This window comes from Nocardia violaceofusca NBRC 14427 (assembly GCF_963869435.1).
GTDB classification, from domain to species: Bacteria; Actinomycetota; Actinomycetes; order Mycobacteriales; family Mycobacteriaceae; genus Nocardia; species Nocardia aobensis.
In genome coordinates this window covers 57672-113331 of record NZ_CAWMPM010000037.1, presented here as the reverse complement: position 1 = coordinate 113331, position 55660 = coordinate 57672, and the positions used below count along the sequence as shown (strand labels likewise).

General features: G+C 69.0%; 36 protein-coding genes, 1 tRNA gene and 1 pseudogene (1 of these 38 running past the window's edge). 19 read left to right on the top strand and 19 right to left on the bottom strand.

From position 1 onward, the window contains the following. Positions 1–344 precede the first annotated feature (344 nt). Positions 345–16775 (top strand): annotated as a pseudogene (locus tag AC5592_RS28370) (SDR family NAD(P)-dependent oxidoreductase); the annotation flags it as partial. A 69-nt stretch (positions 16776–16844) separates the two neighbouring features. On the opposite strand, the gene AC5592_RS28365 reads toward AC5592_RS28370, so the two are convergent. Continuing rightward, positions 16845–17600 carry a thioesterase II family protein gene (locus AC5592_RS28365; protein WP_063065988.1) on the bottom strand — a complete coding sequence of 252 codons (756 nt, stop codon included), beginning with the start codon at positions 17598–17600 and terminating at the stop codon, positions 16845–16847. A gap of 11 nt (positions 17601–17611) precedes the next feature. Next, positions 17612–18379 (bottom strand): NADPH-dependent oxidoreductase, encoded by a 768-nt coding sequence (locus AC5592_RS28360; protein WP_063065998.1) that lies wholly within the window; start codon positions 18377–18379, stop codon positions 17612–17614. Between the two features lie 252 nt (positions 18380–18631). Between AC5592_RS28360 and AC5592_RS28355 the strand changes: the two genes are divergently transcribed. The 4 genes from AC5592_RS28355 (at position 18632) to AC5592_RS28340 (ending at position 24888) form a co-directional block, all read left to right on the top strand. Further along, positions 18632–21700, top strand: a complete 3069-nt coding sequence (locus AC5592_RS28355) for an AfsR/SARP family transcriptional regulator (RefSeq protein ID WP_063065987.1) — start codon at positions 18632–18634, stop codon at positions 21698–21700. A gap of 45 nt (positions 21701–21745) precedes the next feature. Then, positions 21746–22978, top strand: coding sequence for an FAD-dependent monooxygenase (locus tag AC5592_RS28350; RefSeq protein WP_063065997.1), 1233 nt, complete (start codon positions 21746–21748; stop codon positions 22976–22978). A 137-nt stretch (positions 22979–23115) separates the two neighbouring features. Beyond that, positions 23116–23189 (top strand) — tRNA-Met (locus AC5592_RS28345). Positions 23190–23319: 130 nt separating this feature from the next. Continuing rightward, positions 23320–24888: an HD domain-containing phosphohydrolase gene (locus AC5592_RS28340; RefSeq protein WP_063065986.1), complete on the top strand. Its 1569-nt coding sequence runs from the start codon at positions 23320–23322 to the stop codon at positions 24886–24888. Positions 24889–24899: 11 nt separating this feature from the next. On the opposite strand, the gene AC5592_RS28335 is transcribed toward AC5592_RS28340, so the two are convergent. Continuing rightward, positions 24900–26468 (bottom strand): FAD-dependent monooxygenase, encoded by a 1569-nt coding sequence (locus AC5592_RS28335; protein ID WP_063065985.1) that lies wholly within the window; start codon positions 26466–26468, stop codon positions 24900–24902. Between the two features lie 269 nt (positions 26469–26737). Between AC5592_RS28335 and AC5592_RS28330 the strand changes: the two genes are divergently transcribed. After that, positions 26738–27316 carry a TetR/AcrR family transcriptional regulator gene (locus AC5592_RS28330; RefSeq protein WP_036504349.1) on the top strand — a complete coding sequence of 193 codons (579 nt, stop codon included), beginning with the start codon at positions 26738–26740 and terminating at the stop codon, positions 27314–27316. Between the two features lie 90 nt (positions 27317–27406). Beyond that, complete coding sequence (locus AC5592_RS28325) at positions 27407–28141, top strand: hypothetical protein (protein WP_198163958.1); 735 nt, start codon at positions 27407–27409, stop codon at positions 28139–28141. A gap of 1 nt (position 28142) precedes the next feature. On the opposite strand, the gene AC5592_RS28320 is transcribed toward AC5592_RS28325, so the two are convergent. The 4 genes from AC5592_RS28320 to cynR form a co-directional block, all read right to left on the bottom strand. Beyond that, entirely contained in the window at positions 28143–28643 is a 501-nt protein-coding gene (locus tag AC5592_RS28320; RefSeq protein ID WP_036504322.1) for a nucleoside deaminase, read from the bottom strand. 37 nt (positions 28644–28680) lie between these two features. After that, complete coding sequence (cynS, locus tag AC5592_RS28315; RefSeq protein WP_036504321.1) at positions 28681–29151, bottom strand: cyanase; 471 nt, start codon at positions 29149–29151, stop codon at positions 28681–28683. A gap of 50 nt (positions 29152–29201) precedes the next feature. After that, positions 29202–29792: a carbonic anhydrase gene (locus tag AC5592_RS28310; RefSeq protein WP_063065995.1), complete on the bottom strand. Its 591-nt coding sequence runs from the start codon at positions 29790–29792 to the stop codon at positions 29202–29204. 68 nt (positions 29793–29860) lie between these two features. Next, complete coding sequence (gene cynR, locus AC5592_RS28305; protein ID WP_063065994.1) at positions 29861–30745, bottom strand: transcriptional regulator CynR; 885 nt, start codon at positions 30743–30745, stop codon at positions 29861–29863. Positions 30746–30859: 114 nt separating this feature from the next. Between cynR and AC5592_RS28300 the strand changes: the two genes are divergently transcribed. Then, positions 30860–31324, top strand: coding sequence for a nucleoside deaminase (locus tag AC5592_RS28300; protein WP_063065984.1), 465 nt, complete (start codon positions 30860–30862; stop codon positions 31322–31324). 40 nt (positions 31325–31364) lie between these two features. Here AC5592_RS28300 and AC5592_RS28295 read toward each other — a convergent pair whose 3' ends face one another. After that, positions 31365–32261, bottom strand: a complete 897-nt coding sequence (locus tag AC5592_RS28295) for a cation diffusion facilitator family transporter (protein WP_036504316.1) — start codon at positions 32259–32261, stop codon at positions 31365–31367. 156 nt (positions 32262–32417) lie between these two features. On the opposite strand from AC5592_RS28295, the gene AC5592_RS28290 reads away from it, so the two are divergent. Further along, entirely contained in the window at positions 32418–33263 is an 846-nt protein-coding gene (locus AC5592_RS28290) for an SDR family oxidoreductase (RefSeq protein ID WP_036504313.1), read from the top strand. Between the two features lie 36 nt (positions 33264–33299). Here the strand turns inward: AC5592_RS28290 and AC5592_RS28285 are convergent, their stop codons facing one another. Next, positions 33300–34265: a LysR family transcriptional regulator gene (locus AC5592_RS28285; protein ID WP_063065983.1), complete on the bottom strand. Its 966-nt coding sequence runs from the start codon at positions 34263–34265 to the stop codon at positions 33300–33302. A 71-nt stretch (positions 34266–34336) separates the two neighbouring features. Here AC5592_RS28285 and AC5592_RS28280 point away from each other — a divergent pair, with 71 nt between their 5' ends. Beyond that, positions 34337–34735, top strand: coding sequence for a nuclear transport factor 2 family protein (locus tag AC5592_RS28280; RefSeq protein WP_063065982.1), 399 nt, complete (start codon positions 34337–34339; stop codon positions 34733–34735). Positions 34736–34751: 16 nt separating this feature from the next. Here the strand turns inward: AC5592_RS28280 and AC5592_RS28275 are convergent, their stop codons facing one another. From AC5592_RS28275 to AC5592_RS28265, 3 genes are all read right to left on the bottom strand, one after another. Continuing rightward, a complete protein-coding gene (locus AC5592_RS28275; RefSeq protein ID WP_063065981.1) occupies positions 34752–35459 on the bottom strand; it encodes a cyclase family protein in 708 nt (235 codons plus the stop codon). Positions 35460–35543: 84 nt separating this feature from the next. Beyond that, complete coding sequence (locus AC5592_RS28270) at positions 35544–36761, bottom strand: cytochrome P450 family protein (RefSeq protein WP_063065980.1); 1218 nt, start codon at positions 36759–36761, stop codon at positions 35544–35546. A 10-nt stretch (positions 36762–36771) separates the two neighbouring features. After that, complete coding sequence (locus AC5592_RS28265) at positions 36772–37980, bottom strand: cytochrome P450 family protein (protein ID WP_051025498.1); 1209 nt, start codon at positions 37978–37980, stop codon at positions 36772–36774. A 369-nt stretch (positions 37981–38349) separates the two neighbouring features. Here AC5592_RS28265 and AC5592_RS28260 point away from each other — a divergent pair, with 369 nt between their 5' ends. After that, complete coding sequence (locus tag AC5592_RS28260; protein WP_036509658.1) at positions 38350–38862, top strand: mycothiol transferase; 513 nt, start codon at positions 38350–38352, stop codon at positions 38860–38862. Here the strand turns inward: AC5592_RS28260 and AC5592_RS28255 are convergent. Beyond that, a complete protein-coding gene (locus AC5592_RS28255) occupies positions 38859–41477 on the bottom strand; it encodes a cytochrome P450 (RefSeq protein ID WP_232329589.1) in 2619 nt (872 codons plus the stop codon). The two genes, AC5592_RS28260 and AC5592_RS28255, sit on opposite strands and share 4 nt — an antisense overlap. Before the next feature lie 65 nt (positions 41478–41542). Between AC5592_RS28255 and AC5592_RS28250 the strand changes: the two genes are divergently transcribed. Together AC5592_RS28250 and AC5592_RS28245 are read left to right on the top strand one after the other, a co-directional pair. Then, the gene (locus AC5592_RS28250) at positions 41543–42820 is read left to right on the top strand and encodes a glycosyltransferase (RefSeq protein ID WP_063065979.1); all 1278 of its coding nucleotides are present in this window, start codon (positions 41543–41545) and stop codon (positions 42818–42820) included. Further along, the gene (locus AC5592_RS28245) at positions 42817–43575 is read left to right on the top strand and encodes an ABC transporter permease (RefSeq protein WP_063065978.1); all 759 of its coding nucleotides are present in this window, start codon (positions 42817–42819) and stop codon (positions 43573–43575) included. The genes AC5592_RS28250 and AC5592_RS28245 overlap by 4 nt, the downstream gene beginning before the upstream one ends. A 31-nt stretch (positions 43576–43606) precedes the next feature. Here the strand turns inward: AC5592_RS28245 and AC5592_RS28240 are convergent, their stop codons facing one another. Continuing rightward, positions 43607–44209, bottom strand: coding sequence for a TetR/AcrR family transcriptional regulator (locus AC5592_RS28240; protein ID WP_036509654.1), 603 nt, complete (start codon positions 44207–44209; stop codon positions 43607–43609). Between the two features lie 88 nt (positions 44210–44297). On the opposite strand from AC5592_RS28240, the gene AC5592_RS28235 reads away from it, so the two are divergent. After that, positions 44298–44753 carry a DUF4345 domain-containing protein gene (locus AC5592_RS28235; protein WP_084507323.1) on the top strand — a complete coding sequence of 152 codons (456 nt, stop codon included), beginning with the start codon at positions 44298–44300 and terminating at the stop codon, positions 44751–44753. Between the two features lie 27 nt (positions 44754–44780). Here AC5592_RS28235 and AC5592_RS28230 read toward each other — a convergent pair whose 3' ends face one another. Next, a complete protein-coding gene (locus tag AC5592_RS28230) occupies positions 44781–45335 on the bottom strand; it encodes a GNAT family N-acetyltransferase (protein WP_036509652.1) in 555 nt (184 codons plus the stop codon). Positions 45336–45379: 44 nt separating this feature from the next. After that, positions 45380–46063, bottom strand: coding sequence for a hypothetical protein (locus AC5592_RS28225; protein WP_063065977.1), 684 nt, complete (start codon positions 46061–46063; stop codon positions 45380–45382). Between the two features lie 239 nt (positions 46064–46302). On the opposite strand from AC5592_RS28225, the gene AC5592_RS28220 reads away from it, so the two are divergent. From AC5592_RS28220 to AC5592_RS28205, 4 genes are all read left to right on the top strand, one after another. Next, on the top strand, positions 46303–47007 hold the full coding sequence (locus tag AC5592_RS28220) for a response regulator transcription factor (protein WP_063065993.1): 705 nt from the start codon (positions 46303–46305) through the stop codon (positions 47005–47007). Further along, a complete protein-coding gene (locus tag AC5592_RS28215; RefSeq protein WP_063065976.1) occupies positions 46985–48583 on the top strand; it encodes a sensor histidine kinase in 1599 nt (532 codons plus the stop codon). The genes AC5592_RS28220 and AC5592_RS28215 overlap by 23 nt, the downstream gene beginning before the upstream one ends. After that, positions 48580–50502: an ArnT family glycosyltransferase gene (locus AC5592_RS28210; protein WP_063065975.1), complete on the top strand. Its 1923-nt coding sequence runs from the start codon at positions 48580–48582 to the stop codon at positions 50500–50502. Before AC5592_RS28215 ends, AC5592_RS28210 begins: the two co-directional genes overlap by 4 nt. Positions 50503–50990: 488 nt before the next feature. Then, positions 50991–51119 carry a helix-turn-helix domain-containing protein gene (locus AC5592_RS28205; RefSeq protein WP_371507518.1) on the top strand — a complete coding sequence of 43 codons (129 nt, stop codon included), beginning with the start codon at positions 50991–50993 and terminating at the stop codon, positions 51117–51119. Between the two features lie 44 nt (positions 51120–51163). Here the strand turns inward: AC5592_RS28205 and AC5592_RS28200 are convergent, their stop codons facing one another. Beyond that, positions 51164–52123 (bottom strand): erythromycin esterase family protein, encoded by a 960-nt coding sequence (locus AC5592_RS28200; RefSeq protein ID WP_063065973.1) that lies wholly within the window; start codon positions 52121–52123, stop codon positions 51164–51166. A 154-nt stretch (positions 52124–52277) separates the two neighbouring features. Here AC5592_RS28200 and AC5592_RS28195 point away from each other — a divergent pair, with 154 nt between their 5' ends. Further along, positions 52278–54269, top strand: a complete 1992-nt coding sequence (locus AC5592_RS28195) for an ArnT family glycosyltransferase (RefSeq protein WP_063065992.1) — start codon at positions 52278–52280, stop codon at positions 54267–54269. Between the two features lie 45 nt (positions 54270–54314). On the opposite strand, the gene AC5592_RS28190 is transcribed toward AC5592_RS28195, so the two are convergent. Beyond that, positions 54315–55019: a DUF8020 domain-containing protein gene (locus AC5592_RS28190; RefSeq protein WP_063065972.1), complete on the bottom strand. Its 705-nt coding sequence runs from the start codon at positions 55017–55019 to the stop codon at positions 54315–54317. A 138-nt stretch (positions 55020–55157) separates the two neighbouring features. Beyond that, on the bottom strand, positions 55158–55660 hold the 3' portion of the coding sequence (locus AC5592_RS28185) for a TetR/AcrR family transcriptional regulator (RefSeq protein WP_063065971.1). 127 nt of this gene lie beyond the right edge of the window; 503 of the gene's 630 nt are visible here — the last part of the coding sequence; its start codon lies beyond the right edge, outside the window; its stop codon occupies positions 55158–55160.

Here is a 55660-nt window from a genome sequence, read left to right as displayed (position 1 = left end):
GTCGTGCCGCGGGTCTGCCCGCGACCGCCATCGACTACGGCCTGTGGGAGCGCTCGAGCGGACTCGGCACCGCATTGTCCGAAGCCGATTTCGACTGGATGCGCAGGCAGGGTTTCCCCGCGCTCACCGAGGCGGAAGGGCTGGGGCTCTTCGATGCGGCACTGGCAACCGACACCGCTCAGCTCGTGGCACTCCGGGTCGACCCGGCCGTGCTCCGGCAGCGCGGCGAGAGCGTGCCGGCGCTGCTGCGTGGCATCGCGCCGGTGACCGCTCGCCGACGCGCGAACACGTCCGCGGCGGATCGGACCTTCCTGGATACGCTGGCCGGTTTGTCGGATGTGGATCGGCATGTGGCTGTGGTGGATGTGGTGCGGTCGGTGGCTGCGGGTGTGTTGGGGCATGTGTCGGTGGATGGTGTGGAGCCGTTGCGTGCTTTTTCGGAGTTGGGTTTCGATTCGTTGGGTGCGGTGGAGTTTCGGAATCGGTTGTCGGTGGCGACGGGTTTGAAGCTTCCGGCGACGTTGATTTTCGATTATCCGAATGCGGAGGTGGTTGCGCAGTTCATCGGGTCGGAGTTGTCGGGTGGGCCCGTTGACGATGAGGAGGTAATCGGCCGGGTTCGGGTGGATGATGATCCGGTTGCGATTGTGGCGATGAGTTGCCGGTATCCGGGTGGTGTGGGGTCGCCGGAGGATTTGTGGCGGTTGGTCGCCGAGGGCATCGACACCACCGGCGAACTGCCGACGGACCGCGGTTGGGACATCGAAGGCATCTACGATCCCGAGCCGGGTAAGGCGGGCAAGACCTACACGCGGCGCGGTGGTTTTCTTTATTCCGCAGCCGATTTCGATGCCGACTTCTTCGGTATCAGCCCGAACGAGGCCATGGTGATGGATCCGCAGCAGCGGCTGCTGCTGGAGACCTCGTGGGAGGCGCTGGAACGCGCGGGCATCGATCCTGCCGTGCTGCGTGGCAGCTCGACCGGTGTGTTCACCGGTGTGATGTACCACGACTACGCGCAGGGAACGCAGGGCGCCAACAGTGCCGGCGGCAGTCTGGTCTCCGGCCGCGTCGCCTACACGCTGGGTCTGGAAGGTCCTGCGGTGTCGGTGGATACGGCGTGTTCGTCGTCGCTGGTCGCGCTGCATCTGGCCGCGGGATCGCTGCGGTCGGGCGAATGCGATCTGGCCCTGGCCGGCGGAGTCGCGGTGATGGCCTCGCCGGACATGTTCCTCGAGTTCAGCCGTCAGCGCGGTCTCTCACCCGACGGCCGGTGCCGAGCCTTCGCCGACGCCGCGGACGGTGTGGGCTGGTCCGAGGGCGTCGGCGTGCTCGTGCTGGAACGGCTTTCCGATGCGCGGCGCAACGGCCATCAGGTGCTGGCGGTCATCGCCGGTTCCGCGGTGAACCAGGACGGTGCGTCGAACGGTTTCACCGCGCCGAACGGCCCCTCGCAGCAGCGGGTCATCCGCCGCGCGCTGGCCGATGCCGGACTCTCCGCGGGGGAGGTGGATGCGATCGAAGGCCACGGCACCGGGACGACGCTGGGTGATCCCATCGAGGCCCAAGCGCTGCTGGCGACCTACGGCCGGGACCGCGCTGCCGATCGCCCGTTGTGGTTGGGGTCGTTGAAGTCCAATATCGGTCATGCTCAGGCTGCTGCGGGTGTGGGTGGTGTGATCAAGATGGTCATGGCGATGCGCCACGGCGTGTTGCCGAAGACTCTGCATGTCGATCGGCCGAGTACGAAGGTCGATTGGGCGCAGGGCAGTATCGAGTTGCTGACCGAACCGGTGCCGTGGCCGGAGGCGGATCGGCCGCGTCGCGCCGGGGTGTCCTCGTTCGGAATCAGCGGCACCAACGCGCACCTCATCCTCGAACAGCCACAGAGCATGGCGGCGCCGGCGGAGCCCGCGCGCACCGCTCCGGCAGGCGGCGTCCTGCCGTGGGTGATCTCGGCGCGCAGTGCTGCGGCCCTCGCCGGCCAAGCCGACCGTCTCGCGTCCCATATCGGCGAGGAGCACGATCCGATCGACATCGGCTCGTCACTGGCATCCACCCGCAGTGTGCTCGAGCATCGTGCCGTCGTCCTGGGCGGCGACCGTGCCGAATTGCTCGCGGGCACAGCGGGATTGGTTACCGGCGAGCATCTGCCGAGTGTGGTGTCCGGTCGGGTGGTGCCGGGTTCGACGGGCGTGGTGTTCTCGGGGCAGGGTGCGCAGTGGGCCGGTATGGCCGCCGGGCTGCGCGTGTATCCGGTGTTCGCCGAGCATTTCGACCGTATCGTGGCTGAGCTGGATCCGGTTCTGGGACAGTCTGTTTCGCTGGTCGATGCGTTGGCGGACGAGGGTCTGGTCGATCGGACGGTGTTCGCGCAGGCGGGGTTGTTCGCGTTCGAGGTGGCGTTGTACCGGCTGCTCGAATCGTGGGGATTCCGTGCGGATGTGGTGGCGGGTCATTCGATCGGTGAGGTCGCCGCCGCCCATATCGCGGGTGTGTTGTCGCTCGAGGATGCGTGTGTGCTGGTGGCGGCGCGTGGTCGCCTGATGCAGGCGCTGCCCGCCGGTGGGGCGATGGTCGCGGTCGGTGCGTCCGAGACCGACGTGCTGACGCTGCTGAATTCCGGTGCGGTGCCGGCCGGTGACGTGTCGATCGCGGCGGTGAACGGTCCCGTGGCGGTCGTGCTCTCCGGTGCCGAGGACCAAGTCTCGGCGCTGGCCGATGCCTGTGCCGAGCGTGGTTGGCGCACGCATCGCCTGCGGGTGTCGCATGCGTTCCATTCGGCGTCGATGGAGCCGATGCTCGCCGAATTCGCTTCGGCCATCGACGGTGTGAACTTCGGACGTCCGGAGGTCGCACTGGTATCCACGGTGACCGGCGCGAGGGTGACCGACGAGATGTCGGCCCCGTCGTACTGGGTGCGCCAGGTCCGGGATACGGTGCGCTTCGCCGATGCGGTGACCGCGATGGCGGAGCTGGGAGTGTCCCGCTTCGCCGAGGTCGGACCGGATGCGGTGCTGGCCCCGATGATCACACAAACCCTCGAACACCATGCGACACCGGCGTCCACGACCTCGGTGCCGGTCGTGGTGGCGGTGGCGCGCCGGAATCGCGCCGATGCCCGCACGGTCGCGGCCGGCGCCGCCGGACTGTTCGTCGCGGGCGCGCGGGTCGACTGGGCCGGCTGGTACGCCGGGACCGGAGCTCGGCGAATCGACCTGCCCACCTACGCCTTCCAGCGCCGGCGCTACTGGCTGGGGCCGAATGCCGGCACCGGCGGTGACCTCCGGGCGATGGGCCTGGCGTCCACCGGACACCCGCTGCTGTCGGCGGTCGTGTCGCAACCGGAGTCCGATACGGCGACGTTCACCGGCCGCCTGTCGGTGCAGACCCATCCGTGGCTGGCCGATCACCGGGTGAGGGACACGGTGTTGTTCCCCGGAACCGGCTTCGTCGAATTCGCCCTGCACGCCGGGGAACGAGCCGGTACCCCGATGCTCGACGAGTTGGTGCTGCACGCACCGCTGATATTGCCGGACACCGGCGGAGTCGCGGTACGTGTGGTGCTCGGCGAGCCGGACGCGGCGGGCCGTCGCGCGGTCCGGATCTTCTCCTGCCCCGACCGTGATGTCGAGGCGACGCCGGCGTGGACGATGCATGCCGAAGGCGTTCTCACCCCGGACGAGGCCGAGGACTTCGAACCGCTTTCCTGGCCGCCGGCCGGCGCCACCGCTGTCGACGTCGACGGCGTCTACGACGAACTCTCGCAGCTCGGCTACGGGTACGGCCCGCAGTTCCGGGGCTTGCGGGCGGCCTGGCAGCGCGGGCAGGAATTGTTCGCCGAGATCGCGCTCCCCGACACCGGGCACGCCGACGGGTTCGGCATCCATCCGGCGCTGTTCGATGCCGCACTACACGCCGGAATCGTGCACGGCTTCCGCAGCGGCGACCTCGGCGATTCCCCGGCGTTGCCGTTCATGTGGAACCGGGTGGCACTGCACGCGACCGGCGCCGCGGCGCTGCGCGTGCGGATTTCACCGGACGCCGACGGATTCGGCGTGCGAATCACCGACCGGCACGGGCAGCCGGTGCTGTCGGTCGGCGCTCTCGTATCGCGGCCCGTGCCGGCCGAGCGCCTCACCGCGCATCCGGGCTCGGACTCGCTGTTCGGCGTGGAGTGGATCGCCGCCGCACCGGCGTCCGCGACGGTCGAACCGAATCGCATCGCGGTGGTGGGTTCCGGACACGGCTCCGACGATCAGCCACATTATCGCGATCTCGCGGCACTGATCGCCGACCTGGACGCGGCCGACGATACGGTCGCACCCGACGTCGTCGTTCTCGAATGCCCCGCCGACGAGTCCACACCCCCGGTCGCGGCCCGGCAGATCACCGCCGGAGTCCTCGAGACCGTGCAATTGTGGTTGCGCACTGCGCCTTTCGCGCACTCTCGACTTGTCGTTGTCACCCGGCACGCCGTGTCCGTCGACGGGCCCGAGCCGGTGAATCTGGCGCAGGCGCCGGTTTGGGGTCTGGTGCGCGCGGCACAGGCCGAGCACCCCGGTCGTTTCCAGCTCCTCGACCTGGATCATGACCAGGATCCCGTCGCCGCGCTGACCACGACGGCGCCGGACGCCACCGAGCCGGAGATCGCGGTGCGCCGGGCGGCCGTGCTGGTACCGCGCTTGCGCCGGCACGCGACCGGTGCGGCCGTTGCCTCGATCGCGGCCGGCACCGTGCTGGTCACCGGCGGGACCGGTGGCCTCGGTGCGTTGATGGCACGGCACCTCGTGGTGAAACACGGTGTGACGCAGCTTGCGCTGGTGTCGCGCAGCGGACCGGGCGCGCCGGGCGCCGAGCAGTTGCGTGACGAACTGGTCGAACTCGGCGCGCAGGTGCGGATCGCGTCGTGTGATGTGTCGGACCGCGAGGCGTTGGCGGCGTTGATCGACGATATTCCGGACGAGCATCCGCTGATCGGCGTGGTGCATGCGGCGGGCGCCGCCGACAACGGACTGATCGAGTCGATCACGGCGGATCGGTTCGGGCCGGTGTTCGCACCGAAGGTCGACGCGGCCTGGCATCTGCACGAGTTGACGTGTGATCGGCCGTTGTCGCTGTTCGTGGTGGTGTCGTCGGCCGGCGGTTCGGTGCTGGCGGCGGGGCAGGCGAATTATGCTGCGGCGAACGTCTTTCTGGACGCGCTGGCCGCCCATCGCCACGCCGCAGGTCTACCCGCGACCGCCATCGATTACGGATTGTGGGCGACATCGACCGGTCTCGGTTCGATGCTGTCGGAGGGGGACGTCGAGCGCATCCGGCGGCAGGGGCTTCCGCCGCTGAGCGAGACCGAAGGGCTGGAGCTGTTCGATCTGGCGATCGCCAGCGAGTCCGCGCAGCTGGTGGCATTGCGGGTCGATCCGGCGGCCCTGCGCGACCGTGGCGACGCGCTCCCGGCGCTGCTGCGTGGCATCGTCCCCGCCCCGGTACGCCGCCGGACACGAAACCAGAGTCCGGAACCCGCATTCGCCGCCACGCTGGCTGGTTTGTCGGATGTGGATCGGCATGTGGCTGTGGTGGATGTGGTGCGGTCGGTGGCTGCGGGTGTGTTGGGGCATGTGTCGGTGGATGGTGTGGAGCCGTTGCGTGCTTTTTCGGAGTTGGGTTTCGATTCGTTGGGTGCGGTGGAGTTTCGGAATCGGTTGTCGGTGGCGACGGGTTTGAAGCTTCCGGCGACGTTGATTTTCGATTATCCGAATGCGGAGGTGGTTGCTGAGTTCATCGGGTCGGAGTTGGCCGGTACATCGGTTGTCGAGGAAGGGCCGGTCGGTCGGGTTCGGGTGGATGATGATCCGGTTGCGATTGTGGCGATGAGTTGCCGGTATCCGGGTGGTGTGGGGTCGCCGGAGGATTTGTGGCGGTTGGTCGCCGAGGGCATCGACACCAACGGGGAATTGCCGGTCGACCGTGGCTGGGATGTCGACGGTATCTACGACCCCGAGCCCGGCAAGCCCGGCAAGACCTACGCCCGCACCGGTGGATTCCTGTATTCCGCAGCCGATTTCGATGCCGATTTCTTCGGTATCAGTCCCAATGAGGCCATGGTGATGGATCCGCAGCAGAGATTGCTGCTGGAGACCTCGTGGGAGGCGCTGGAACGGGCCGGGATCGATCCTGCCGTGCTGCGTGGCAGCTCGACCGGTGTGTTCACCGGTGTGATGTACCACGACTACGCACAGGGCACCGGCAAGGCCGGAAGCGCCGGAGGAAGTCTCGTCTCCGGGCGGATCGCCTACACGCTGGGTCTGGAAGGTCCTGCGGTGTCGGTGGATACGGCGTGTTCGTCGTCGCTGGTGGCGATGCATCTGGCCGCGCAGTCGCTGCGGTCGGGGGAATGCGATCTGGCGCTGGCCGGCGGTGTCGCGGTCATGGCCACACCGGATATGTTCCTCGAATTCGGCAGGCAGCGTGGATTGTCACCCGACGGCCGGTGTAAGTCCTTCGCGGATGCGGCCGATGGTGTGGGCTGGGCTGAGGGTGCGGGAATGCTTGTGCTGGAACGGCTTTCCGACGCTCGTCGTCATGGTCACGAGGTTGTGGCGGTGCTGGCGGGTTCGGCGGTGAATCAGGATGGTGCGTCGAACGGTTTGACCGCGCCCAACGGTCCGTCGCAGCGGCGGGTGATCCGGCAGGCGCTGGCCAATGCCGGTCTCTCGCCTGCCGAGGTCGACGCCGTGGAGGGCCACGGTACGGGTACGACGCTGGGTGATCCGATCGAGGCCCAGGCGCTGCTCGCCACCTACGGTCAGGATCGGGACCCCGCCAGTCCCCTGTGGCTCGGATCGTTGAAGTCGAACATCGGTCACGCCCAAGCCGCGGCGGGTGTGGCCGGTGTGATCAAGATGGTCATGGCGATGCGCCACGGCGTGCTGCCGAAGACACTGCATGTCGACCGGCCGAGTTCGAAAGTCGATTGGACGCAAGGCAATATCCGGTTGTTGACCGAGTCGGTCGAGTGGCCGGAGGTGAATAGGCCGCGTCGCGCCGGTATCTCGTCCTTCGGACTCAGCGGCACCAACGCCCACCTCATCGTCGAACAGGCGCCGGCCGCCGCGGCCTCCGTACCGGAGACCAGGATCGCTCCGGCCGGTGGGGTCCTGCCGTGGGTGATCTCGGCGCGCGACGGCGCCGCCCTGGCCGAACAAGCCAGACGTCTGACCGCGCGGATCGGCGACCGGCACCCGGTCGACGTCGGCTACTCGCTCGCGACCTCGCGAGTGGTGTTCGATCACCGCGCCGTGGTGCTGGCCGCCGAAGGCGACGACCTGCGGACCGGTATCCAGGCCCTCGGGCGCGGAGAGCCCCTTCCCGGCGTGGTGTCGGGCCGGGTGGTGCCGGGTTCGACGGGTGTGGTGTTCTCGGGTCAGGGTGCGCAGTGGGCCGGTATGGCCGCGGGGCTGCGTGCGTATCCGGTGTTCGCGGAGCACTTCGACCGTATCGTGGATGAGCTGGAACCGGCTCTGGGACAGTCTGTTTCGCTGGTGGAGGCGTTGGCGGACGATGACCTTGTCGACCGGACGGTGTTCGCGCAGGCGGGGTTGTTCGCGTTCGAGGTGGCGTTGTATCGGCTGCTCGAATCGTGGGGGTTCCGTGCGGATGTGGTGGCGGGCCATTCGATCGGTGAGGTCGCGGCCGCACACGTGGCGGGAGTCCTGTCGCTGGCGGACGCGTGCGTGCTGGTGGCTGCGCGCGGGCGACTGATGCAGGCGCTGCCCGCGGGTGGGGCGATGGTCGCGGTGGGCGCTTCTGAGGCGGAGGTGCCGGCGCTGCTGGATTCCGCCGGTGACGTATCGATCGCGGCGGTGAACGGTCCGTCCTCGGTGGTGTTGTCCGGTGCCGAAGCCGATGTGCTGGCGGCGGCTGACAGGTGTGCCGGAAAGGGTTGGCGCACACACCGTTTGCGGGTGTCGCATGCGTTCCATTCGGCGTTGATGGAACCGATGCTGGACGAATTCGCCTCCGCGATAGACGCATTGGCGTTCGAACGTCCGACTGTGGCATTGGTGTCGACGGTGACCGGTGCCAGGGTGACCGACGAGATGTCGGTTCCGTCGTATTGGGTGAACCAGGTTCGGGATACGGTGCGGTTCGCCGCTGCGGTGACGGCGATGGCGGAGTCGGGGGTGTCCCGATTCGCCGAGCTCGGGCCGGATGCGGTGCTGGCCCCCATGGTCACCCAAACCCTCGACGCCACATCCCCCGTGGTGGCGGCATCGTCCCGCCGGCACCAGGCGGATCCGTCGACCCTGACGGCCGCAGTGGCGACACTGTTCGTCACCGGCGCGGACGTGAACTGGGGCGCCCTCTACTCCGGAACGGGCGCCCGGCGAATCGACCTGCCCACCTATGCGTTCCAGCGTCGGCGGTATTGGTTGTCCGACGAGTCGACGGCATCCGGCAGCGCCCGCGCGATGGGGCTGGTCGCCACCGAACATCCGCTGGTCTCGGCCGTGGTCTCCCAACCGGACTCCGACGGTGCGGATCTCACCGGCCGCCTGTCCCTGCGGACACATCCCTGGCTGGCCGATCACGCGGTCATGGACACCGCCCTGTTCCCCGGCACCGGTCTGGTCGAGCTCGCCCTGTACGCCGGTGAACAGGTCGGCTGCGCTCACCTCGAGCAGTTGGTCCTGCGCGCCCCGCTGGCGCTGTCGGAAACCTCCGGCACCGCGGTCCGTGTCGTGGTCGGCGCCCGGGACGAGGCCGGTCGTCGCGGGGTGCGGATCTTCTCCCGCCGCGAGGACGACGCCGATGCGCTGCCGTCCTGGACGGTGCATGCCGAAGGTACACTCGCGTCCGAAAACGCCAGTGCCGCAGTCGAATTGCGGCAGTGGCCGCCCGCGGGAGCGGTCGCGGTGGATATCGACGATGTGTACGACGCCCTCGGCGCGCAGGGATACCACTACGGTCCCGCGTTCCAGGCGCTGCGCTCGGTCTGGCGAGCGACCGGTGACGTCCTCTACGCCGAGGTCGCGCTGCCCGAGACCGCCGGCTCCGACGCCCAGCGGTTCGGCATCCACCCGGCGTTGCTGGACGCGGCCCTCCATGCGCTGCGCTTCGCCGACGCGCGGCCGGACGGTCCGGCATTACCGTTCGAGTGGTCCGGAGTCACCGTGTACGCGGCGGGGGCCGATGCGCTGCGGGTGCGGCTCACCCGCGTCGGGGAGCGGGGCGTAGCGCTGGATCTGGCGGATACCGCCGGTGCTCCGGTGGCGACGGTCCGTCACCTCGCCTCCCGTCCCGTCGATGCCGCGCAGCTCACCACCGGCGCATCCGTCGGCAACGCCCTGTTCCGGATCGACTGGACACCGATCGAGGTGGATACGGCCGAAATCGTCACGGCCACATGGCCGGAACTCGGTGACGAGGTACCGCCGGTCGTGGTGCTGGATTGCCCGGCGGGCAACGATCCCGCCACGATCCACGCCGCGACCCACCACGTGCTCGAGGTCGTGCAGTCCTGGACGACGAGCCGGCGATTCACCGAATCGGTCCTCGTGGTCCGGACGGCCGGAGCGGTGTCGGTGGCCGGAGAGGACATCACGAATCGGGCCGGCGCCGCCGTCGGCGGCCTCGTGCGCTCCGCACAAGCCGAACATCCGGGTCGCATCGTCCTGGTCGACAGCGATGCCGACCTCGATGATCTGCTCGGCGGCATCCTGGCCGCGGCCGAACCGCAGCTGGCCGTGCGGGACGGCCGAGTGCACGCCGCACGGCTGGTCCGGGCGGCTCCCGGCGCGGCCGAGGCCGTCGCGTTCGATCCGGACGAGACGGTGCTGGTCACCGGTGCCGGCGGACTCCTGGCCGGGCTCTTCGCCCGGCATCTGGTCGCCACCCGCGGCGTCCGCCACCTGCTGATGCTGAGCCGGCGCGGCGAATCCGCCTCCGGCGCAGCCACATTGCGGGCCGAACTCGGCGACCTCGGCGCCGACGTCGAATTCGCCGCCTGCGATGTCGCCGACCGCGACGCGCTCGCCGCCGTGCTGGCGGGCATACCCGCCGAGCACCCGCTGACCGGCGTCTTCCACCTGGCCGGTGTGCTCGACGACGGCGCCGTCGCGTCGCTGACCCCGGCGCGGATGGATACCGTGCTGAGCCCCAAGGTCGATGCCGCATTCCATCTGCACGAACTGACCGCCGACCTGCCCCTGCGGGCATTCGTCCTGTTCAGCTCGGTAGCCGGTGCGTTCGGCAACCCCGGGCAGGGCAACTACGCCGCGGCCAACGCATACCTGGACGCGCTCGCCACGCACCGCGTCGCGACCGGCAGGTGCGGCACATCCCTGGTGTGGGGGCTGTGGGACGGCGGTATGGCCGGGCAACTCGGCGACGTCGACCGGCACCGCATGTCCCGCTCGGGCCTGCTGCCGCTCTCGGCCGATCAGGGCCTGGCACTCTTCGACGCCGCGACCGGGATCGATGTGCCGGTGCTCGCCCGGCTCGACACGGAGAGCATTCGCCACGCCGGAAACACCACGCCCGCATTGCTTTCCGGTCTGGTGCCGGCTCGTCGCAGTGCGGCATCGGGTGCGTTCACGGCGCTGCGCGCGCGGGTCGCGAGCACTCCCGACAGCGAGCGCTTCGGAGTTCTGGTGGAGATCGTGCGCGGACAGATCGCCGCGACTCTCGGCCACGAGCACCCGAATTCGATTGCGGCGGACCGGGCCTTCAACGAACTGGGCTTCGATTCGATCACCGCCATCGAATTCCGCAATGCCCTCAAAGCCGTCACGGGCCTGCCGCTGCCCGCCACCCTGGTGTTCGACTATCCGACACCCGAGGCACTGGCACGACATCTCGCCGAGGAGTTCACCGGAACCGCGCGGGACAGCGAGGTCACCGCGACCCGTCCGGTCGACGACGACCCGATCGCGGTGGTCGGCATGGCGTGCCGGTACCCCGGCGGCATCACCTCCCCCGAGGAACTCTGGGATCTGGTGCGCGCCGGAGCGGACGCGATCACGACACTTCCGGCCGACCGCGGCTGGGACATCGCCGGCATCTACGACCCGGAGCCCGGCCGCGCGGGCAAGTCCTACACCAGAGAAGGCGGATTCCTGCACGGCGCAGCCGATTTCGACCCCGAGTTCTTCGGTATCGGCCCCAACGAAGCCACCATGATGGACCCCCAGCAGCGACAGTTGCTGGAGACGACCTGGGAGGCGTTGGAGCGCGCCGGTGTCGACCCCACGGTGCTGCGGGGCAGCTCGACCGGGGTCTTCGCCGGCGTGATGTACCACGACTACGCCCAGGGCAGCGGCAACAGCGCGACCGGCAGCCTGGTCTCCGGTCGGATCGCCTACACATTGGGTCTGGAAGGCCCTGCGGTGTCGGTGGATACGGCGTGTTCGTCGTCGCTGGTGGCGATGCATCTGGCCGCGCAATCGTTGCGGTCCGGTGAGTGTGATCTGGCGTTGGCCGGTGGTGTGACGGTGATGGCGACACCGGAGACGTTCGTGGAGTTCAGTCGTCAGCGTGGGTTGTCGCCCGACGGCCGGTGTAAGTCCTTCGCGGATGCGGCCGATGGTGTGGGCTGGTCCGAGGGTGCGGGAATGCTTGTGCTGGAACGGCTTTCCGATGCTCGCCGCCATGGCCACGAGGTGTTGGCAGTGCTGGCGGGTTCGGCGGTGAATCAGGACGGTGCCTCGAATGGTTTGACCGCGCCGAACGGTCCGTCGCAGCGGCGGGTGATCCGGCAGGCGCTGGCCAATGCGGGGCTCTCCCCGACGGATGTGGATGCGGTCGAAGCACACGGCACCGGCACCACGTTGGGTGATCCGATCGAGGCTCAAGCATTGCTTGCCACCTACGGTCAGGATCGGGCCGCGGATCGGCCGTTGTGGTTGGGGTCGTTGAAATCCAATATCGGTCATGCTCAGGCTGCTGCGGGTGTGGGTGGTGTGATCAAGATGGTCATGGCGATGCGCCACGGGGAACTTCCGCGGACACTGCACGTCGATGCGCCCAGCACCAAGGTCGATTGGTCCGAAGGGCAGGTGCGGTTGCTGACCGAACCGGTGCCGTGGCCGGAGGTGGATCGGCCGCGTCGCGCGGGTGTGTCCTCGTTCGGGATCAGCGGCACCAACGCCCACGTCATCGTCGAGCAGGCCCCGGCCACCGAGACCGCGCCGGCGGTGTCCACCGTCCCGGCCGTCCTGCCATGGACACTCTCGGCGCGCAACGGTGACGCACTCACCGGCCAGGCGGCTCGCCTCGCCTCGCATGTGGACGCGCACGATCCGGAGGCCGTGGATGTCGGCTTCTCGCTGGCGTCCATGCGTGCGGTGTTCGAGCATCGTGCCGTCGTGCTGGCCGGCGATCGTGACGGTCTGCTCGCGGGAGTGCGTGCGGTGGCGGCGAGCGAGACCGTGTCCGGTGTCGTTTCGGGCCGGGTGGTGCCGGGTTCGACGGGTGTGGTGTTCTCGGGCCAGGGTGCACAGTGGGCTGGTATGGCCGCGGGTCTGCGTGCGTATCCGGTGTTCGCGGAGCATTTCGACCGTATCGTGGCCGAGCTGGAACCGGCTCTGGGACAGTCTGTTTCGCTGGTCGATGCGTTGGTGGACGATGAGCTGGTCGATCGGACGGTGTTCGCGCAGGCGGGGTTGTTCGCGTTCGAGGTGGCGTTGTATCGGCTGCTCGAATCGTGGGGGTTCCGCGCGGATGTGGTGGCGGGTCATTCGATCGGTGAGGTCGCCGCCGCCCATATCGCGGGTGTGGTGTCGCTCGAGGATGCGTGTGTGCTGGTGGCTGCGCGTGGTCGCCTGATGCAGGCGCTGCCCGCGGGCGGGGCGATGATCGCCGTCGGTGCCTCCGAGGCCGATGTCCCGGCCGTGCTGACCGGCGACGTCTCGATCGCCGCGGTGAACGGTCCGTCCTCGGTGGTGCTGTCCGGTGTCGAAGCCGATGTGCTGGCCGCCGCCGAGCGGTGCGCGGAAAACGGTTGGCGCACACATCGTTTACGTGTGTCGCATGCGTTCCACTCCGCATCGATGGAACCGATGCTGGACGAATTCGCCTCGGCGATAAGCACTGTGACGTTCCGGCGCCCGGATATGCCGCTGGTGTCCACCGCAACCGGCGCCAGGGTGACCGACGAGATGTCGGATCCGTCCTACTGGGTGCGTCAGGTGCGCGACGCGGTGCGATTCGCCGACGCGGTCCGGACGATGGCGGAACTGGGAGCGACACGCTTCGCCGAGGTCGGGCCCGACGCGGTGTTGACGCCCATGGTCGCCCGAACCGTCGATGCCGCAACCACGATCGCCTTCGCCACCCGCCACCACACGGACCCCGAGACCGTGCTGACCGGGCTCGCCCGCCTGTACGTCGCGGGTGCGCCGGTGGATTGGGCCGGCTACTACGCCGGCTCCGGCGGCACCCGGACCGATCTGCCGACCTACCACTTCCAGCACCGCCGCTTCTGGGCCACGGGCCGGCTGCACGCCGGAGAACCGTCGGCACTCGGCCTGCGGTCCACCGAACACCCCATGCTGGGCGCGTTGGTCGCGCAGCCCGAAGGCGGCGGGGTCCGCCTCACCGGGCGGTTGTCCACGGCCACGCATCCGTGGCTGGCCGATCACGACGTCCTCGGCGTGGTGTTGCTGCCCGGAACCGGCTTCGTCGAGTTGGCGGTCCACGCCGGAGATCAGGTCGGCTGTCCGGAACTGGCCGATCTCACACTGCTGGCGCCGCTGACGTTCAGCGGGCCCGGTGGAGTGCAGATCCAGGTGGTCGTCGGCGATGGTGACGAGACCGGTCACCGGCGCATCGACATCTACTCCCGTAGGGACGAGGACGATCCGGCCCTCCCGTGGGCACATCACGCGCAAGGACAGATGGGCCCGAGCGAGGAGACCGACGAACCGGCGGACTGGGCCGATTTCGTGCAGTGGCCGCCGGTCGGCGCCACGGAGGTCACCGTGGACGGCGCGTACGACGAACTCGCCGACCACGGATACCACTACGGTCCCGCCTTCCGCGGTCTGACGGCGGTGTGGCGGCGCGGCGATGACCTGTTCGCCGAGGTCGCGCTGCCGGAGCAGACCACCGCACAGGGTTACGGCATGCATCCGGCGCTGCTCGACGCGGCCCTGCACGCGCTCACCGTCGGCCTGCCGCGCGGCACGGACGAGGAGGCCGAGCGGCAGACCCTGGTTCCGTTCACCTGGTCGTCGGTGCGTCTGTACGCCGACGGCGCCCGCCGGGTGCGGGTGCGCCTGACCGAACCGAACGAGGGCGCGGTCACGGTGGCGCTGGCCGATTCCGGTGGCGCGCCGCTGCTTTCGGTGCGATCGCTCGCCTTGCGTCCGCTCTCGCCCGAACTGCTCGCGGCATCGTCTCGTCCCTCCCACGACGCGCTGTACGAACTCGCGTGGCGGCCCGGCCCGCAGCCGCGCCCCGCGGCGGAGAATTCCTGGGCCGAGTGGGGTGCGCCGGAGCCGGCCTCGGTCCTCGTCTACCGGCCCCCGGTCGGCGAGGTCGCGGTGCCGGCGCGACTGCGCACGGCCCTGTACGACACACTCGGTGTCGTCCAGGAGTTCCTGAACGACGAACGTTGTGCCGCAAGCACTCTCGTGGTCGTCACCGACTCCACCGGCGATCCTGCCGCCGCCGCGGTATGGGGCCTGGTACGCGCCGCGCAAGCGGAGAATCCGGGACGGATCGTGCTCGTCGAGGCGGACGAGGCGACCACGACGCACGACCTCGTGGCCGCCGCGGCGACGGGTGAACCGGAACTGGCCGTCGACGCGGCCGGGATTCGGGTGCCGCGGCTGGTCCGGGTCGCGGCTCCCGGGACGACGACGCCCACCGTCTGGGATTCCGAACGGACCGTGCTGATCACCGGCGGCACCGGCGGGATCGGCCGCCACCTCGCCCGGCATCTGGTGCATGCGCACGGGGTGCGCCACCTGGTGCTGGCCGGTCGGCGCGGACCGGCCGCGGCCGCGGATCTCGTCGCGGAACTCGGCGCTCTCGGCGCCCGGGTTCGGGTTGCGGCCTGCGACGTCACCGACCGGGACGCGGTGCGGCAACTGCTCGACTCGATCTCCGCCGAGCATCCGCTGGGCGCGATCGTGCACGCGGCCGGGGTCGCCGACAACGGCCTGGTCGATACCTTGACCCCGGACCGGATCGACCACTGCCTGACCGCCAAGGCCGATGCCGCCTGGTACCTGCACGAGCTCACCCGCGACGCCGGACTGTCCGCGTTCGTCACGATCTCCTCGGTGGCGGGGTCGATCCTGCCCGCCGGCCAGGGCGGATACGCGGCGGCGAACCTGTTCCTCGACGCGCTCGCGACCTATCGCCACGCCGAAGGTCTGCCGGCCACGTCACTCGCCTACGGCATGTGGGATATCGACACCGGATTGTCGCAATGGCTCGGCGAGGCCGACCGGCAGCGCATGCGGCGCCAAGGCTTTTCGCCGCTGCCCGCCGGCACCGCCCTCGAATTGTTCGATGCGGCACTGTCTTCCGGCCGTCCGGTGCAGGTGCCGGTGGCGATCGACCACGCCGTCCTGCGTGCCCGCGACACGGTTCCCGCACTTCTCAGGGATCTGGCCGCGAAGCCGGGACGGCGCCAACGCGTCACGACGCCCGACGCCACGGCACTGCGCAACCATCTGGCGCAGCTGCCGGAGCCTGATCGGGAACAGTGGTTGCTGACGCACATCCTCGAGCATGCCGCCCGGCTGCTCGGCCACGACAGCACCGATGCGCTCGACCCGGAGCGGGACTTCCTCGAATCGGGCTTCGACTCGCTGGCCGCCATGGAGTTGCGCGGCGCGCTCAACGCGTCCACCGGGCTGGCGCTGTCCACGGCGGCGATCTTCGACCACAAGACGCCCGCCGCGCTGGCCCGGCACCTACGCGAGGAACTCGGCACCCCGCCCCGAGCGGCCGACAGCCCTGCGGGCGTGGACGATTCGCTGTACGGGATGTTCCGCGGCGCGGTGACGAGCGGTCAGGCCGGCAAGGGCTTCGCCCTGCTGCGAGCGGTGGCGGAACTGCGGGACCACTTCACCGCCGACGAGCAACCGGAACGGCTGCCGACGCCGGCCCGGCTCGCCGCGGGCTCGACCCTGCCCCGGATCATCTGCCTCAATCCGCCGCTGGCCACCGGCGGCGCGCACCAGTACGCCCGGATCGCATCGCAGCTGCGCACCGGCCGCGACGTACTGGCGCTACCGCTGATCGGTTTCGGTGCGGGCGAACCACTCCCGGCGACACCGGTCGCGGCGCTCGCGGCGGTGGCGCGCGGGGTGGTGGCGGCCGCGCAGGGTGAGCCGTTCGTCCTGCTCGGGCACTCCTCGGGCGGTCTGCTGGCCTACCTCGTCACCGAATATCTGGAGGCGGCGGGCGGTCCGGCTCCCGCCGGCGTGGTCATGCTGGACACCTACCCCGCGCACGAGGGCGGGGAATGGCTGCTGCGAGAGATGGCCGAACACATGGTCGCGAACGAGGCCACATTCGGTCGGTTCGACCAGGCCCGGCTCACCGGAATGGGCCGGTACGTGCAGGTGCTGCACGAGCTGGTGCCGGGTTCCGTCGACACACCGACACTGTTCGTCCAGTGTGCGCGGTCGTTCCTGGACGGCTCGTCGGAGCGTGCGAACTGGCAGACCCGGCCGTGGGATGCGACCCACACCGTCGTGCCAGTGGCGGCCGATCACTTCACGATTCTCGAGGACGGCGCGGCCGAGGTCGCCGAGGCGATCGAGAACTGGCTCGCACGCTGAAGGCGGCGACCGGGCGGGCGAATACGCTCGCCCGGTCGTTCTCGCCTAATTCGACAGCGCTCGCGAACTGTGCTGGGAAATCAACTGCGCCACCGCATCACCATTGGCGTCGAGAAAGAAGTGACCGCCGGGAAATGTGCGGGCGAGGAAATTTCCGGTGGTGTGCGAGCCCCAGCCCTCGATATCGGCGAGACGCGCATCGGCGTCGCGATCACCGGCCAGTGCGACGATGGGACATTCGACGGTCGCCCCCGGGGCGCAGACGTAGGTTTCGATGGCCCGGTAGTCGTTTCTGGTGACCGCCAGAATCATGTCGCGCATTTCCGGATCCTCGAGCAGCGCCGCCGGGGTGCCGCCGTAGTTCAGGAGATGATCGGCCAGCGCGCGGTCGCCCAGCGTGTGCATCACCTCGATGCCCTGTTGCGAGGGGGCACGGCGGCCCGAGGCGAACAGTACCGCCGCCCGCGCGTCGGTGTCCCGTTCGAGGCGCCGGCAGGTTTCGAATGCCACCGCCGATCCCATGCTGTGGCCGAACAGGGAGAAATGCGATACGCCGGCGAGCGTCTCGGTCAATTCGGTGAACAGGCCGTCGACGAGATCGGAAATGCTGTCGATGAGCGGCTCGCGCCGTCGGTCCTGCCGCCCGGGATATTGCACGGCGACGACGTCGTATTCCGATCCGAGGCGTTTGGCCAACAGCCCGTACGAGATGGCGGATCCGCCGGCATGGGGAAAGCAGACCACCGTGTGCGATCCGTTCTCCGGAGCGGGGGACAGACGACGCAGCCAGCTATTACCCACGGGCCGAAAGCCTACACCGACGGAAAACCCTGACGCCGTAGATGTTCTCGCAGGCGGTGCCTGCCTTTGAGACTGTCGCGGTCGGCGAGGCGCTGGAGAACGGTGGTGATCCAGCCGATCGAGCGACCGTGTTCGGCGTTGTACTCGGACAGCCGCGCGTCGTAATCGTCGATCACGGCATCCCCGGCGGCGTCGTAGACGTCGTGGTGCAGGACCGCGCGTTGCGGCAGCCGCGGCTTCACACCGGCGGATTCGGCGGGATCGGGCACACCGACCGCCAGCCCGAAGGCGGCGAACACCCGGTCCGGCAGATTCAGCTCGGCGGCGACGCCGTCCGGGTTGTTGCGGATACCGCCCACGAAAACCGTGCCCAGGCCCAGTGATTCGGCCGCGATCACCGCGTTCTGTGCCGCGAGGGACGTATCCACGAAACCGAGAATCGTGGACTCGAGGTATTCGGTCGCGTCGACCGTCGCCCGGCGGGCCGCCGCGAGCCGGGCGATCCGGCCCAGATCGGCCAGCCACACCAGGAACAGCGGTGCGCGGCGGATGAAATCCTGATCGCCCGCCAGCGTCGCCAGTCGATCGCGGCGCGCCGGATCCCGCACCGCGACGACGCTCCACGCCTGCAGATTCGACGAGGTCGACGCCGACTGCGCCGCCGCGACGATCGCGGTCAACTCCTCCTCACCCACGGGCTCGTCGAGGAAGGCGCGCACCGACCGGTGCGCGAGCTGCAACTCGATCACCGAATTGGTCCGCGCCAGCGAGGTCAGCATCGGATCGCGGTAACGGCCGCGCACGGGATGCAGGTTCGTCGTCGTCACCCGGACAGTGTGGCGTCCCGCGGCGGGCGAGCTCCATCGTTGCGATCACCGTGCGCCGATGGACCGCCGTCGTACCGGCCTGGCTTCAGGCGTGCCACGGATTTCGGTACCCGTTCGGAATCAGGCGATCGAACATGTCGCGGGCGGTGTCCGGCAGGCGCAGTGCGGTGCTCACCGGATTCATCGCAGGGCATACTCCAGATCGTGCGGTTCGGAATTCTCGGCTCGGTCGCGGTGCATCATGAGGACGGGACTCCGGTCGCGGTCGGGGGACCGCAGGTGCGGTCGTTGCTGGCTCTGCTCGCGCTGGAGGCCGGACGGACCATCGGCAGGGATCGGTTGATCGATGGTCTCTACGGGGAAAACCCGCCGGGGGATGCGGCGCACGCACTGCAGTCCCAGGTGTCGCGGTTGCGACGGGCGTTGCGCGCGGGTGGTGTGGCCGTCGAATCGTCGGCTGCCGGGTATCGGCTCGCTGTCGATGCGGCCGCCGTCGACGCGCATCGGTTCCGACATCTGGCCGAACAGGGGCGAGAGTCGTTGCGCGACAAGGATTTCGCCGGGGTTGTCACCACCCTCGACGCGGCGCTGAGACTGTGGCGTGGTCCGGCGCTGGCCGATGTGCTGGACGCGCCGTTCGCGCCGGCGTGGGCCGCTCGGCTCGACGATCAGCGCTGCGCGGCCGTCGAAGATCGCGCCGAGGCCGCGCTGGCTCTGGGCGACCACCATGCCGTCGCGTCGGAGCTGCCCGACCTGCTTGCCACGCATCCGCTGCGTGAACGCGCGCGGGCTTTGCTCATGCACGGTTTGTATGCCACCGGGCGCCAGGCCGCCGCGTTGGAAGTGTTCGAGGAGGGCCGGCGCCTGCTGGCAGAGGAACTCGGCGCCGATCCCTCTCCGGAACTGGCCGAGGCGCACCTCGCCATCCTGCGGGCGCGTTCTTTTCCGAGCTCCGGCACAACCCCCGTGCCCGCGCAACTCACCAGCTTCGTGGGCCGCGACGAGGAGCTGGCTCGACTGCTTCGGCTACTCGTGTCGACGCGGCTGGTGACGGTGGTCGGACCGGGCGGGACCGGGAAGACGAGGCTGGCCGTAGAGGCAGGCCGTCGCGAATCGGGTGAGACATGCTTCGTCGACCTGACCCCGCTTGCTGTCGGCGCCCCAGTGATCGGAGCCGTCGCCGACGCCCTCGGCGGCCGTACCGCGGGCCCGCACACCGTCGAACCCGAGAATCGCGTGGCCGCCATCCTGGCCGACCGGCCGATGCTGGTCATCTTCGACAACTGTGAACACGTGATCGCCGAGGTCGCCGACGTGGTCCATCACCTGTTGCGCGCCTGCCCTGAACTCCGCGTGCTGGCCACCAGTCGCGAGGCCCTGCGGATCACGGGCGAAAAGGTGTTTCCGCTCGGACAGCTGGCGGTGGCCGAAGCCGACGCGCCCGGACAACTGTCCGGGCCGGCAGTCCGGTTGTTCGCTGATCGCGCCGTCGCCGCCTGCCCGGATTTCGTCCTCGACGCCGGAACCATCGGCGCGGTCCGGCGGATCTGCGCCCGACTGGACGGACTGCCGCTGGCGATCGAATTGGCGGCTGCCCGGTTGCGCTCGCTGAGTCTGGCCGAGATCGATGCGCGGCTGGGCGACCGATTCCGGCTGCTGGGCCGTGGTGAGCGCACTGCGGTGCCGCGGCACCGCACGCTTCGCGCCGTCGTCGACTGGAGCTGGGAACTGCTCGATCCGGCCGAACGGCTACTCGCCCAACGGTTCACCGTGTTCGCCGGTGGTGCGACCATGACGGCGGTGCGGCGCGTCTGCGAGATGGACGACGCCGATGAACTGCTTCCGGCACTGGTCGAGAAGTCGCTGCTGGAATTCGGCGGGGGCCGCTACCGCATGCTGGAGACCATCCGGGAGTTCGCGCTGGAGCGCGCGATCGAAGCGGGGGAAGGTGACGCGCTGTGTGGTGCCCACGCTCGGTACTTCGCAGAATTCGCCGAACGCGCCGATCCGTTGCTGCGGGGTCCGCAACAGCTGGATTGGCTCGCTCGGCTGGATGCCGAGAACGCCAATCTGCAAGCGGCGCTGGCCTGGTCGGCGCGATCGATGCCCGCTCTGGCACTGCGACTGACAGCTGCCGCGGCATGGTATTGGTGGCTCAGCGGGCGGCTCGAGAACGCCGCCGAGCCGGTGCGCGGTGTGCTGGCGTCGGCCGATTCGGCCGCGGATCCCGAGGAATATGCCTTATGCGTCGCGGTGGCCGCCCGTGCCGGCGCCCGGCCGATACCCGAGATCGAAACCGCGGCAACCGCTCTGACCACGGTAGACGGTCCGCTGCGCCGACCGTTCGTGGTATTGCTGCTCGCGCTGGCGGGCGGGTTTCTCGACGGCGACCCGCAATTCGGACCGGACCGGTGGTCGCAGGCCTTCGCTGGTCTCGGCGCCGGCCTGCGCCTGCTGATGGACGGCGACCCGCTCGCCGCCGAGCCCGAATTCCGTACCGCCGTGGAAGGTTTCCGCGCCGCCGGCGATCGCTGGGCTATCGGCTCGACCCTCGACAAACTCGCCACCATCGCGACTCTGCGCGGCGAATTCGACACCGCCCTAGATTATCTCGACGAGGCCGTCGCCATGGTCACCGAGCTGAATACGGTTGCCGACAACGCCGACCTGCTCAACCGCCGCGGTGATGTACTCGCCTGCCTCGCGGGGTCGAACGAACTCGCGTGCGAGTCCTACCGGGAGGCGGAACGGCTGGCCTGCGTGGCCGGTGCGCGCGATCTGCGCGCGAATGCGATTCGCGGGCTCGCGGATCTGGCCAGGGGCGCGGGAGATCACGAGCAGGCCCGGGACTGCTACCACCGGGCCCTGACGATATGTCCGGAAGGGACGGTGGCCGCGGCCGAGGCACGGGCGCGGTCCCTCATCGGTCTGGGCCGCATCGCGTACTCGGAAGGTGATGCTGGGCAAGCCGTTTCGTTCCACCGCGCCGCTTTCGAGGTGGCGTGGTCGGTAGGGCATCGACCGGTAGCAGCCGATGCGGTCGCGGGCATCGCGGAGACCGCGGCACGGACCGGGGATGTCGAACGCGCCGCCGAGCTGGTCGGGGTGGCCGAGCACCTGCGTGGCGTATCCGCCTCGGGCGCCACGGAACTGGCCGGGATCGCGGCGGAATGCGGCGCGAGTCTGGGCGAGGACCGGCTGCGGGCGGCCCGGCGCCGCGGTGCCGAAACCTCCGACGACCGGCTTCTCGATCTGCTCGGTGAGCGGCGGTGAGCCGACGGTGCGTGGTTGGTGAGCGGTTCCGGCGAGGCTTTGTTCATGACTTCGACATCGTTCGTGACTTCGACATCGCCATTGGCCAACAAAACCGTTCTGATCTCCGGTGCGAGCATCGCCGGCCCCGCCCTGGCCTACTGGCTCGCACGGTACGGATTCACCGTAACCGTCGTGGAGCAGGCGCCGGCACTGCGTGAGGGCGGCTACAAGGTCGACATACGTGGTGCGGCTATGGAGGTGATCCGGCGGATGGGTCTGCTCGACGAGATTCGCCGCGCCTCCACCGACATTCGCGGCGGCGCATGGGTGAACGCTGCCGGTAAGCCGCTGGCTACCCTGGACGCCGATTTGATCGGGCTGCGCAATCCGGGCGACGACGAGGTCCTGCGCGGCGATCTGGCCCGCATCCTTTTCGATGCCACGAAGGGCGATGTGGAGTACCGCTTCGGCGATTCGATCACCGACCTCACGCAATACGACAACGGCGTAGCGGTCCGCTTCCGGCACGCCGAACCTCAGATGTTCGACCTGGTCATCGGCGCGGATGGCCTGCATTCGACGGTGCGTCGCCTCGCCTTCGGGCCCGAGGAGGAGTTCGTGCGGCACACCGGGACCATGGCGTGCGTGATCACGGTGCCGAACTATCTGAATCTTGATCACTGGGAGCTGCTCCACCCGACTCCCGGCCGGATCGTCCAGATGTACAGCACCCACGAAAGCACGGCCAAAGCGCAGTTCATCTTCCCCGCGCCCGGACAGCTGCCGGACCGCCGAGACGTCGCCGCGCAGCGCAGGGTGGTCGCCGAAGCGTTCGCCGACGGCGGCTGGGAGACTTCGACGCTGGTGCGTGCGATGGCAGATTCACCCGACTTCTACTTCGATTCGGTCAGTCAGATCCATCTCGAGAATTGGGCGGATCGTCGAGTGGCGCTCGTCGGAGACGCTGCGTACTGCCCGTCACCGCTGTCGGGACAGGGCACCAGCATGGCCCTTGTCGGTGCGTATGTGCTGGCGGGAGAACTGAAATCGGCGGCCGGGGCGCACGAGGCCGGATTCGACGCCTACCGACGCAGGGCGGGTGGGTATGTCGAACGTAACCTCACCCTCGGCTGGAACAACGCAACCGGCATGGTGGCGGGCAGCACTCGGGCCATCCGCATGCAAACCACGATGTTGCGCCTGCTGCGACACCTGCCGTGGAAAGGCCTGGCGCTGCGGCCGATCACCAAACCGCTGGCCGAGGCCGCCAACGCCATCGAATTGGTCGACTACTGAGCGAGGTCGGTAGTCCGGGCGACACGCCTCCGGCCGCCGGTGCGCCCTGAAAAGACAATCCGACGGAACGACGATCCACGCCTTTCACCAGGCGTTTTGGTTTTCTCCGCACCGTTGCGTAGGGTTGAACATACCGACGCGGGGTGGAGCAGCTCGGTAGCTCGCTGGGCTCATAACCCAGAGGTCGCAGGTTCAAATCCTGTCCCCGCTACTAGGGAGTGCGGTCCCGGAACCACTGGTTCCGGGACCGTTTTTCGTCGGTCCGGTTTCGCGAGGAAGCGCCTCGCTCGCGCCGTGCCGGAGCCGGTCCGGAGGCGGCGATCGCGGCCTATGCTCGCACCATGACGCGCGACGCTCGGGATGCGGGTGTTTCGCTGGCCGCCCTGCTGGCCGCGTTCTCGTTCGCGATGGATCTCGGCCTGGGGCAGCCGATGGCGCATGTGCTGCGATCGTGGCGGTTGGCTTCGCGCCTCGGCGAGCGACTCGGACTCGACCCTGGGGAACGCTCCGATCTGTTCTACACCGCCGTGCTGGCGTGGGCCGGGTGCGTGGCCGACGCACCCGAGGTGGCCGCATGGTTCGGTGACGACATCGCCTTTCGCGCCGACAGCTACAAGGTGGATCTGCGCGGTGTGAACGGCGCCGTCTTCTTCCTCGGCCACGCCGGGTCCTCCGGACCGCTCACCCAGCGGGTGCGCAAGACGGTGAAGATCGCGGCGCAAGGCGGTCGCGATATCGAGCGGGGGCTGATGGCGCACTGCCTCACCACATCGACGATGGCGGACCGGCTCGGGCTCGATCCCGCCGTAGGTGATTCGCTGCGGCAGTTCTTCGCGCGCTGGGACGGCAAGGGCGTGCCGGGTGGGATCGGCGGGGATCGCATCGGGCTCGGCATGCGGCTGTTCCATCTCGCCGACGTCGTCGAGGTTCTGCATCGCGAGGCCGGTATCGACGCCGCGGTCGATGCCGCGCGCTCCCGGCGCGGCACCCACTTCGATCCCGCCGTGGTGGACGCGTTCTGCGCCTCGGCGCGCGAGTTGCTCGCCGACGGGGACGCCGAACCGGACTACGGCGAACTCATCGCCGCCGATCCGGCGCTACGGCGCAATCTGACCAACGCGGAACTGGATTCGGCGCTCGAGGTGGTCGCCGACTTCACCGATCTGCGCTCGCCCTATCGCGCCGGGCATTCCCGTGGTGTCGCCGATCTGGCCGCCCGTGCCGCGGCCGCGGCCGGGCTTCCCGACGCCGACATCACCCTGGTGCGCCGCGCGGCGTTGGTGCACGACATCGGATTGCACGGCGTCCCGGCCACGATTCTGGACAAGCCGGGGCCGCTCACCGTGACCGAACGCGAACGACTGCGGATGAACTCGTACTACACCGAGCGGGTGCTGTCGCGCCCGGCCGCGCTGTCGCGCATCGGGGCGCTCGCGGCCCTCGTCTACGAGCGCCTCGACGGTTCCGGAGCGCATCGCGGACTGACCGCCCCGGCGATTCCCGTCGCGGCACGCATACTGGCCGCGGCCGATACCTATCGAGCGGTATCCGAGCCACGCGCCTATCGAGAGGCCCTGCCGCCCAAGCGAATTGTCGCCGAGCTGCGCGACGAGGTCCGCGCCGGGCGGCTCGACGCGGGGGCGATCGACGCGGTCCTCGACGCGGCCGGGCGGCCCCGCGGCAAGCGCCGCTCCGGGCCCGACGGCCTCACACCCCGCGAAATGGAAGTCCTCGTCCTGATCGCCCGCGGCGCCTCGACGCGCGAGGTCGCCCGCGCGCTCGGTATCACGCCGAAGACCGCGGGCACCCATATCGAACGCATCTACGTCAAGACCGGATCGTCCACCCGGTCGACCGCCACCCTCTACGCCGTGCAGCACGGCCTGCTGGACACCCTGGCCGCCGACTGAGTAGTCCCGGCTCAGGGACGCGCCGCCCCGGCCGGGATGCCGGGTTCCACGGGCGCGCCGAACCACGACCTCAGCGCTGTCCGCAGGCCGGATTCGGCGGTGTCCGCGGGTTCGCCGACGGCCGCCGCCCAGGCGATGTGCGCATCCGGGCGGATGAGGAGGGCGTCGGCGGGCCGATCGGCGGTCTCGACGGTACGAATCTCGATGCGGTGCTTCCATTCTCGTGCCGCCGCGCGCAGTTCCGGCCGATCGGCCAGATCGAGCAGGACGGGCCGCGTGTCCGGCAGCAGTGCGGTGCTGCCCTCGCCGGTGCTGCCTTCGCCGGGGCGCAGGGCCAGGTTCGGCGCGAAGGTACCGGTCAAGGCATGACCGTTCGGGTTGGGCAGTTCGTAGCGGATGTCGGCGCCGGCGATGAGCGCGCCCATGCGCCGCAGGGGCTGGTCGTCGGTGAGCAGCTCCTGAAAGACCGTTCGCAGCGCTTCGGCTGCCGGGTCGTGCCCACGCCGCAGCGCCACCTGCGCACGGGTGTGCAGCATGGTCCGCGCCCCCGCGAAATACCGTTCGTCGTGATAGGTGTCCAGCAGTCCGTCCGGCGCCCAGCCCTGAACGTCGGCGGCCAGCTTCCAGGCCAGATTGACCGCGTCGAGCATGCCGGCGTTGAGGGCCACGCCCGTGGCCGGGAACAGATGGGCCGCGTCGCCGGCGAGCAGGATCCGGCCGTCGCGGTAGCGTTCGGCCTGCCGGGCCTCGAAGGTGAAACGGGACAGCCGATATGTCTGCGCCACAGGAAGTTCCGCGCCGAGCACGCGGTGAATGCTGTCCCGAAGCTCGGCCACGGTCATCGGCATGTCGTCGTCGTACTCGACCGCCTCGTCCTCGGTCGTGTAGACCGACAGCATCTCCGAGGTGGGCGAGACGCCCAGCCCGAACAGCCCGCGGTCGGTGCGCGTGAAACCCGCCCGGATGATCCCGACGCCGTCGACGTCGAGGTCGCCGTTGTCCAGCCGGGTCACCGAATCGGGCACCGTGATCTGGGCCAGCCGGTTGACCTCCGGATAGACGGTGCCGGGGAACGGGATTCCCGCCATGTCCCGGACCCCGCTGCGGGCGCCGTCGCAGCCCACCAGGTAGCGGGCGGTCACCCGGTATGTCCCGTCCGGACCCTGCACCTGCGCGGTGACCGCGTCGGCGTCCTGCGTCACGTCCAGCACCCGGTGTCCGCGCCGGATGTCGACGCCGAGTTCACCGGCGCGTTCGCCGAGTAGCCGCTCGAGCTGCTGTTGCGGCAGCGGCAAGGCGTGCAGCGGAGATTCGGCGAGCGAGGTCAGGTCGACATGGACACCGCCGAACGGGAACCGCGGTGCCGGAATCGGATCGGTGCAGGCCGATTCGAAGCGGTCCAGCAGACCCCGGTAGCGCAACAATTCGAGAATCTGCCCACCGAGCCCGCCGGCCTTCGGAGTGTCGCGAGGGCGCGGATGCCGTTCCAGCACCAGCGGCCGGACGCCGGCCGACCGCAGTTCGGCGGCCAGCATCAGGCCGGTGGGGCCCGCGCCCACGATGATCACATCGGTATACATTCCACTCCCATTCCGGCCGTTTACGGCCGGTCGAACGATTCGGACACCTGGCACTGTCGTGCGTTACCGCGCCCCGTGCCTGCCGTGCCGGGGCCAGCCGCCCTTGGACTGGGTGACCGTGCACGGAGGCACGGGACGCGTGACGAAGCGTCGCTGATCGGCCTGGGCCGGGAAGGTGCTGCGTTGCTTTCGCATATCGGTACCGCCTCAGGTGTAGTACTCTGATCGAAGTGTTTTGAACCGTAGTACTACAGATGGAGTGGTGTCAAGTGGTGCGCACGAATCCGGAACGCCGGCAGGCTCTGCTGGACGCGTCGATCGAGGTTCTGGCCCGGGAGGGGGCCCGCGGACTGACCTTCCGGGCGGTGGACCAGGAGGCGGGAGTCCCGGCGGGAACGGCGTCCAACTACTTCCCCAACCGGGACGCGCTGCTCGTTCAGGTCGGCAACCGCTATTACGAGCGGCTGATCCCGAGCGAGGAAGCGATGGCGAAATCGCGCGGACCGCAGACCCGCGAGAGCATGACCGAACTCATGACCGAGGTGGTCGAGCGCGTCTTCCATTTCCGCACCGGCTATCTCGCGATTCTCGAACTGCGGCTGGAGGCCACCCGCCGTCCCGAACTGCAGGCGCTGCTGACCGAGCGAGTCCGCGCGGACCTGGACTTCAACATCGCCAACTTCCGGGAGTCGCAGTTGCCCGGCGATGAGGACGCCGTGGTGCTGCTGTACCTCGCCTTGAACTGGCTCATCCTCGAACGGCTCACGCTCCCCGGCATTTTCGACGAGCGGCGCGCCGCGGAACTGGTGCGCACGATCGTGGAGCGTGCCATTCCCGTCGCAGGTTGACCGGCATTTGTCGGGAGAACACCCGACGACAGGGACCCGCGTCGCGCCTAGCGTTCGTAGGACGAACGACGCACGAATCGAGGTTTCGCAATGTCGACAGCCACACTCGATCTGGCATCCCGGTTGACCGATCTACCGCGGCGGCGGGGCCGCGCGCCGTGGCCGGACCACGAATATGTCAAGGGCTGGGGTGTTTTCGGCCTTCCGTTCGACAGCGGGCACGTGCTCGCGCTCCGGGTCTTCCCCGAGAACGACTTCGGCCCCTACGTCACGGTGTGGCACCGCGATCCGGAAGGCCGCTGGTCGATCTTCGTCGACGGCGACCGGCTCGAGACCGCCTGCCCCCGCTACTACGGCCCGGCCTGCACCTACACCGGATTCGCCACGATCACCGTGGCATGGACCGGTCCGGCCTCGCTGCGGGTCACCGTCGACCGGCCGGCTCTGGAATGGACCCTGACCGCATACGACACGACGGCGCTGCGCGCGCTCAACGCCGCCGGGAAGCGCATGCCGCTGATCACCTGGCGGTGGCGTCCGCTGGTCCGCGCCCGGGAGAAATCCGCTGCCGCACTGGGTTTGGGCCGGCTCCCGATGACCGGCGTCATGCCCAGCGGTCACACGGGAACGCTCATGCCCCAGCAGATGTATTTCGTCGCGCGGTCGGCGGCGACCCTCGACGGCCGCGATCTCGGACGTCCCACCCGCCTGGACACGAACCCGCGCATCGGCGATGTCGCCCTTCCCGCCCGCGGCGTGCTCGCCGTCGGCCAAGCGATGTGGGAGATCCCCGAGTTCGCACCGCCCGTACCGCGGCCGCACTGATTCACTCGGCCGTCGGCGCTCCCGCCACCCGGCGCTCGCCGTTGTTGCGTTCCTGCCAGCGGCGGTAGACGTCGACCGCATCGGCGCGAGGTTCGTGGCGCATCGGCAGGCGGCGCTGATCCCACGGTTGTGCGAATTCGTCGTAGAAGGTGTTCAGCTCGAAGTACTTCCGGTCGTCGACGTAGTGCGGAGCGTACGCCTCGCGGGTGGTGAGGAAGACGACCTCGTCGGGGGAGCAGTAGTACAGCGCGCCCAGGCACATCGGGCAGGGCAGGGCGAGGATGTAGATCGTGGTTCCGGCCAGATGTTCGGTGCCGAGGGCGGTGCAGGCCTGGCGGATCGCGAGGATCTCCGCGTGTGCGGTCGGGTCGGCGGTCTGCGCGACCAAGTTGGGGCTTTCGGCGAGAATTTCCCCGTCCTTGACGATGACCGTCGCGAACGGCCGGCCGCCCTCCTCGACGTTGCGGCGGGCCAGATCGATGGTGCGTTGTGCGAAATCCATTGCACTCCTTGTTGAGTCGAGTTCGATAAGTGGGTGCTCAGAAGGGCTTGGTGGGCAGGTACTTGCCGTCCAGCGTGATCACGGCGCGTTCGCCGCCCTCCGGATCGGGCACCTTGCGCACGTCGAGCTTGAAGTTGATGGCGCTGATGATGCCGTCGCCGAACTGCTCGTGGACCAGCGCCTTGAGCGTGGTGCCGTACACCTGCAGCATTTCGTAGAAGCGGTAGATCGTCGGATCCGTCGGCACACCACCCGGAATCGACCCGCGGGTCGGGATGGTCTGCAGCAGCGCCGCCGCCTCGTCGCCCAGCCCTAGCAGCTCGGCCACGGCCTCCGCGGACTGTTTCGGCAAAGGGTGCTGCCCGAGGATCGCCGCGGTCACGAAGGCCGTCGAATAGCCGGCGGCGTCGGCGATCTGCTGCCAGGTGAGATCCTTGGCGATCTTGGCCTCGACCGCCGTCACGGCCAGCGCTTGGCGGGCGGCCGGATCGAATTGTGCGTGCACCATAGGGTTTTCCTTTCTTCGGTCCGCCGTATCGCACGGCGGCACAGGGGGTTTCAGGCGGCGAGGGTCCGGTCGGATCCGGCCGGATCGATCACCGTGACGGTGCCGGTGCCGATATCGAAGACCCAGCCTGCGACGGTGACGGCGCCGGTCGACAACGCGCGCGCCACCGCCGGGTGGGTGGCCAGATTCGCTTGCTGAGCAACGACATTCGCGCGAATCAACGACGCGATCGCTTCCGAGCCCGGGCGGGCCGCGGCGGCATCGGCATGCCGCAGCCAGGCGGCGACGGTCGGCATCGTGCTGAGATCGTGGCGTTCGGCCAGCGCCGTCATCGCCCCGCAGCCGGAGTGCCCGCACACCACGATGCGTTCGACGCCCAGCACCGCGACGGCGTATTCGATACTGGCCGCCACGCCGTCGGCGCCCGGCCCGTACGCGGGGACGAGATTGCCGGCGGTGCGCACGACGAACAGCTCACCGGGTTCGCTGCTGGTGATCAGTTCGGGCACGACACGTGCGTCGGAGCACCCGATGAACAGGGTGCCGGGCGTATGCGTGGTGGTGAGCTGGGCGAACAACTCCGCCTTGGCGGGGAAGACGGCGTCGCGGAAGTGCGTGACGCCGGTGGTGAGGTCATGCATGAGACCAGCCTGCATGACCAGTAGCTATAGGGTCCAATACTTGTATCGGATCGCAACTATAGATGCGATCAATAATCTTGCGCGGTCGCGTGGATCGCGCTGGTGAACGCGCGGGCCGCGGCCGAGTGGTAGGCGGTGTGGCGGCGCAGTAACTCCACCGTGCGGATCGGCAGGGGAGGGTCCAGGGCTGTCGGGTGCAGATCGGCATGTGCCCGCGTGATCGCATCCGGCAGTACCGTGGCGAGCGATCCGCGCCGGACGAATTCCAGCAGTGCGCTGATCGAATTCGCCTCGACCGCGATATCCGGAGCGACGCCGCATTCGTCGAAGTATCGGTCGATATGCAGGCGGGTGGCGAAGTCCGCACTCAGCAGCCCCAGCGGGATGCCGGCCAGCGCCCCGGCCGGCAGTGGTTGCGCGGCAGTGGCGAACGGATGGTCCGAGCCGACGACCAGGCCGAGTTTCTCGGTGAACAGTGCGGTGTGCTCGACCCCCGCGGCGTGCGCGCCCGCGAAGGCGATCCCGAGATCGAGCCGGTCGGCGAGCAGATCCGCCTCGATCGCATCCTGGGTCGTCTCGCGAAGAGTGAGGCTGATTCCCGGATGCTCGGAACGGAACCGGTGTACGAGCGGTCCGATCAGATAGGCGGTGAAGGTCGGCGTCGTCGCCACCCGCAGATGGCCGCGGGACAGATCATGGACGTCGTGCACCGCGCGTTCGCCGGCCTCCAGATCGCGCAGTGCGAGCCGGGCATGGCGCGCATACGCCTGCCCGGCATCGGTCAGCCGGACCGTGCGGCCGGAGCGGTCGAGCAGTACCACGCCCAGCACCCGCTCGAGCTGTTTGATCTGCTGCGACAGCGTCGGCTGCGAGATGTGCAGGGATTCCGCGGCGCGGGTGAAGTTGCCGTGGTCGGCGACCGCCAGCAGATACCGGATGTGGCGCAACTCCATCGGCCAACTATAGGTCGCGCCAATGGCGATGATGGGCACGGTGACTTGGACACTATCGGTCCTGTTCGGCATGCTGGCGATAGCACCGCGCAGCCGATCGAAGCGAGGACAGCGATGAACCACGACAGCGAGAACCTGCGCCGGGCGATCGCCCTCGGCGAGGAGGCCGGCCGCCGGGGCAACCGCCCGTTCGGCGCCGTACTCGTGGCCGCGGACGGGACGGTCGTCGCCGAGGGACGCAACGAGGTCGCCACCTCCGGTGTGGTCACCGCACATGCGGAACTCACCGCACTCGGGGCCGCGGGGCCCGCCGCGGGCGGCGCCACCGTCTACGCCAGTGGAGAACCATGCCCGATGTGCAGTGCCGCGCTGGTATGGGCCGGTGTCGCCCGCATCGTCTTCGCCGCGGCGGAAGCCGACTTCAGCGCGATCATCGGCGGGCATCCGCGGTTCGCCCTCGGCTGCGCGGAGGTTGTCGCCGCCAGTGATGCCGAGATCGCCGTCTCGGGACCGCATCTGGGCGACGAGGCGCTCGTCCCGTTCCGTCACTACGTCGAAACCGTCCAGGAGACAGCATGATCGGCGCTACACCGGGGCGGTTGCGCCGGATGCGAGCCGCTCAGCGCGCCCACTCCACCCACCGGCGATCCGCGGTGAACACCACCGACGTCGAGTGCTGGTAGTTCCGGGCATTCAGCTGGGCGTCGATATCGGCGCGGATGGCGTCGAAGGATTCGACGGTGCGTTCGGGGGTCCGGGGATCGAGAACGAAGGCGAGTTCCAGATCGAGGCGGCTGCCCACGGTGGAGGCGCGAACGAAGGATGCGGCGAAGCCGTGGTCGGCGCGGACCCGGTCGCACAGCCGCTCGACGTCGGTGACCACCGAGTGCGGGGCGGCCATGGTGAGAATTTCGCGAAAAGCGGAGCGGAACAGCCGGATCGGGATCCAGAGATAGGCCAGGGACACGATGATCACCAGCGCGGGATCGACGTAGCGCGCGATGTCGTCGCGGCCGGCGGCCTCCAATGCCACCGCCGCGCCGAATCCGGCCAGGGTGATCAGGCTGAAGGCGGCGTCGCCGCCCCATTCGGCGGCCTCCGCCCGGACCAGCCCCGAACCGGAGCGTCCGGCCCGCCACAACACCAGCGCCACCAGCACACTGAGCAGTGACGCGGTGATCGCGTACGCCAGCGCGGAGACGGCCGAGACGGCCCGGCCGCCGTGCAGGATCTCCCGCACCGCGTTCACCGATCCGTAGACGCACAGTCCGCCCAGGGCGGTCGAGCGCACCACGATGACGACCGGCTCCCAGGTCTCGCGCCCCCACGGATACGACGCGTCTGCCCCCTTCGCGACGGTCCGCTGCGCCGCCACCGACACCGCCGAAAGCGCGATGCCCACAAGGGAATACAACCCGTCGAACACGATCATCTGCGATCCCGCCGCCAGCCCCCACGCCAGCGAGACCACCACGAACACCACCGAGGCCCACATCGAGAACACGAGCGCGCGCATGCGCTCACGCTACGACCGGTCTGTCACCGGCGGACCGATTCACCCCGGGAACCGGATAGGTGTCGCGGCCCGCGTTCGCTCTTCGGAGATCGTCGATTGACGAGGTTTCGTTAGCCGCCTAATGTTTATCGATAGGCGGCTAACGATTGGAGTGAAATGATACTGGTAACCGGCGCGACTGGACATATCGGCCGAGAGCTCGTGGCCGCACTCGACAGAACGGGTGCGGCGATGCGCTTGTTCGTCCGAGACCCGGCGCGCGCCGCCGATCTTTCGTCCGCCGCCGAACGCGTGGTCGGCGACCTGACGGACCCGGCGGCGTTGCGGGCGGCGTGCGAGGGGATCGACTCGCTGTTCCTGCTCGTTCCGGGACTGGCGGTGGAGCCCGCGCGGCATGCGGTGGCGGCGGCGCGGCACGCCGGTATCCGGCATCTGGTGCTGGTGTCGTCGTACAACGTGCTGGGCGATCCGATGCCGGCCATGGGGCGCTGGCACCGCGAACGAGAGGAGATCGTCGGTAGCTCCGGCATTTCCGCGACGATCCTGCGCCCCGGGGGATTCATGACCAACGCGCTGGAGTGGGCGGCCGATATCCGCGCCGGCCGGCCGGTATTCGATCCGTCCGGGCCCGGCCGCTACGCGCCGATCGACCCCGCCGATATCGCGGCGGTCGCGGCGATCGCGCTCACCGAGCCGGGGCACGACACCACCTACTGTCTCACCGGCGAGCAGACCTTCACCATCGGAGAACAGGTCGCGGTGCTGGCCGGCGCGATCGGCCGCCCGATCGCGGTCGAAACCGCCACCACCGCCGAGGAGGCCGTCCGCTCCCGCTATCCCCAGGGGGCGCCACCGGCCCTGGCGGCAGCGATCCTGGAGGGATTCACGCTGATGCGCGCCGACACCGTCGGTCTGCGGACCGATACGGTGCGGCGGTTGCTCGGCCGCGCACCCCGAACCTTCGCCGACTGGTGCGACCGCAACCGCGACCGATTCCGTTGAAGGACAACGGTTTCGGCGCGGCGAGCGCGGGTCGGGCTACGGCGGCGAGTTCGTTCGCGAACCCGCGGGGTTCGGGCGCAGCCGCCCCCGCATCTCGCTGGTGAGGGCTGCCGCGCTATCGCGCAACGCCTCGATGAACGCATCGGTCGCCGCCGAGGGAGCGGTGCTCTGTTCTCCCCGAGTCGCTGCGCGCGGTGCCATCCGCACCACCCGGGTGGGACGCACCGCGGCCGGGTGATCGATCCTGACCAGCGCGATATTCGCGGGCACCACCGGCGCCGCGATACCGGGCACCACGGTGATGCCCGAACCCGCCGCGACCAGACCCAGTTTCGCGATCCAATCCCGCGCGACGAAGGCGATATCGGGTTCGTGCCGGGAATCGCGCCACGCGCCCAGCAGGGTGCTGCCGCGCTCGGTACTGCCCGCGATCCAGCGTTCGTCACGAAATTCCGCCGGAGCCGCACTGATCCGCCCGGCCAGCCGGTGGTTCGACGGCACCGCGACCAGCAGCGGATCGTCGAGCAGCACTTCCACCTCCATATCGGCGGCGAGCGTGCCGGTCTCGGTGACGACGGCCAGGTCCAGCCGGCCGCGCGCCACCGCGGTGAGCAGGCGCGCAGTGGTGCCCTCGCGCAGCGGCACCCGCGCCGACGTCGCTGCCACCGCTCGCGGCACCAGTGCGGCCATCGCGGTCGAGAACGCGCCGACACGCACGGTCGCGGGCGGTCCCGCGGTCAGGCGATCCAGTTGATCGCGGGTGCTGTCGAGTTCGGCCAGCACCGCTTCGGCGTGGCGGATCACGATCTGCCCGGCCGCGGTCGGTGCGACGCCGCGCGCCAGCCGGTCGAACAGCGGATGCCCCGCGGCCTGTTCCATCAGCGAAATCTGCCGGGACACCGCGGATTGGGTATAGCCCAGCCGGTCCGCGGTGGCCGAGAACGAGCCGCAGCGGGCGGCCTCGCGCACGACACGCAACCCGAGGATCGTGAACTCACCCATGCGAAATACTGATATCAGAAATGCGAGATCATCGCTTGTCGCATGGGTAGGCCGTGTTTAGCGTCGGCTGTGTGAGTGTGAACGAGAACAGAGCGCTGGTGCGCGACATCTTCGACCGGATGGCCGCCGGCGAGACCCGGGCGCTGAGCGATGCGATGGCTCCGGAATTTCGCTGGACCTTCCCCGGACACTGGTCGTGGTCGGGCACCTGGGAACCGAAAACGGCTGCCGTGCAGGGTCTGCTACGCCCGCTGATGGCGCAGTTCACCGAGTATCGAATCAGCGCGGACGCCGTGCACGCTGACGGTGACCGGGTGATCGTGCAGGCCCACAGCGCCGCCACGACGGTCCGCGGCGAGCCGTACGACCAGTACTACTGCTTCGTGTTCCGGGTCGAGGCCGGGCGGCTGCTCGAGGTGACCGAATACTGCGATACCGCTCTGGTGGAGCGAGTTCTCGAACCCCTGTGACGCCGTCACCGCCGATTCAGGATTCGATCAGGGCGAAGATCGACGCCGGTGACCCCGAACCGTGTTCGGTGACGAATCCGCCGACGACGACGGTGAAGCCGCGGTCCGGCAGATCAGCCAGGTGGGCCAGGATTTCCAGGCTGAGGCGGTGCTCGCGGTACAGCAGCTTCGAAACCCGGAAGGTGTCGTCGATGCCGATATCGGGACTGAAGGCGTCGGTGCCGAGGGCCCCGCGCCGGCCGAGTACGCCGTGGTCGAGCAGCCAGTGCACCGCCGCCACGGAGAATCCGGGGTGATGCATGCGGCCCTGCGTATCGACCGACGCGAAATCGTCGGTGCCCCAATATCTTTCCCATCCGGTGTGCAGGAGGACGGCGGATTCGGCAGGGAAGGGGCCGTGCCGGTCCTGCCATTCGAGCAGATCATCGACCGTGACCGCGTAATCGCGATCGTGTTCCGCTCGCGCGCTGATATCGATGCGGACGCCGGGCAGGACGAAATCCTCGGGGGCGAGCCGATCGGCCGTCGCCGCACCGGCGGTGAAGTGGGCCGGTGCGCCCCAATGGGTTCCGGTGTGTTCGCCGACGGTGACCGCCTGCAGGTGGAAGCCGTGTTCGTCGAGCGTGGCGATGGTGTCGATCCGCGGCGTGGGATCGCCGGGAAACACCGACACGGCTTCCACGGACAGGGGATGCGACAGGTTCAGCACGGACGAATACGCCATCGGTTCACCTCCCGTGTGGCACCACCCGGACGAGATTTCACGGTTCCGCGCGGGCACCGATGTGCCGGCGCGGAACCGCCGACACTATCGCAGGTAGACCGGAACCGAGATGTGCCCGTTGGAGATGAAACTGCCCAGCGGCTTCAGCTCGGACGGGTCGACCGCCGGCCGCAGGTCCGGGAAGCGTTCGAACAGCGCCGGTAGCGCGATCGAGGCCTCCATCCGCGCCAGCGGAGCGCCCAGGCAGTGGTGCGCGCCGTGGCCGAAGGCCAGATGTTCCTTGTTCGCCCGATGTACGTCGAACTCGGCGGCGGTCTCGCCGTGCACCTTCGGATCGCGGCAGGCCGCACCGTAGGAAGCGAGAATCGCCTCACCCTTCGGGATCCGGATCTCGCCGACCTCGATGTCCTCGACGGCGTACCGCAGCGGCAGATGCGCCACCGGCGCCTGGTAGCGCAGCGTCTCCTCGACCAGCTCCGCCCACGGCACCCGGCCCTCGACCACATCGGCGCGCTGCTCCGGATGGCTGAGCAGCGCCACGATGGCCTGGTCGATGAGGTTGAGCGTGGTCTCGTGGCCGGCGTTGATCACCAGCATCAGGGTGTCGACGAGTTCGGTCTCCGAGAGCTGGGCGCCGTCCTCGTTACGGGTCGCGATCAGCACGCTGGTGATGTCGTCGCCCGGATTCTCCCGCCGGAACGACACCAATTCGCCGATCAGGCGGCCCATTTCGATGAAGTTCGCCTGCGCCTGCTCCGGTGTGAACGAGGTGTCGAAGAAGCCGTCGACACAGGCGTGGATGGCCGAATCCAGATGGTCGGGCACGCCCAGCAGTTCGCTGATCACCCGGATCGGCACCGGGTAGGCGTAATTCGGGCGCAGGTCCACGATCTCGCCCGGCGCGGTCGCGCTCAACCGTTCGAGCAGATCCGCCACGATCGCCTCGATCCGCGGACGCATCGCGGTGGAGCGGCGATGCGTGAACGCCGGGGCGACCAGTTTGCGCAGCCTCCGGTGCTCGGTGCCGTAGGCGGTGAACATGTTCTGCGCCGCCACCCACGGTTGCAGCGGCCAGGACTCGTTGATGTCCCCGTTGATATAGGCCGACCAGTGCTGACGCGGATCCTTCGACACCCGCGGATCCGACAGCAGATTCTTCAGCACGACCGCATCGGTCACCGACCAGGCCGGCACCCCGCCCGGCAACTCCACCAGCGCCACGGGACCACGTTCCCGGATGCGCTCGTTCTCGGCCTGGATATCGGCGCCGGTCAGATCGAGCACCAGTGGTTCCTGCTTCATCGGAAGCTCCTTACACCAGATTCAACGGAGGAGATGCGGGAAAGGTGACCGGCAGCGCTGCCATCGCACGGTGGAACGGGCCGGGACGCCAGGTGATTTCGCTCGGCTCGATGGCCAGGCGCATCTCGGGCAGTGCGTCGAGCAACTGGTCGATCGCGTCCTGCACCACCAGATAGGCCACCGAACGGGCCGGGCAGGCGTGCGGTCCGGCGCTCCAGGCCAGATGCGAGCGGTTGCCGGTGCGGTCGCCGCCGGCGATGACCGGATCGTTGTTGCACGCGGACAGGCTGATGACGACCGGCTGATGCGCGGGCAGCCAGGCGTTGTCGATCAGGATCGGCTGGCGCGGATAGCTGATCGAGAAGTTCGCCATCGGCGGATCCTTGAACAGAACCTCGTCCAGCGCGTCGCGGGTGGAGAGGCTGCCGCCGAGCATGCCGCCGCCGAACCGTTCGTCGGTGATCATCAGCAGCAGGGTGTTGGCGATCAGGTTCTGCTGGGGTTCGATGCCCGCACCGTAGAAGCTGATCAGGTTGTAGAGCATCTCTTCGTCGCTGAGATTGGCCGGGTGGTGCGCCAGCCGCGAGGTGACGTCGTCGCCGGGCTCGGCGCGGCGCAGGTGGATCAGCTCCATCAGCGCCTGGCTCAGATGTTCCATACCCCAGGCCGCGTTCACGGTGTCGAACAGCGCCGCCATACCGGTGGCCACGCGCTGACCGAGCTCGGCCGAACAGCCCACCATGCGGTTCAGCGATTCGAAGACCAGCGGGAAGGCGTACTGCGACACCAGATCCGCCGATCCGGCCTCACAGAAGCTGTTGATCAGCGGGATCGCGATCTTCTCCACCGTGCTGTGCAGCGCGTGCAGATCGATACCGTCGACGGCCGCCGTATACGCCTGCCGGTAGCGCAGGTGGACATTGCCGGCATTGCGCAGCGCGTTCGGATACCACTGCATCATCGGCCGCACCGGGCAGTCCTCGGGAATCGAGTCCTGCCACGCCCGGGGGTCGGCCGGGAAGTGTTCGGGATCGTTGAGGATTCGCAACGCGGTGTGGTAGCCGATCACCAGCGTGGCCGGGACGCCGGGGGACAGCTCGATCGGGACCAGTGAACCGTAGCGACGGCGCATCTCCCGATACGTGCCGTGCGGATCGGCGGCGAATTCCGGTGTGTCCAGCAGAATCCGGGGACCGTCGGTGTCGACCGGGGAGCCCATGTGCTGGACCGGGCAGGTGGCGGGACCGCCCGCGCCGGGTAGTGCGGACAGTGCAGAACGTGGTGTGGTCAAAAGATGTGACTCCAGAGAATGAACTGTCGAGCGCGACGAAGAATTCCGCTGTCGGTATGGTCCTACAGCGTCACCCCACATCTGTTGTAGGACAAGAGGCTTGGTTAGCCGCCCGGCCGGACATCCGTAACCGGACTGTCGACCAGGGTAGCAGGAACGTACCGAACTCTCTGTCGGTCTTCCACTCTCGGCACGCCGGTGCGGGACGGGCCGGTGAACCACCGTGAAACACCTTGTGAGCGGGCATAATCACATCGGTTCCACCGAACTGTCGGTGCGGTGTGTTTGCATACCACCATGACGAGCACCGATCTGCTGGCAGACGCCTTCGGGCGGATCAAGGAGAACGTGCACGGCGCGGTCGCCGGGCTCACCCAGGAGGAACTGGCCGCGCGGCTGGACCCGGGCGCCAACTCCATCGCCTGGCTGATCTGGCATCTGACCCGCGTGCAGGACGACCACATCGCCGATGTGGCCGGCACCGAACAGGTGTGGACGACGGCCGGTTGGTCGCGCCGCTTCGATCTGCCCTTCGACGAGTCGGCCACCGGGTACGGCGACGATCCGGACGAGGTGGCGGCCCTCGGCGGTGTCTCGGCCGAATTGCTGCTGGGCTATCACGACGCTGTGCACGACCGCACCGTCGACTACGTCCGCACCCTCGCCGACGCCGACCTGCCCCGGATCGTCGACACCCGCTGGGATCCGCCGGTGACCCTCGGCGTGCGGCTGATCAGCGTGGTCGACGACGATATCCAGCATTCCGGGCAGGCGGCGTTCATCCGCGGGGTGCTGCTGCGCCGCCGCTAGCGCCGGTACAGGGTCACCGGAATCGCCGACGGTGAGAGGACGAAGTCCCGGTTCGAGGCCCGCACGACGTACGCCGGATCCGGCTCGGGCCGCCACCGCGCCAGCAGCGCCGCCGAGGCGAGCGTGATCTCCAGCAGCGCGAAGTGGTCGCCCAGGCAGCGCCGGCGACCGACACCGAAGGAGAGGTTCGCCTGCTTGTCGATCTCGCCGGTGCGGGCGGGCGACCAGCGGTCGGGATCGAAGGCCTCGGGATTCGGGAAGTGGCGCGGGTCGTGCTGGACCAGATAGGGGCTGAACATGATGGCGGTGCCGTCGGGAACGGTGAGTCCGCCGACGGTCACCGGCCCGGACGCGTTCCCGGCGCTGATCCACGGTCCCCAGAACCGAAGAGTTTCCGAGACAACCTGTTTCAGGTATATGAGCTTGCCGATGTGTTCCGCGCGCACCGGTCCGGCGCCGACCACATCGTCGAGTTCGGCTCGCACCCGTTCGGCGATATCGGGTCGCCGCATCACCTCGTGCCACAGCCACCCGGTGAGCGAGGCCATCGACCCCACTCCACCGGCCAGCATCAGGATGGCCTCGTCGATGATGTGGTCGTCCGACAGTCGCGCGCCGGTCTCGGGATCGGTATGGCGGATCAACGCCGACACCACATCGTTGAAATCCTCGTCGCGGCGGCGATACTCGGTGATCGCGGCGCCGATCGCGGCCCGCAGGTGGCGCGCCTTGCGCTCCCAGCGCCGATTCGCGATCACCCGCAGGCGGCGGATCTGAGGTGGCAGGGCGGTGCGCAGAATGACCTGGCTCAGCAGCCACGGCACGTTGTCGCGAATCCGGTGCCGGACCGCCTCGCTGAATTCGGCGGTGAACAGGGTCGAGGACACGGTGTCGAGGATCAGGCCGTGCGCCTCGTCCATCAGATCGACCCGGCCTCCGGCGGGCAGTGCGGCCGACCAGGTGTCGGCCAATTCGGCCGCGGTGACCGTGTATTCGGCGAGCCGGCTCTGCCGCAGTGCGGGCGCGATCATGCGCCGGCGCAGTTTGTGTTCGGCGCCGCGCAGCACGTTCACCGAACCGCCGGCCACATCGGCGATCGCTTCCCGCAGATCGTCGCGATTCAATTCCGCGTCGCCGAGGCCGACCTCGCGCACCAGCTCCGGCGTGGTCAGCACATAGCCGGTCTTGCGGCCGAATCGAATGCGCACGATCGGGCCGAGCTCGGCGAGCGAGGTCACGAAACTCGGTGCGTCGCGCAGGGCGCGCAGACTGTGACCGATCAGCGGCAGGGCGCCGGGCGCGGTCGGCACGTCGGACAGTCGTTGCGGCACCGGTCGCTGTGCGGCGGGCTCGATGTCGGCCCGGGCCTGCCGGTAGACCTCGACAATCGCGTCGATGCGGCCGGACTGTCGCACCGAATCGCGATGCCGGGTCATCTCGGCGCGCATCGCGAGCAGCCTGCCGCGGTCGTTCACCAGCACGCCGATCGCCTCCGCCAGGGACGCGGAGGAGGCGTCGCCGGCGCGCAGACCGCCGCCCGCCGGAACGGATTCGGCCAGGTCCGGATCGCAATAGAGCACGGGCAGGCCGGTGGCGATCGCTTCGAGCAGCACCATGCCCTGGGTGTCGAAACCCCACGACGGAAACACCAGGACGTCCGCGGCGGCCATGGCGTCGAGGCACTGCTGCTGAGAAACCCTGCCGTGCAGCGTGATTCGATCCGAGAGCCCGTATTCGGCGACCACCGCGGCCGCGCGGGCGGACAGTTCGCCCTCCCCGTACACGTCGAGGGTGCAGTCCGGGACGCGCCGCACCGCCTCGATCGATTCGAGCAGTCGCTTCTCCGCGGAGAGCCGCCCACACCAGATCAACCGCAGCGGGCCTTCGACGGCGCGTGCGGCCGGGGGCCGCTGGTCGTCGAACAGTGCGTCGTCGACGCCGTTGGAGACCACCCGGATCGGCCGGGTGAGGCCGTGGTCGAGCAGCAGATCCGCGAAATGGCGGGTCGGTGCGATGACCCGGTCGGCGGCCTGCCCCTGGCCCACGATGGTGTGCCATGCGTGCCGGGCCGCCCGGCTCTGCGTGCCCCGCGGCATCCGCGCGGGATGGGAGACGAAGCGGCCGTGCATGATTCGCAGCGCGAGCGCCGAGAGGTAGGGCGCCGGGGCGGTGTGCTCGATGAAGGAGTCGTCACGGCTCTGCGCGGTGTGTACCAGCGGAATGCGATGCCGCCGTGCGGCTTTCATCCCCGCGATCGCCACCCCGTAGGTGGTGTGGGTGTGGACGAGATCGACGGGTCCGCGGGCGGCGAAGGCGGCATCGATCAGCGCGGCGTTGCGCGCGGTCGGCAACACCATCGGGAAGCCGTTCACCACCGCGCCGGCCAGGGGAGCCAGTTCGACCACCCCGTCGTCGGATGCCGCGTCCGGCGGCATCGCCGCGCCCGACAGTGGCGCCACGAACAGCGTCACCCGATGGCCGGCGCGTTCGAGGCCGTGGCGCAATGCCGCCACCGCGGTCTGCACCCCGCCAAGCGTCGCCGGGTGATAGTCCATGAACATGGCGATGTGCACGCCCGGCACGTTACCCACGCGCCCGGTTGTTCGATATCCCATAGTGTCCCCATCGGGTTTCTCGGCCGAAAGTGTTGCGCTCTCGGCAAAAGGGGAGATAACTCGACATGAGAATCGCCATTCCGCTGACCGGCACCCGCGGCGATGTGCAACCGGTGCTGGCCCTGGGGCTGGAGTTGCGGCGCCGCGGCCACGACGTGGTGCTGGGCGCGCCGCCGAATCTGGTCGATTTCGCCACCTCGGCGGGGCTCGCGGCGCGTGCCTGCGGGCCTGACGTACAGCAGCTCTACAGCTCCGAGGAGGGGCAGCGGGCCCTCGCCGCGGGTAATACGCTGCGGCTGATGCAGCTGGTCGCCCGGCAGATGGCCGACTATGCCGACCGGATGAACCGCGAGGTGGTCGAGGTGTGCGCGGGCGCCGACCTGATCGTGGCGAGCACCGTCACCGAGGACCGGGCCTGCTCGGTCGCCGAGGCGATGGATGTGCCGCTGGTGAGCCTGCACTACTTCCCGGCGCGGGCGAACGGGGCCTATCCGTTCCCGGGTGCGCTGCCGGCGAGCTGGGCGCCGCCCGCGCCGGTGAATCGCGCGACATGGGCGGTGGCGGAGAATCTGCGGCGCATCATGTTCATGCGCTATCTGAACGATCTACGCGCCATGCTCGGACTGCCGAAGTCGCGGGCGAGTATCGCTGCGGTGCTGGCGCGGCGGCGGGTCCCCGAAGTGCAGATCTACGATCCGGCGCTGGTGCCCGGACTACCGGCGCAATGGGACGGCCGGCGGCCGTTCACCGGTTTCCTGACGCTCGATCAGCAGACCCGGCATGCGGTCGGCGAACTCGGCGACGACCACACCGACATCCTGTCCTGGGTGCACGCGGGGGAGGCGCCGGTGTTCTTCGGATTCGGCAGTATGCCGATCAGCGATCCCGCCGCCGTACTGGCCATGGTGCGCGAGGTGTCGCGCCGGCTCGGCGTACGGGCATTGGTGAGTGCGGGCTGGAGCGGTATGGAAACCGCTCGTACACAGGGTGATTCGACGGTGAAGGTGGTCGGCCCGTTCGCCCACGACCTGGTGTTCCCCTACTGCGCGGCCGCGGTGCATCACGGTGGGATCGGCACGTTGTTCGAGAGTCTGCGCGCCGGTCTGCCGACACTGGTGTGCTCGGTGTCGTTCGAACAGCCGATGTGGGGCGGACAGGTGGACCGGCTCGGACTCGGCGCCCATCTGCGTTTCACCGATCTCACCACCGAACGACTCGTTCGCGGCGTGACCGCGCTGCTGGAACCCGAACGCCGCACTCGCGCAGAGCAATTCGCCCCGACCCTGCGGACCGAGGGCGCCGCCGCCCATGCCGCCGATATCGTCGAGGCGGCGGCCCGATGAGGATGATCGCCGCGGATTCGGCGGTGATGTTCCGCCGGTGCGCCCGGCACACCCTGCGCAGTCCGGACACGCTGATCATCTCGCTGCTCATGCCGATCCTGGTGATGATGCTGTTCACCTACGTGTTCGGCGGCGCGATCGACGTCGGCGGTTCCTACCTCGACTACGTGGTTCCCGGAATCATGTTGTTGTGCACCGGCTTCGGCGCGTCCATCACCGCGACCGCGGTCTCGGCGGATATGACCAGGGGCAGTATCGACCGGTTCCGGACGCTGCCGATGTTCCGGCAGGCGATCCTCGCCGGGCATGTCGGCGAGGGTGTGGCGCGCAATCTCGCCGCCATCGCGATCGCGGTGGCCGTGGCGGTACTGCTCGGCTATCGCCCGCACGCGGACGCGCTGGGCTGGCTGGCGGCACTGGCCATGATCGTACTGTTCGTGGTGGCGATCTGCTGGATCGCGGTCGCGCTGGGGCTGGTGGCGAAGAATCCCGAAGCGGCCGGCGGGATGACCTACGCGATCATGTTCATCCCCTACATCAGCAGCGCGTTCGTGCAGACCTCCACCATGCCCGGCTGGCTGCGCGGCTTCGCCGACTATCAACCCGCCACACCCGTGGTCGACACCGTGCGCGGCCTGCTGAATTCGAGCGGGACCGGCGGAAGCGCCGCATCGGCCCTGGTCTGGTGTGTGGGCCTCGCGGTAGTCGGATTCGGCGCGGCCAGGGCGATATTCGATCGGCTCTCCCAGCGTTGAGGCGACCGCGGTTCGCCCGGTCCCCAACGCGTCAGCGTCGCGGCGGCGCGGTCAGATCGAGCTGTGCACCCGCAGTGGCGTCCAAGGTCGCCATGCACATCCGCAGCACTTCGTCGCGCGAAATACGCTGATGGGCAAGCCATTCGACGGCTACCTCGCGGATGAAGGCGATCCATCCGGTCAGCGCCGCGGCGGCCACCTCGCGCGTGTGCCCTGTGGCGCCACATGCGTCGAGGACACGCTCGCACAGGGCGTTCAGGTCCTCGACCACCGGTCCGCGTACCGCCGGGTCGGCCGCCGAAGCGGTGCGGTTGGCGATGAGAACCAGCGGCACGTGGGCGCGGTAGAAATCCAGATGCGCCACCAGGCTCCGGTAGACGGCGGTGCGAACCGGCTCGTCGGGATCGATGCGCAGTTCGGCGAGCAGTCGATCGTGCGCTCGTTTCCAGATGGCCGCGAAGAATTCCCCCTTGGTGGGGAAGTAGTGGTACATCAGGGCGCGCGAGGCGCCGGCGTGGGTGGCGATGTCCTCCATCGCGACCTCGTCGTAGGAGCGTTCGCCGAACAATCGCGCGCCTACGTCCATCAATTCGTCGCGGCGCTGCTCGGGAGTGAGGCGGCGTCGGCTCGGCATCTGCTCATCGTAGGCGTGCGGTGTTGACGCGAACCCGGGCAGCGGCCTACCGTGGAACTTATTCAACAACCGTCTAATAGGGGTCGGCATGCGACGAGTGCTGCAGATCTGGCTACTGGTGTTCGGGCTCGTCTGTGCGGGGATCGCGCTGGCGCACTTGTTATTCGGTACCGCCAGCATCATCGGCGGCGGACCGGTGAACGCCACCGTGGATTCCGATATGCGCTTCTACGCGGTCGTGTTCGGCGCCTACGGCCTGGCCGTGGCGTGGTGTGCGCGCGATGTGGAGCGCCGCGGGCCGGCGATCAACGCGCTCGGCGCCGTCTTCTTCGCCGGCGGACTCGCCCGGATCCTGGCATGGGCGGCGAGCGGGGAACCCAGTTGGTTCTACGTGCTCATGACGCCGGTGGAACTGCTGATTCCGGTCCTGAACTACTTCCTGGTGCGGGCGGTGTGCGTCGGCCGCGGGCCGGGCGATGGCCGTGCATCCGGCGCCGGGGCTCTCGGCATGGCGCCGGCGATGCGGCAGGGACGGACTGGATAACGTCGGGCCGCGGTGAGTTCGCGTGGCTCAGTGCGGGCTGCGGTTGTCGCCCGCGAGGCGGCCGCGCCGGATCAGGGCTCGTTTGGCGCCCGGTGCGATCGGCGGCAGCGGCGCCTCCGAATCCGGTTCCGGCTCAGCGGGATTGGGCCGGACGAACAAGGTGACCGAGGCGGCCGGACTGAATCCGCTGCGGGCCATCAACGTGGCCGAGGCGGTGTTGCTCTGCTCCACGTCGGTCACGATGCGCCGGGCTCCCCGAGCGAACAACGCCTCCGAACAGATATCCACCAGTCGCCGCGCCAGTCCGCGCCCCTGCATATCCGGTGCCACCGCGACCCATTCGAGGTATCCCCAGTCGTCCCGGAGTTCGAATTCCATGGATCCGAGGACGAATCCCACCACCCGATCCGAATCCAAGGCCACCCAGCAGGCGTTGTCCGCCGAATCGAGGTGCTCGGCCACCGACGTCAAAGACCACGACGTGTAAGGCTTGACGTCGGTGTCGAACACCTCGTGCCCCAGATCCAATACCTGCCGCAAATGCCCCAGACCCATGGGCACGATCACCGCATCGCTGTCCATTCGCCCAGTTTGCCAGAGGTGTGCCAGGCGGCCGGAGTGTGCGATCAGCCGTTGGGCTGATTCGGAGCGCCGTCCATCGGCGGGGCCATACCGGAGCCGCCGCCCGGTCCGGGCGCCGCACCATCCGGACCGGGACCGTTCTGCCCCGGATCGCCGCCCTGCGCCATTCCGCCGAAGCGGCTCGACCGTCCCGTGCGGCCATCCGTCCGACCGGATTCGGTGCCGCTCGTGATCGCCGTCGCGGTCGCGGTCCCATTCGCCTGCGTGCCCTGAATGCGCACGGTGTCACCGACTTTCACGTCCGAATGCTGGGTGCTGCCGGAAATCGTGTAGGTCTGGCTGAAGTTGTCGGCGCTCTTGGCGGTGATCGAGGTGTCCGAGACCGCGGTCACCGTGCCCGTCTGGGTGATCTCGGTGGTGTAGCCGCCGTTGCCGTCGGAGATCACGAACTGGCCGTGCAGGCTCGCGCCCGTCATGCCCATACCGCCGGGACCCGAGGCATTGCGCCCACCACCCCAGCTGGTCCCGGGGCCGCCCGGACCGCCGTGCTCACTGCCGCCGGAATGGGTGGCCGCGTAGACGACGCCGCCTCCGGCCGCCGCGATCACCGCGGCGATGCCGACCGCGGCCAGCGACTTCTTCGTCGACCAGGTGGCGGCCGGCTGGGTCTGCGGTGCGCCCCAGGTGTGTTCCGGCTCGGCCGGAGGCTGTGGGGTGGGCTCGGTCATCGCATGCTCCTTGTCGTCGAAGGCGATCGCGGGCCGTCGATGCCGCGATCGTGTTGCTCGGTCAACCCTGCGGTGCGAAGCTGGGTCTGCGCTGTGGACTCGTTCGGTACTCGCTGTGGTGCGCGGGGCCCGACCGCCGCACTCACAGCCGACCCCCAGACACGGCACAGCGGACGCATAGCAGCCGTTCCCAGACTGGGGTCATGACCACCACGAACACCCCGGCCGAGCGCGTCGTGATGCGCCGCGCGGACGGCAGCCCCGTGACCGTCCTCGTCGTCGACGACGAACCGGTGCTCGCGGAAATGGTGTCGATGGCGCTGCGCTACGAGGGCTGGCAGGTCGTGACCGCCGCCGACGGGCGCACCGCGGTCACCGCCGCCCGCGAGAACCGGCCCGATGTGGTGGTTCTCGACGTGATGCTGCCCGATATGACGGGCCTCGAGGTGCTCACGAAGCTGCGCCGTGATCTGCCGTATCTGCCGGTGCTGTTGCTGACCGCGAAGGATTCGGTCGAGGACCGCATCGCCGGGCTCACCGCCGGCGGCGACGACTACGTCACCAAACCGTTCAGCATCGAAGAGGTCGTCCTGCGCCTGCGCGCGCTGCTGCGCCGCACCGGCATCACCACTGTCGACAACGACGCTCAGATCGTGGTGGGTGATCTGATGCTCGACGAGGACAGCCACGAGGTGACCCGAGCGGGCGAACCGATCACCCTGACGTCCACGGAATTCGAACTGCTGCGCTACTTCATGCGCAACCCCCGCCGCGTGCTGAGCAAGGCGCAGATCCTGGACCGGGTCTGGAGCTACGACTTCGGCGGACGCTCCAATATCGTCGAGCTCTATGTCTCCTATCTGCGCAAGAAGATCGACAGCGGACGCGAACCGATGATCCACACGCTGCGCGGCGCCGGATATGTCCTCAAACCCGCCGGCTGAGGCCGTGCCGCGGACCCGCCGGTGGTGGTCGGCACGCCGCTGGTCGCTGCGCGCGCGACTGCTCGTCGGGCAATTGCTGTTGCTGGTGGTCGTCGTCGTAGGTATCGGCGCCGCAACGGAATTCGCGCTGCAGCAGTTTCTCGTGCATCAGCTCGACACCGAGTTGGTCGATGTGCAGAAGCGTTCCCTCGGCGAGGCCGGTGGTGGTCCCAGTCTGGGTCCACCCCCCGGCGCTCAGGACCACGACAACCGGCCGCCGCCGAACCACGGCGGTCCGGGACCGGATTTCCTGGACCGTCGCGGCATCCAGGCCGATACCGTCGGCGCCAGTATCGACGGCACCGAGATCACCGCCGCCAAAATCGATGCCGACGGAACCCAGACGCGCCTGTCGGCGACCGCCCAGCGGCAGCTGGCCGAGGTGTCGTCGGACGGCACTCCCGTCACCGTCGACCTCGACGGGCAGGGCGCGTATCGGGTGGTCGCGAATTCGACCTGGTCGGGGGCCACGGTGGTGACCGGTATGCCGTTGACCGCGGTGCACGCCACATTGATGCGGGTCCTGCTGATCCTGGTGGTGGTTACCGCGGTGGTGTTCGTCATCGCGATCACCGTGGGCATCTGGGTGATCCGCCGCGCGCTCGCGCCGCTGGACCGAGTGGCCGCCACCGCCTCCCGGGTGGCCGATCTGCAACTCGATCGGGGCGAGGTGGAATTGCCGGTGCGGGTTCCGGCCGACGATGCCGATCCGCGCACCGAGGTCGGACAGCTCGGTTCCGCGGTCAACCGCATGCTCGATCACATCGACAGCGCGCTGTCGGCCCGCCACGCCAGTGAGACGCGGGTGCGGCAGTTCCTCGCCGACGCCAGTCACGAACTGCGCACCCCACTGGCCGCGATCCGCGGCTATGCCGAACTGGCACAACGGAAACGGGCCGAGGTGCCCGGCGACGTCGCCAATGCGATGAGCCGGGTGGATTCGGAATCGCGGCGGATGACGGCGCTGGTCGAGGACATGTTGCTGCTGGCCCGGCTGGATTCCGGGCGTGGCCTCGAACACGAGCCGGTGGATGTGACGCGCCTGACCGTCGACGCGGTGAGCGACGCCCATATCGCGGGCCCGGACCACCAATGGGATCTGGATCTGCCGGACGAACCGGTCGTCGTCACCGGTGATGCGGCGCGCCTGCATCAGGTGCTGGCCAATCTGCTCGCCAACGCGCGGGTGCATACCGGACCCGGCACCACGGTCACGGTCTCGCTGCAGCGCGAGGTCGGAGGAGGCGCGATCTGGCGGGTCGCCGACAACGGCCCCGGCATCCCCGCGGCGCTGCAACCGGAGGTGTTCGAGCGGTTCGCGCGCGGAGATTCCTCACGCTCGCGGCGGGCCGGAAGCAGCGGTCTGGGTTTGGCGATCGTCGCGGCCGTGGTGAAATCGCACGGCGGCACGATCAGCCTCGACAGTGTCCCGGGCCATACCGTCTTCACCGTCCGACTGCCGGATCAGGACCTCACAGCGAGCACACAGCGAAGCCCCAGGCGGCAACCACCTCGGTCGATGACGATCGACGTATGACGACGACTGTGCTGGACACGCCCCCGGTCGCGGTGACCGAACCGCCACCGACGCGGACCGCGCGCCCGCGGTGGCGGCAACTGTCGCTGGTGGCGTTGCTGGCGGCCACCGCGCTGCTGTACGTGTGGAATCTGGGCGCCAGTGGCTGGGCCAACGAGTTCTATGCCGCGGCCGTACAGGCCGGATTGCAGAGCTGGAAGGCGATGCTGTTCGGATCCAGCGATGCCGCCAACGCGATCACCGTGGACAAGACCCCCGGTGCGCTGTGGGTCATGGACATCTCGGCGCGCCTCTTCGGCTTCAACTCGTGGAGTCTGCTGGTGCCGCAGGCCCTGGAGGGCGTGGCCGCCGTCGCCGTGCTGTACGCGGGGGTGCGGCGGGTCGCAGGGCACTGGCCCGGAATCCTGGCCGGCGCGGTGCTGGCGCTGACGCCGGCCGCGGCGCTGATGTTCCGCTTCGACAACCCGGACGCCCTGCTCGTGCTGTTGCTGACCGCCGCCGCCTACTGCGTGCTGCGGTCCATCGAAAAGAACAGTGCCGCATGGTGGTTGCCCTTGGCCGGGGTGGCCGTCGGATTCGGATTCCTGGCGAAGATGATGCAGGCGTTCATCGTGCTGCCGGTGTTCGCGGCGGTGTATCTGCTTGCGGCGCAGGTGCCGTGGAAATCCAGGGTAGTCCGCTCCGTACTGGCCGTGCTCGCGATGGTGGTGTCCGCGGGCTGGTATCTGGCCGTCGTCGCGCTGTGGCCGGCCTCCTCACGACCCTTCATCGGCGGTTCCCAGCACAACAGCGTGCTCGAACTGGCATTGGGCTACAACGGTTTCGGCCGGCTCACCGGCGACGAGGTCGGCGGGCTGGGCAATATGAACCACGACGTCGGCTGGGCGCGGCTGTTCGGCTCCGAAATGGGCGGCCAGATCTCCTGGCTGATCCCCGCGGCGCTGATCCTCGGTGCGGCCGGACTGTGGCTCACCCGTCGCGCACCACGCACCGACCCGACGCGCGCCGCGCTGCTGCTGTGGCTGGGCTGGCTGGTGCTCACCGGCGGGATCTTCAGCTTCGCGAGCGGCATCCTGCACCCCTATTACACGGTGGCGCTGGCCCCGGCCGTCGCCGGCAGTGTGGCGATCGGGGCCTGGCAACTGTGGTTGCGGCGCAACGACCTTCGCGCGACCGCCGTACTGTCGGGCACGCTGGTGGTGACGACCGTCCTGGCCTGCATCCTGCTGGCGCGCACCGGTGAGTGGAATCCGTGGCTGCGTCCCGTCATCGCGGTGGTCGGTGTGGGCGCGGCGGCGCTGCTGCTGGTCGTCTCCCGGTTGCCGCGGGCACTCGGTGCGGCGGTGGTGGCCGTCGCGCTGGCCGCCGGACTGGCGGGCCCGACCGCCTACGCGGTGGCGACCGCGTCGACTCCGCACACCGGCGCGATTCCGTCCGCCGGACCGTCCAGCGGGCGCTTCGGTGGGATGCCGCCGGGTGGTGCGCCCGGTGGGCAATCCACGACGAGCGGTGCGACCGCGCATGCCGGCGGACCGATGGGCGGGCTCCTCGGCGGTATCACCGTCGGCTCGAATCTGTCTGCGGCACTGAGCGACAACGCCGACGCCTACACCTGGGTAGCGGCCGCGGTCGGCTCCAACAGCGCCGCCGCCTACCAACTGGCGACCGGCGACCCGGTCATGGCCGTCGGCGGTTTCAACGGCACCGACCCGTCCCCGACCCTCGCGCAGTTCCAGCAGTACGTGGCCCAGCACAAGATCCACTACTTCCTGGGCGGCGCCGGCCTGGGCGGCATGCGCGGCACCTCCAGCGGCGGCAGCCAGGCCGCCTCCGAGATCGCCGCCTGGGTGGCCGACACCTTCACCGCCCGCACGATCGACGGAGTCACGGTCTACGACCTGACCGCACCCGCCGAGTAGGGGCCACGGTCTGGAGTAGGGATTTACCTGCCGGTATATCGCTGCAGGAATATTCCTGCAGCGATACTTGCGGACTATGTTGCGGATCGAGCTGTCCGAGGAAGTGGCCGAATGGTTGGCATCGCTCACCGCTGCGGACTTCGCAACCGCTCAGCGGAAGCTCGATCTACTTGCCACCGAGGGACCCATGTTGCGGATGCCGCACGGTGATCACCCTGACAACCTTCCGTAAGCAAAGGCAGAACGAGTCTCGCGAGGTGGCGCGTGCCCGGCGTGCGCTGGAGCGCTACCGCGACAGCAAGGAGAGAGACCGATGAAGAATGTGAACTATCGAGACCTGGTCGACGATCGTCTCGGGAAGATGACTCCCGATCAGCGCGCCGAATACGACGAGGCGTACGAACGTGCCGATCTGGCGCTGCGCTTGGCCGAACTGTTCTACGACGCGCGCTGCGGCAGGTTTGACACAGACGGAACTCGCGCGCCGCATGGGAACCACGCAACCGACCATCGCCCGAATCGAAGGGGGCGGCCGCATGCCCACTCTGGACATGCTCGAGCGGTTGGCCAACGCTGTCGGCCAGCGCCTCGACATCTCGCTCGGCCCTGCGGCGTAACAGGCGAGTCCGTAACCCTGGATCAGGGCACCGCCCCGACCGTCTCATCCACGAGATGCCCCGAGTGGCCGAATGGACGTCACCGTTCGGTGGTGGACGACGAGGTCGAACCATTCGCCGAGGGATCCGCCCGAGAGGTGGAACGCGTCATCGTTGTCCGGGTCGTACACGGGCCCGATCACGCGGGTCTTCGCGGGCTCGGTGAGCCAGGTTCGCACCGAGTCCGGGCCCGGGGTGCGTAGATCCAGCAGATAGGCGTCCAGATCGACGCGGCCGAGTACGGCTTCGGCGAAGTCGGCCGGTGGGGAGGGGAAGGTGTCGGTGGTCGTGCCGTGGTCGAATGTCAGGCCGACGGACAGATAGCCGGAGCCGAAATGCTGCCGGAGATGGCCGCCCGCGCTGCGATGGGTGACCCGCTGGTCGCCGAGGAGAACACGTCGTGCCGCCTCGGCGACCGTATGCGTCGTTCCGCCCCAGTACACGATCTTGTGTCCGGTGTCGGTGTGCCAGCGAATCACATTGTCCGCCAGCATTCTTTCGATCTCGCCGAGGTCGCCGGATTCCGCTGTGACCCGGCCCTCGGGTTCCGGATGGGCGATACGAACAGGATCGTCCGGGTGCTCCTCGTTGTATCGGCGTATCCAGGCGACGACCTCGAGTATCTCCTCGGTCCGCCAGAACGATCGTGCCTCGGTCAGCAGCGCGCGCGGGTCGCCGGCCCCGGTGCGCACATACTCGTCGAGCGCGGCGCTGGTCGCATCGTCGCCTTCCAGGACGAGGCTGCGAAATCCGGCGTGTGCCACGAGGAATCGCAGCAGCCGGTGGGCGGTCACGGACAGCTCGTGGGTGTCGCGGGTCGCGGCTCCCAGGGCGACGACGCGTGCGGCGCCGATCAGCTGACGCAGTGCGGCCGGATCGGTGATCGGCTGCTCGGGGTCCGATGCGGAGAGCGGACGAGCGTGCTGCTCGACCCATTGCGTCACCGTGTCGATCGAAGTGGTCATGCGACAACTCTCTTACCCCAACCCTGGTTGAGGTCAAGGATGTCGTCTCACAGTTCGCGCATAGCTTCGGCAAAGAGCCGGCCCACCTCCGGGCGCGATCCTCGATGCGACGGCCGCGGCAGACAGCCCGGTGAGCGAGGCGGAGGAGAACCGTATGACGATCACAGAGGCGCCGCGTCGGCAGGCCGAGCCGACCGGATCGCCACCGCAGACCGCGAAATGGGGAGCTCTCCTGTCGGGCCCCTCCGACCAGCCGCGATGGGCGCGGCCCGGATTGCTGGTGCTGCTCGTCGCGACCGCGTTCCTGTACCTGTGGGGTCTGAGTGCGTCGGGATGGGCGAACGACTTCTATGCCGCCGCTGTGCAGGCGGGCACGCAGAGCTGGAAGGCCCTGCTGTTCGGATCGCTCGACTCCGGTAACGCCATCACCGTCGACAAACCACCCGCCGCGCTGTGGGTGATGGGATTGTCCGGGTGGCTGCTCGGATTCAGTTCCTTCTCGCTGCTGCTGCCGCAGGCGCTGATGGGTGTGGCGTCGGTCGGGCTGGTGTACGGGGCGGTGCGGCGCTGGAGCGGTCCGGCGGCCGGTCTGATCGCGGGTGCGGCGCTCGCGCTGACTCCCGTCGCGGCGCTGATGTTCCGGTTCGACAACCCGGACGCCCTGCTGGTCCTGCTGCTGGTCGCGGCGGCCTATTGCACCGTCCGCGCCACCGAGAAGGGCAGTGGCCGCTGGCTCGCGGCGGCCGGGGTGGCGGTCGGTTTCGGCTTCCTCACCAAGATGATGCAGGCCTTCCTGGTGCTGCCCGCGCTGGGCCTGGTGTTCCTCGTCGCCGCGCCGATCGCGTTGCGTGCCCGGATCCTGAAACTCCTGGGAGCCGTTGTCGCACTGATCATTTCGGGCGGCTGGTTCGTCGCACTGGTGAGCCTGTGGCCGGCCGATTCGCGCCCCTACATCGGTGGCTCCACCGACAACAGCCTGCTCGAACTCGCCCTGGGCTACAACGGCCTCGGTCGGGTGATGGGCGGCGAAGGCAACGGCGGTGGCGGCGGTGGCCCCGGTGGGGGCGGCAATACCGGATTCGGTGGCAGCACCGGCATCACCCGCCTGTTCGGCGACTCGATGGGCACCGAGATCTCGTGGCTGCTCCCGGCGGCGCTGATCGGGCTGGCGGCCGGCCTGTGGTTCACCCGGCGCACACCCCGCACCGGACGCATCCGCGCGAGCCTGCTCCTCTGGGGCGGCTGGCTGCTGGTCACCGGCGTCGTCTTCAGCTTCATGCAGGGCACCATTCACCCCTACTACACCGTGGCCCTGGCGCCGGCGATCGCCGCGCTGGTCGGCATCGCGGTGGTGGAGCTGTGGCGCGGACGTGAATTCCGTTCGGCGCGTGCGGCATTGGGTCTGATGTTGGCGGCCACCGGCGTGTGGAACTTCGTCCTGCTGGATCGCACACCCGACTGGTATCCGGCGCTGCGCTGGATCGTGCTGGTCGGCTCGATCGTGGTCGCGGCGATCCTCATCGCCGGCGCGCACGCCCTCGGCACGATGACCGTGGCGGTCGCCGCGGCCGGACTGCTGTTCGGCTTCGCCGGCACTGCCGCCTATGCCCTGGAAACCGCGGCGACCCCGCACAGCGGGTCGATTCCGACCTCCGGGCCCAGCAGCGGCCACAGCATGGGCGGGTTCGGCGGCATGCCTCCCGGCGGAAACTCCGCGAACGCGCAACCACCCGGCAGTGCCGATTCGACGGGCTCATCGACCGGTGCGCGCAACGGCAATCCCGGCGGAGGCGACTCCGACAACACCGCCCTGCAGGAACTGCTGAAGAGTGCGACCAACCGCTGGGCGGCCGCCACGGTCGGCTCCCAATCCGCGGGCAGCCTCGAATTGTCCACCGGCACATCGATCATGGCGATCGGCGGCTTCACCGGCAGCGACAACTCGCCAACCCTGGCCCAATTCCAGCAGTACGTGAACAACGGTGACATCCACTACTTCTTCGCGGGCGGCGGTCCCGGTGGCGGCCGTGGTCCGGGTGGCGGCTCCGGCAGCGCGAGCGAGATCACCAGCTGGGTCGAATCCCATTACACCGCAATAACAGTGGGCGGCACGACGGTCTACGACCTGACCCAGCCCACCAGCTGAGGACGAACTCGGGCCCCGCGATCGATCGCGGGGCCCGAGTCGCGTTCAGTTGCTCTCGCTGTCGTGGGTGTGCTGTTCGTAGGGCTGGTTCATGGTGTGCTGGAACTTGATTGCGGAGGCGATGCCGACGGGGACGCCGAGGAGCGCGGCGCCGAGGATGGCGCCCATACCGCCCAGGACGCCCGCTCCGGCCAAGCAGCCGGCGATGAGGGTGAGTCCGGCGGCGTCGAGGACGGGCGCGCCGAACACCGCGCCCGCGACGGCGCCGACTCCGCAGCCGACCGCCAGGCCGATGAGACCACCGGTCATCGTTCCGACGCTGGTAGCCAGGCCGAACTCGTTGATAGCGGCCTGGATCGCGGCATCGAAACGCTCGGTCTGCGGATCGCCGTCGATGTTCTCGAGGTGCAGTTCCGGCGTCGCCGCGCGTGCCGCTGCCCGCACCTCCGGTGCGGCGTGGACGGCGGTCAGTGCCTTCGGCTCGGCCGGGAAGGCGGTGACGCCGGCGACCGTGGCGCCGGAGGCGTCGCGCACCTGGAATTGCCCGCCCGCCGCGACGAGCGTGGCCGTCGCGGTCTCGATCACCACGGACTGATCCGCGGTGGAGCTGGTGTACTGCACGCCCGGCATGATCTCGGTGCTCAGGACGTGATCTGCCGCCATGGGCGCGGCCGATGCGATGGCCGAACCGGCGCCCAGGGCGCCCACCACCGTCATCGCGGTGACGGTCATGCGGGTGATCTTGTTCATCTGATCTCTGTTCCGTTCTGTGTTCTGCGCAGCGCTCGATGGAGCGAGATCAGACACTAACGGAAATGATTTCCATTTTCCATTCGACGATACGAACCGAATGGCGTGAAGTGGGCGCGACAGCGCCGGTGGCCCTGGTCAGGTCGTACGGCGGCTCCGCTGAGACGTGCCGGCAGGGGCGTGGCGCAGAGCGGGCAGCAGGTAGGTGTCCAGGTGATGCGACACCGCGGCGGGATCGTCGGGGTCGATGGTGTCGCCGGGAACAGTGCCGAGACTGATCAGGATCCGGGCCACCCACTCGGCGACTTCGCCCAGGTCGTGGCTGGGGTGTACTTCGCCGCGCTCGGCGGCGCGGTCGATGTAGGGGCGCCAGAACGCGGCCAGCGCCGGGACGAGGGCGGTGACGCCGGCGCCGGCGCACGCCGCGAACTCCTCGGGTTCGGAGGAGCGCAGGCGCATGAGCAGCGCGCCCGGGTCGTCGTAGGCGCCGCGGCCGATGCGCACGCCGATGGTGAGTTGTTCGGCGAAGGTGTCGATGCGGTCGAGTTCGGCGCGCGCGTCGTTCCACCAGGTGTCGGTGAGCCGCACGATCGCGGCGCCGATCAGCGCGGGTTTGTCCGGGAAGTGCCGGTACAGCCAGG

Bases quoted from the DNA above. Each gene is read 5' to 3' on its own strand.
- AC5592_RS28360 (WP_063065998.1), bottom strand. From the start codon at position 18,379: ATGCTGACCTCGCTGGCGCGGACCAATTCGGTGATCGAGTTGCAGCTC.
- AC5592_RS28350 (WP_063065997.1), top strand. From the start codon at position 21,746: ATGACTTCGACATCGTTCGTGACTTCGACATCGCCATTGGCCAACAAA.
- AC5592_RS28340 (WP_063065986.1), top strand. From the start codon at position 23,320: ATGACGCGCGACGCTCGGGATGCGGGTGTTTCGCTGGCCGCCCTGCTG.
- AC5592_RS28335 (WP_063065985.1), bottom strand. From the start codon at position 26,468: ATGTATACCGATGTGATCATCGTGGGCGCGGGCCCCACCGGCCTGATG.
- AC5592_RS28325 (WP_198163958.1), top strand. From the start codon at position 27,407: ATGTCGACAGCCACACTCGATCTGGCATCCCGGTTGACCGATCTACCG.
- AC5592_RS28320 (WP_036504322.1), bottom strand. From the start codon at position 28,643: ATGGATTTCGCACAACGCACCATCGATCTGGCCCGCCGCAACGTCGAG.
- cynS (WP_036504321.1), bottom strand. From the start codon at position 29,151: ATGGTGCACGCACAATTCGATCCGGCCGCCCGCCAAGCGCTGGCCGTG.
- AC5592_RS28310 (WP_063065995.1), bottom strand. From the start codon at position 29,792: ATGCATGACCTCACCACCGGCGTCACGCACTTCCGCGACGCCGTCTTC.
- cynR (WP_063065994.1), bottom strand. From the start codon at position 30,745: ATGGAGTTGCGCCACATCCGGTATCTGCTGGCGGTCGCCGACCACGGC.
- AC5592_RS28300 (WP_063065984.1), top strand. From the start codon at position 30,860: ATGAACCACGACAGCGAGAACCTGCGCCGGGCGATCGCCCTCGGCGAG.
- AC5592_RS28295 (WP_036504316.1), bottom strand. From the start codon at position 32,261: ATGCGCGCGCTCGTGTTCTCGATGTGGGCCTCGGTGGTGTTCGTGGTG.
- AC5592_RS28290 (WP_036504313.1), top strand. From the start codon at position 32,418: ATGATACTGGTAACCGGCGCGACTGGACATATCGGCCGAGAGCTCGTG.
- AC5592_RS28285 (WP_063065983.1), bottom strand. From the start codon at position 34,265: ATGGGTGAGTTCACGATCCTCGGGTTGCGTGTCGTGCGCGAGGCCGCC.
- AC5592_RS28275 (WP_063065981.1), bottom strand. From the start codon at position 35,459: ATGGCGTATTCGTCCGTGCTGAACCTGTCGCATCCCCTGTCCGTGGAA.
- AC5592_RS28270 (WP_063065980.1), bottom strand. From the start codon at position 36,761: ATGAAGCAGGAACCACTGGTGCTCGATCTGACCGGCGCCGATATCCAG.
- AC5592_RS28265 (WP_051025498.1), bottom strand. From the start codon at position 37,980: ATGGGCTCCCCGGTCGACACCGACGGTCCCCGGATTCTGCTGGACACA.
- AC5592_RS28260 (WP_036509658.1), top strand. From the start codon at position 38,350: ATGACGAGCACCGATCTGCTGGCAGACGCCTTCGGGCGGATCAAGGAG.
- AC5592_RS28255 (WP_232329589.1), bottom strand. From the start codon at position 41,477: ATGGGATATCGAACAACCGGGCGCGTGGGTAACGTGCCGGGCGTGCAC.
- AC5592_RS28250 (WP_063065979.1), top strand. From the start codon at position 41,543: ATGAGAATCGCCATTCCGCTGACCGGCACCCGCGGCGATGTGCAACCG.
- AC5592_RS28245 (WP_063065978.1), top strand. From the start codon at position 42,817: ATGAGGATGATCGCCGCGGATTCGGCGGTGATGTTCCGCCGGTGCGCC.
- AC5592_RS28240 (WP_036509654.1), bottom strand. From the start codon at position 44,209: ATGCCGAGCCGACGCCGCCTCACTCCCGAGCAGCGCCGCGACGAATTG.
- AC5592_RS28235 (WP_084507323.1), top strand. From the start codon at position 44,298: ATGCGACGAGTGCTGCAGATCTGGCTACTGGTGTTCGGGCTCGTCTGT.
- AC5592_RS28230 (WP_036509652.1), bottom strand. From the start codon at position 45,335: ATGGACAGCGATGCGGTGATCGTGCCCATGGGTCTGGGGCATTTGCGG.
- AC5592_RS28225 (WP_063065977.1), bottom strand. From the start codon at position 46,063: ATGACCGAGCCCACCCCACAGCCTCCGGCCGAGCCGGAACACACCTGG.
- AC5592_RS28220 (WP_063065993.1), top strand. From the start codon at position 46,303: ATGCGCCGCGCGGACGGCAGCCCCGTGACCGTCCTCGTCGTCGACGAC.
- AC5592_RS28215 (WP_063065976.1), top strand. From the start codon at position 46,985: ATGTCCTCAAACCCGCCGGCTGAGGCCGTGCCGCGGACCCGCCGGTGG.
- AC5592_RS28210 (WP_063065975.1), top strand. From the start codon at position 48,580: ATGACGACGACTGTGCTGGACACGCCCCCGGTCGCGGTGACCGAACCG.
- AC5592_RS28205 (WP_371507518.1), top strand. From the start codon at position 50,991: ATGGGAACCACGCAACCGACCATCGCCCGAATCGAAGGGGGCGGCCGC.
- AC5592_RS28200 (WP_063065973.1), bottom strand. From the start codon at position 52,123: ATGACCACTTCGATCGACACGGTGACGCAATGGGTCGAGCAGCACGCT.
- AC5592_RS28195 (WP_063065992.1), top strand. From the start codon at position 52,278: ATGACGATCACAGAGGCGCCGCGTCGGCAGGCCGAGCCGACCGGATCG.
- AC5592_RS28190 (WP_063065972.1), bottom strand. From the start codon at position 55,019: ATGAACAAGATCACCCGCATGACCGTCACCGCGATGACGGTGGTGGGC.